General features: G+C 45.0%; 40 protein-coding genes. 30 read left to right on the top strand and 10 right to left on the bottom strand.

Annotation, left to right across the window (positions count from 1 at the left end; translation table 11 throughout):
- Positions 1-207: 207 nt before the first annotated feature.
- Both AC1DSE_RS05355 and AC1DSE_RS05350 read right to left on the bottom strand, forming a co-directional pair.
- Positions 208-660: a MarR family winged helix-turn-helix transcriptional regulator gene (locus AC1DSE_RS05355; protein WP_477509423.1), complete on the bottom strand. Its 453-nt coding sequence runs from the start codon at positions 658-660 to the stop codon at positions 208-210.
- A gap of 99 nt (positions 661-759) precedes the next feature.
- Positions 760-1,614, bottom strand: a complete 855-nt coding sequence (locus tag AC1DSE_RS05350) for a helix-turn-helix transcriptional regulator (protein ID WP_477509422.1) — start codon at positions 1,612-1,614, stop codon at positions 760-762.
- 176 nt (positions 1,615-1,790) lie between these two features.
- Between AC1DSE_RS05350 and AC1DSE_RS05345 the strand changes: the two genes are divergently transcribed.
- The 17 genes from AC1DSE_RS05345 to AC1DSE_RS05265 all read left to right on the top strand — a co-directional run bounded on the left by AC1DSE_RS05345 (position 1,791) and on the right by AC1DSE_RS05265 (position 21,193).
- Positions 1,791-2,918 carry a Gfo/Idh/MocA family protein gene (locus AC1DSE_RS05345; protein WP_339207580.1) on the top strand — a complete coding sequence of 376 codons (1,128 nt, stop codon included), beginning with the start codon at positions 1,791-1,793 and terminating at the stop codon, positions 2,916-2,918.
- 4 nt (positions 2,919-2,922) lie between these two features.
- Positions 2,923-3,996 (top strand): Gfo/Idh/MocA family protein, encoded by a 1,074-nt coding sequence (locus AC1DSE_RS05340; protein WP_477509421.1) that lies wholly within the window; start codon positions 2,923-2,925, stop codon positions 3,994-3,996.
- Positions 3,997-4,201: 205 nt separating this feature from the next.
- Positions 4,202-4,933 carry a UMP kinase gene (gene pyrH, locus AC1DSE_RS05335; protein ID WP_339207582.1) on the top strand — a complete coding sequence of 244 codons (732 nt, stop codon included), beginning with the start codon at positions 4,202-4,204 and terminating at the stop codon, positions 4,931-4,933.
- 209 nt (positions 4,934-5,142) lie between these two features.
- On the top strand, positions 5,143-5,451 hold the full coding sequence (locus AC1DSE_RS05330; RefSeq protein WP_477509420.1) for a hypothetical protein: 309 nt from the start codon (positions 5,143-5,145) through the stop codon (positions 5,449-5,451).
- 11 nt (positions 5,452-5,462) lie between these two features.
- Positions 5,463-6,044 (top strand): hypothetical protein, encoded by a 582-nt coding sequence (locus AC1DSE_RS05325; protein ID WP_477509419.1) that lies wholly within the window; start codon positions 5,463-5,465, stop codon positions 6,042-6,044.
- A gap of 16 nt (positions 6,045-6,060) precedes the next feature.
- Positions 6,061-6,615: a sigma-70 family RNA polymerase sigma factor gene (locus AC1DSE_RS05320; protein ID WP_339207584.1), complete on the top strand. Its 555-nt coding sequence runs from the start codon at positions 6,061-6,063 to the stop codon at positions 6,613-6,615.
- On the top strand, positions 6,612-7,631 hold the full coding sequence (locus AC1DSE_RS05315; RefSeq protein ID WP_477527471.1) for a DUF4871 domain-containing protein: 1,020 nt from the start codon (positions 6,612-6,614) through the stop codon (positions 7,629-7,631). The genes AC1DSE_RS05320 and AC1DSE_RS05315 overlap by 4 nt, the downstream gene beginning before the upstream one ends.
- Before the next feature lie 120 nt (positions 7,632-7,751).
- Positions 7,752-10,154, top strand: coding sequence for an ATP-binding cassette domain-containing protein (locus AC1DSE_RS05310; RefSeq protein ID WP_477527470.1), 2,403 nt, complete (start codon positions 7,752-7,754; stop codon positions 10,152-10,154).
- Positions 10,151-11,107, top strand: coding sequence for a serine hydrolase domain-containing protein (locus AC1DSE_RS05305; RefSeq protein ID WP_477509416.1), 957 nt, complete (start codon positions 10,151-10,153; stop codon positions 11,105-11,107). Before AC1DSE_RS05310 ends, AC1DSE_RS05305 begins: the two co-directional genes overlap by 4 nt.
- Positions 11,108-11,146: 39 nt before the next feature.
- Positions 11,147-11,716 carry a histidine phosphatase family protein gene (locus tag AC1DSE_RS05300; RefSeq protein ID WP_477509415.1) on the top strand — a complete coding sequence of 190 codons (570 nt, stop codon included), beginning with the start codon at positions 11,147-11,149 and terminating at the stop codon, positions 11,714-11,716.
- Positions 11,717-11,942: 226 nt separating this feature from the next.
- Positions 11,943-13,535 (top strand): response regulator transcription factor, encoded by a 1,593-nt coding sequence (locus tag AC1DSE_RS05295; protein ID WP_477527469.1) that lies wholly within the window; start codon positions 11,943-11,945, stop codon positions 13,533-13,535.
- Between the two features lie 2 nt (positions 13,536-13,537).
- The gene (locus tag AC1DSE_RS05290) at positions 13,538-15,310 is read left to right on the top strand and encodes a sensor histidine kinase (RefSeq protein ID WP_477527468.1); all 1,773 of its coding nucleotides are present in this window, start codon (positions 13,538-13,540) and stop codon (positions 15,308-15,310) included.
- Positions 15,311-15,434: 124 nt separating this feature from the next.
- Positions 15,435-16,871: an ABC transporter substrate-binding protein gene (locus tag AC1DSE_RS05285; protein ID WP_477509412.1), complete on the top strand. Its 1,437-nt coding sequence runs from the start codon at positions 15,435-15,437 to the stop codon at positions 16,869-16,871.
- An 84-nt stretch (positions 16,872-16,955) separates the two neighbouring features.
- Complete coding sequence (locus tag AC1DSE_RS05280; RefSeq protein ID WP_477509411.1) at positions 16,956-17,894, top strand: carbohydrate ABC transporter permease; 939 nt, start codon at positions 16,956-16,958, stop codon at positions 17,892-17,894.
- Positions 17,891-18,721, top strand: a complete 831-nt coding sequence (locus tag AC1DSE_RS05275) for a carbohydrate ABC transporter permease (RefSeq protein ID WP_076267977.1) — start codon at positions 17,891-17,893, stop codon at positions 18,719-18,721. The genes AC1DSE_RS05280 and AC1DSE_RS05275 overlap by 4 nt, the downstream gene beginning before the upstream one ends.
- Positions 18,722-18,748: 27 nt before the next feature.
- A complete protein-coding gene (locus tag AC1DSE_RS05270; RefSeq protein ID WP_477509410.1) occupies positions 18,749-20,593 on the top strand; it encodes a glycoside hydrolase family 127 protein in 1,845 nt (614 codons plus the stop codon).
- Positions 20,594-20,713: 120 nt separating this feature from the next.
- Complete coding sequence (locus AC1DSE_RS05265; RefSeq protein WP_477527467.1) at positions 20,714-21,193, top strand: GNAT family N-acetyltransferase; 480 nt, start codon at positions 20,714-20,716, stop codon at positions 21,191-21,193.
- 29 nt (positions 21,194-21,222) lie between these two features.
- Here AC1DSE_RS05265 and AC1DSE_RS05260 read toward each other — a convergent pair whose 3' ends face one another.
- Positions 21,223-21,768 (bottom strand): pyridoxamine 5'-phosphate oxidase family protein, encoded by a 546-nt coding sequence (locus AC1DSE_RS05260; RefSeq protein WP_477527466.1) that lies wholly within the window; start codon positions 21,766-21,768, stop codon positions 21,223-21,225.
- Between the two features lie 103 nt (positions 21,769-21,871).
- Here AC1DSE_RS05260 and pdxR point away from each other — a divergent pair, with 103 nt between their 5' ends.
- The 9 genes from pdxR (at position 21,872) to AC1DSE_RS05215 (ending at position 31,185) form a co-directional block, all read left to right on the top strand.
- Entirely contained in the window at positions 21,872-23,275 is a 1,404-nt protein-coding gene (pdxR, locus tag AC1DSE_RS05255; protein ID WP_477509408.1) for a MocR-like pyridoxine biosynthesis transcription factor PdxR, read from the top strand.
- 91 nt (positions 23,276-23,366) lie between these two features.
- Positions 23,367-23,756: a tautomerase family protein gene (locus AC1DSE_RS05250; RefSeq protein WP_339207598.1), complete on the top strand. Its 390-nt coding sequence runs from the start codon at positions 23,367-23,369 to the stop codon at positions 23,754-23,756.
- Entirely contained in the window at positions 23,743-24,150 is a 408-nt protein-coding gene (locus AC1DSE_RS05245) for a VOC family protein (RefSeq protein ID WP_477509407.1), read from the top strand. Before AC1DSE_RS05250 ends, AC1DSE_RS05245 begins: the two co-directional genes overlap by 14 nt.
- Before the next feature lie 184 nt (positions 24,151-24,334).
- Positions 24,335-24,898 carry a hypothetical protein gene (locus AC1DSE_RS05240; RefSeq protein ID WP_477509406.1) on the top strand — a complete coding sequence of 188 codons (564 nt, stop codon included), beginning with the start codon at positions 24,335-24,337 and terminating at the stop codon, positions 24,896-24,898.
- 525 nt (positions 24,899-25,423) lie between these two features.
- Positions 25,424-26,626: a GTP-binding protein gene (locus tag AC1DSE_RS05235; protein ID WP_477509467.1), complete on the top strand. Its 1,203-nt coding sequence runs from the start codon at positions 25,424-25,426 to the stop codon at positions 26,624-26,626.
- 169 nt (positions 26,627-26,795) lie between these two features.
- Positions 26,796-27,845: a LacI family DNA-binding transcriptional regulator gene (locus AC1DSE_RS05230; RefSeq protein WP_477527465.1), complete on the top strand. Its 1,050-nt coding sequence runs from the start codon at positions 26,796-26,798 to the stop codon at positions 27,843-27,845.
- 249 nt (positions 27,846-28,094) lie between these two features.
- Positions 28,095-28,553, top strand: a complete 459-nt coding sequence (locus AC1DSE_RS05225; protein ID WP_339207600.1) for a VOC family protein — start codon at positions 28,095-28,097, stop codon at positions 28,551-28,553.
- 58 nt (positions 28,554-28,611) lie between these two features.
- The gene (locus AC1DSE_RS05220) at positions 28,612-29,307 is read left to right on the top strand and encodes an SDR family oxidoreductase (protein ID WP_441879136.1); all 696 of its coding nucleotides are present in this window, start codon (positions 28,612-28,614) and stop codon (positions 29,305-29,307) included.
- Positions 29,308-29,337: 30 nt separating this feature from the next.
- Entirely contained in the window at positions 29,338-31,185 is a 1,848-nt protein-coding gene (locus AC1DSE_RS05215; RefSeq protein ID WP_477527464.1) for a glycoside hydrolase family 9 protein, read from the top strand.
- A gap of 75 nt (positions 31,186-31,260) precedes the next feature.
- Here the strand turns inward: AC1DSE_RS05215 and AC1DSE_RS05210 are convergent, their stop codons facing one another.
- From AC1DSE_RS05210 to AC1DSE_RS05195, 4 genes are all read right to left on the bottom strand, one after another.
- Positions 31,261-32,340 carry a Gfo/Idh/MocA family protein gene (locus tag AC1DSE_RS05210; protein WP_339207603.1) on the bottom strand — a complete coding sequence of 360 codons (1,080 nt, stop codon included), beginning with the start codon at positions 32,338-32,340 and terminating at the stop codon, positions 31,261-31,263.
- Positions 32,341-32,374: 34 nt separating this feature from the next.
- Positions 32,375-33,322: an AraC family transcriptional regulator gene (locus tag AC1DSE_RS05205; protein WP_076267964.1), complete on the bottom strand. Its 948-nt coding sequence runs from the start codon at positions 33,320-33,322 to the stop codon at positions 32,375-32,377.
- Positions 33,323-33,363: 41 nt separating this feature from the next.
- On the bottom strand, positions 33,364-34,368 hold the full coding sequence (locus tag AC1DSE_RS05200; RefSeq protein WP_477509403.1) for a Gfo/Idh/MocA family protein: 1,005 nt from the start codon (positions 34,366-34,368) through the stop codon (positions 33,364-33,366).
- A gap of 160 nt (positions 34,369-34,528) precedes the next feature.
- Positions 34,529-35,380: a helix-turn-helix domain-containing protein gene (locus tag AC1DSE_RS05195; RefSeq protein WP_477527463.1), complete on the bottom strand. Its 852-nt coding sequence runs from the start codon at positions 35,378-35,380 to the stop codon at positions 34,529-34,531.
- 132 nt (positions 35,381-35,512) lie between these two features.
- On the opposite strand from AC1DSE_RS05195, the gene AC1DSE_RS05190 reads away from it, so the two are divergent.
- Complete coding sequence (locus tag AC1DSE_RS05190) at positions 35,513-36,805, top strand: Gfo/Idh/MocA family protein (RefSeq protein WP_339207606.1); 1,293 nt, start codon at positions 35,513-35,515, stop codon at positions 36,803-36,805.
- Between the two features lie 21 nt (positions 36,806-36,826).
- Positions 36,827-38,233: a glucuronate isomerase gene (gene uxaC / locus AC1DSE_RS05185; RefSeq protein WP_477509401.1), complete on the top strand. Its 1,407-nt coding sequence runs from the start codon at positions 36,827-36,829 to the stop codon at positions 38,231-38,233.
- A 15-nt stretch (positions 38,234-38,248) separates the two neighbouring features.
- Here uxaC and AC1DSE_RS05180 read toward each other — a convergent pair whose 3' ends face one another.
- Positions 38,249-38,503, bottom strand: a complete 255-nt coding sequence (locus tag AC1DSE_RS05180; protein WP_339207608.1) for a hypothetical protein — start codon at positions 38,501-38,503, stop codon at positions 38,249-38,251.
- A gap of 100 nt (positions 38,504-38,603) precedes the next feature.
- On the opposite strand from AC1DSE_RS05180, the gene AC1DSE_RS05175 reads away from it, so the two are divergent.
- Positions 38,604-39,338: an SDR family NAD(P)-dependent oxidoreductase gene (locus tag AC1DSE_RS05175; RefSeq protein WP_477509400.1), complete on the top strand. Its 735-nt coding sequence runs from the start codon at positions 38,604-38,606 to the stop codon at positions 39,336-39,338.
- A 111-nt stretch (positions 39,339-39,449) separates the two neighbouring features.
- On the opposite strand, the gene AC1DSE_RS05170 is transcribed toward AC1DSE_RS05175, so the two are convergent.
- Positions 39,450-40,664 (bottom strand): aspartate aminotransferase family protein, encoded by a 1,215-nt coding sequence (locus AC1DSE_RS05170; RefSeq protein WP_441908867.1) that lies wholly within the window; start codon positions 40,662-40,664, stop codon positions 39,450-39,452.
- A gap of 144 nt (positions 40,665-40,808) precedes the next feature.
- Between AC1DSE_RS05170 and AC1DSE_RS05165 the strand changes: the two genes are divergently transcribed.
- Entirely contained in the window at positions 40,809-41,831 is a 1,023-nt protein-coding gene (locus tag AC1DSE_RS05165; protein ID WP_477527462.1) for a dienelactone hydrolase family protein, read from the top strand.
- A 1-nt stretch (position 41,832) separates the two neighbouring features.
- Here AC1DSE_RS05165 and AC1DSE_RS05160 read toward each other — a convergent pair.
- Positions 41,833-42,472 (bottom strand): helix-turn-helix domain-containing protein (locus AC1DSE_RS05160; protein ID WP_477527461.1); only part of this gene is annotated, 640 nt, incomplete at its 5' end.

Here is a 42,472-nt window from a genome sequence, read left to right as displayed (position 1 = left end):
GTACTGAGGCGATAACGAAAACAGTCATCGATAATCCGGCTTGCGTGTCAGATCCTCCAAGCCCATTGGTCACATAAACGGACAACGCTGTTGCTAATGTATAAAAAGCAAAAAATAGAAAAAAGCTGCTTAAACATATTTTAATGAAGTCGGCGCTCCATAGTTTATTCGTATTCATTATAGGTTCCCCTCTCAGATGTTCGCCGATCATTCACTCGTCTTTGTGTTTGATTCGTGGTTCAGTTCTGCGTTTTTAGTTATTTTGGCGATAAATTTTTTGAATGATTGAATTTCGTCTTCCGAAATATCTGTCAACAGCTGTGCAACAAATTTTGCTTCGATAGGTGCCAGTTCATTAGAGCATGTTCTGCCATTAGCGGTTAAATAAAGCAGCTGTGATCGGCGGTCATTCGGATTGGCGACACGTCGGACAAGCGCTTTTCGTTCAAGCTGGTCAACAAGCCGTGTAATGTTGGCGGGATCCTTGTCGGAGCGCTGCGCCAAATCTTTATGAGTCATGCCATCGTGCTCATCAAGATACATAAGCAGCGACCATTGTTCAGGCGTAACGTCATAATCTTGAAAAAGCTGATGCAGCCGAAGGTTTAGTTTACGGCCTGTATTGCTGAGCATATAGCCTACTGATTGTATAATTTCCATTGATTTCACCTGCTATTTTCATTTAGTTGTTATGACAATAATACGCTTAACAACTAAATGGGTCAAGAGCTTCAATCCACAAATTTGGAATGAAGCGGTTTACAATTGATCGGAAGAGACATGATTTTGCTTGCGATATTGTTCGGGTGTAAGATCGGTATGCAGCTTGAAAGCGCGGCTGAAATGAGAGGGATGCTTAAAACCAACATCATAACCAATGTCGGTGATGGGGTGAATGGTGTTGATAAGTTCGATTTTGGCCTGATAGATTCTACGCTGCATGAGAAACTGGAAGATTGTAAATCCAGTAACCTCTTTGAATGTTTTAGCCAAATAGTATTTGCTTAAGTGCAGCTCTGCTTGAATCGCCTCTAGCGTAATATCATCATTATAATGACATTCCAAATAGGAGATGATCGATTGAACATGGCGTTCTTTGGAGGTAGGAAAGGATGGTTTATCCTTCAGCGGCTTCTGGCAAAGCTGATTGATCTGAATAAGAAAATCGAGCATTAAAGCTTGAAATCGCTGAATGGAGAAGCTGTCCTGCAGGACGTAAAGCTGTTCAAGCTTGTGAAGACTAGCTTCTATTTCTGCTTTCTCATTGCCCCTCAGCTGCAAACGTATATTTTGAAGCTTCTCGAATGGTTCGAGCAGGTCCGCTGCAAATGAAGGCTGAATAAATTGCTTGAAGTAATACGGATCAAAATGTAGGATCGACCGGTGGTAAACTGCGCTTGGGTCGACATGTGCCCGGTGCAGTGTCATCCCGTGCATAAGCAGCAAGTCGCCAGGCTCCAGAACATAGATGCGGTCATTAATAAGATAGTTTACTTTGCCGCCATGGAAATAATAGATTTCGTAATGAAAGTGACTATGATAGGGAATATGAGCATTAAAATCAGAGCTGGTTCCCATTGTGAACGGTAATTGGATTTGTTGCTGCTTGCTCATCATTTCGCCTCCACTCATAAATACCATCATTATACACCAACCACAGTCAAATAAAAGCGTAAACAAGTTAATGCGAATGAAGCCCACTGCATCCCAAAATGCTACCATATAGGCAGGCAAAACGATTGTGAAAGCAGCTGCTATTATAACATTGTAAATAAAGGGGCGGTATTCGGATGCAGATCGTTCGTTTGGGAATTATCGGACTAGGAAATATGGGCAAGGGTCATATTGGCTACTTGTTAAAAGGTGAAGTCAGTGGAGTTGAAATAACCGCAGTTAGTGATTGTGTACAAGCAAATCTTGCGTGGGCAAAAGAAAAGCTTGGCGATCAAGTCGGATTATATGAGGATCCTTATGAAATGATGGACTCTGGACTTGTTGACGGAGTGCTTATTGCGACGCCGCATTTCTCCCACCCAGAGCTTTCTATTGCTTGCTTTAAGCGTGGTCTGCATGTGCTTTGCGAGAAGCCGGCAGGTGTTTATACGAAGCAGGTTCGCGAGATGAATGACGCAGCCAGCCAAACAAATGTGAAATTCAGCATGATGTATAACCAACGGACAAATCCGATATACGTGAAGCTGAAAGAATTGATAGATAACGGCGAGCTAGGTGAAATAAGAAGAACCAATTGGATTATAACCAATTGGTATCGCTCTCAAAGCTATTATGACTCCGGTACTTGGCGTGCAACTTGGGCTGGTGAAGGCGGCGGAGTGCTGCTAAACCAAGATCCGCATCAGCTCGATTTGTGGCAATGGACGATCAGTATGATGCCAAAGCGCGTCCGTGCTTTCTGCTACTTCGGCAAGCATCGTGACATCGAGGTTGAGGATGATGTAACCGCATTCGTAGAGTATGAGAACGGAGCTACTGGAGTGTTCGTGACGACGACTGGCGAAGCGCCAGGCACGAACAGACTGGAAGTGAGCGGTGATCGCGGTAAAATTGTAATTGAAAATAACCAATTAACATTCTGGCGTCTAACAGTTCCTGAGCCGGAATTCAACAAGCAGTTCAAAGGCGGCTTCGGTCAGCCGGAATGTTGGAAATGTGAAATTCCGATTCATGGCAGCAACCCCGATCATAAAGGCATTACACAAAACTGGGTGAATGCGATTCTGTTCAATGAACCATTGATTGCTCCAGGTGAGGAAGGCATCAAAGGGCTTATGCTCTCGAATGCGATGCTGCTATCGACATGGACGGATGGCTGGGTAGATTTGCCGATTGATGAGGAGTTGTTCTATAAGCATCTGCAAGAGAAAATCGCAAGCTCAGCCTATCAGAAGGAGGACTAGATCGATGAGTAATGCAGATGGCATGAAATATGCGCCAAAGGGAAAGCCGAATAGAGTAGTTGAGGATGGGCAATTCGTAATCGCCGCTGTTAGTCTTGATCACGGTCATATTTATGGCATGTGCAACGGACTTGTGGAAGCGGGCGCCACTTTAAAATGGGTATACGACGCTGACCCCGCTAAGGTTGAAGCATTTATCCGTCAATATCCGCAGGTACGGGCAGCTGAGTCGGAAGAGCAGGTGCTCTCCGATGATGAGGTGCAGCTGGTTGCAGCTGCAGCGGTAACATCGGAGCGCGGCCCGCTAGGCGTTCGCGTCATGCAGAGCGGCAAACATTATTTTACCGATAAAGCGCCATTTACAACGCTTGAACAGCTCGCGGACGCTCGCGCTGCAAACGCAGATACAGGAAAAAAATACGCAGTATATTACAGCGAGAGATTGCATGTGGAATGCGCGGTTTATGCGGGTCAATTGATCGAACAAGGTGCAATTGGACGTGTTGTTCAAGTCATTGGACTAGGGCCGCATCGTTTGAACGCTGCCTCTCGCCCGTCATGGTTTTTTGAGAAGGAAAAGTATGGCGGCATCATTTGTGATATCGGATCGCATCAAATTGAACAATTTCTATATTTTACAGGCAATCAGAATGCCAATGTTGTAAACAGCAAGGTGGCCAACTATGCCAATAAGGAGTATCCAGAGCTTGAGGATTTTGGAGATATGACGCTTGTTGGCGAGAATGGGGCAACCGGTTATTTCCGTGTCGATTGGCTAACACCAAGCGGTCTTGGAACATGGGGCGACGGTCGTACTATGATTCTCGGAACTGAAGGCTACATCGAGATGAGGAAGTACATTGATATCGCTAAAGATAAGGACGGAGATCAGCTTTATTTGGTAAATGCAGATGGCGAGCAGCATATCCAGCTTCGCGGCAAAGTCGGCTTCCCTTATTTTGGCCAGCTCATTCTCGATTGCTTGAACGGCACTGAGCTTGCTATGACGCAGGAGCATGCTTTCAAAGCAGCTGAGCTGTCGCTTCTTGCTCAGAAGCATGCGACAAAAGTGGAGTAGAAATGTTTGCTGCTAATGGGTAGTTGCTTTTTTGCTCGTACTCAGTATAAAATATGTGAGAATTAATAAATGGAAGGAGTGGGAATATGAGGATCAAGTGCAAGGTTGCGTTATCCAATTGTGTTTTTCATATTCCCATTTCACTTTTACACTAAAGCATCTATTGCTTTAGTGTTTTTTTTATCCTAAGGAGGTGTAACGGCGAATGAGGTACAAGAGAGTTCTTATTAAGCTTAGCGGCGGGGCAGTAGCAGGAAATGCTGAATTCGGTTTTGAGCCTGAACGGTTAAATTACATTGCGAATGAAATTATATCCGTGGTCCGTTTAGGTGTTGAGGTGTCGCTCGTTATTGGCGGGGGGAATATATTTCGCGGCAATATGGCGGAAAGCTGGGGAATCGAAAGAGCGGAAGCAGATAACATCGGAACACTTGCAACCGTCATTAATAGTTTGATGCTTCGCGGGGTGCTGAAAGCTAAAACAGACAAAGAAGTTCGCGTCATGACAGCGATACCGATTACTTCGGTCGCCGAGCCATACATCAGACTGCGTGCAATCCACCATTTGGAGCAAGGTTATATCGTCATATTTGCTGGAGGCAACGGTCAACCCTACGTGACAACGGATTATCCTTCGGTACAAAGGGCCATTGAAGTGAATAGCGAGGCGCTTTTGGTTGCAAAACAAGGCGTAGATGGCATTTTTAATGCCGATCCTAAATACGATGCCGATGCGAAGCGGTTCAAATCTCTTCATTACAATGATGTTTTGCAATATAATTTGAAGGTAATGGATCAGTCAGCCTTTATATTGGCTAGAGACTATCATTTGCCTATGCATGTGTTCAACTTCGACAAGCCCGGATCCATGAAAGAAATTTGTGAAGGCGGAAACAATGGAACCATCATTAGCGGTGAATCTGTTCTTGCCTACTAATAACTGTTGAAATAAAAAGGACTGCTTATAAAGGTACTCCCGTTTAATGAAAGCCGGGAAATGTACTTTTTAAGCAGTCCTTTGATGTTTTTAGGAGTCGGGAATTTTATATAGACCTTATTCAACATCATAACAGAGCCGTAATTATAAGTCTATATTTTTGAATGATAATATGTAAAAATTTGATTATCTTGGATGGGAGGTACAGCATGAACCTACAATCATTATTTTCTGAACCTATTATGTCACAGTCCACTCTGGGTGGCTTTGCTAGTGACGTGTTTCTAGTCATCACGGAAGCAGGGGAATACGTTGTTCGGTCATCCGGCGTAGATGAGACCGTTGATGTTCCTTTTGTATGGGCATGCAGCAATTTGTTCGGGAAACAATTAAGCGAGACGTTTGATATGGAGATTATTAATCAATATCTCTCACGATTGACAAGCAATATCGCTATTCCCAGTGTACTTGGCAAGGCCGTGATCGATGGAAGACAAGTGATTTCGGTTGAAAAATAAATGGAGTTCCATTGTCATTTCAAAATAAACCCGCGATGCTGATGGAGGATTTTGGCCGATCGATTGCGGAGATCCATTCCGATAAAGGTAAGGAATGGGGTTCTCTAAATGGCTCAGTTCGGTATGCATTAGCGGATTTCCCTCAGAAGCTAGCAGATGCATTAAGGGTGATGGCAGCACGTTATTACAAGGAAAATGCGGCAATCCATGAATCTCTTAATTACTACTGTTCATTAGCTGAAAATATGCCGGTACCGGAGTATGCCTCATGCATCATGCTCGATATGGATCCGAGGCAGTTTCTATCAAATGGAGAACGTGTTAGCGCAATCGTTGATACAGAAGCGTATGTGCTTGGTCCTCGTGAAATGGATTTAATAGCGATTGAATGTTCGTTGGATGAAGCGGGAGCTCATCATTTCCGCAAAGGTTATGCTGAAGTGCTGCCTTTCCCTGATTTATTACAGGTGCGTGATTTGTACCGATATTTCTTCTGCTTACTCGAAATTAAGGGACCGGCTTTTGACTATCACAAATGGATGTCCTTTCCTCACCTATTCGGGAACTTTAGGAACGCAGAAGGGTCTTCTTAATTAGAGAGGTGATGAGGTGGAGCTCGAATATGTGAAGTATTTGGCAAAAGGATTTGAAACGGATGCCGTATTGATTGATTTGATGAATGCACATGGCAACGACGTTTGGAATTTTGCATTCTTTTTAATTCGGAATGCCGATGCGGCAGATGACATTTGTCAGGATGTTTTTTTGACAGTATATGAGAAGCTGCATACATTTCGAGGCGAAGCCAGTATGAAGAGCTGGCTGCTTGCCATTACACGAAACAAAACGTATAAATACAAAAGAAGTGCTTATTTTTCTAAGGTCATTGTGATGGATTTCGTAACAAGAAGGGAAACATCCAGATCAGCGGAAGCGGAAGTTTTTGACCTTATGGAAACCAAATATATTTGGAACACCGTTATGAAGCTTCCGCTGCGCTACCGAGAAGTCCTCATACTGGAAATTCATTATCAATTATCGATGCAAGAAATGGCAAGTTTGCTGCAAATAGCGGAAGGGACGGTTAAATCGAGGCTGCACCGCGCACGCAAAAAAATGACAAGTTTACTGCAAAGTGATTCAAAAGGAGGAAACATCATATGAAGGAGCCAAAACAGTGGGAAGAAGCGCTTAGCCGCTCCCCGTTTGTGAATCCTCGCTTCACTGAGCAATTGAGGGAGAAAATTGTTTATAGGGCCAATGATAAACCGAAGAAAAAGTCTTATATTGCTCGTCTGGGAGCACTTAGTGCAATCGCAGCCGTTCTTGTCTATATACTGTTTGCCACAGATTTGAGCAAGCTGTTTACAAGCCCTTCACAAATCGTCGGAACAAATGGAAGCGGCAGGGTAGAGGAAATTCGAACGGAATACAGGAAGAACGGCGAAATGATATTTCAAGTATTTCCTGAAGAGAATGTGGTAGCGAGTGTCATGCAAGGCTATGTTCTCCATTTCACGCAGTCCATTGATGTTTTTCTTGGCAAAAACATTTCTATTGAAGGTTATCATGCGCAATCGGGAAAACGGTTGACCGTTATGTCCCCTGTGACCATTACAGAGCCGAGCTCAGGGTATGAGACGTTGGAACGTTTTACAACCAGCTTTAGCCTGCCGCTGGGCGGAACATGGACATTCGAGGTCAAGCTGAATGAACAATTTTACGGTGACTTTATTTTGGCAGTGCAGGAGCCTTCGCCATGGATAAGCACATCTACGTTCAAATTGCCGTATACAGGCAACGATGGAATGCCTCACAACTATGTGCTTGCTGGCGAGAAAGACAAGGTTGGATTTCTTGTAGGCCCTTATCAAAATGAGCAAGGATTGATCCTAGACGAGCAGCCGATTGTTGCGGGGAAAGGAAATAAGTACATGTGGTATTTCTGGGGGAGCAAGAAGGAACTCACGGGCAGCTTTAACGTTATGGGCGTAAAAGAAGGCACTACGCAGGAGATTGAAGTTTTCTCTGCGCGCAGTGTGGGCTCTCCGCTGAATGGGGCAGACGCGRTTATTCCATCATCGATGGTACTGCCCGAAGCCGGCATGTGGCGGCTAAACGTATACATTCAAGATAAGTTATTTAGCAGTATTACTATTCAGGTGGAATCGGCGAGCTGATATTCATTATTTTAAAAGGAGAAGGCTTCCATTAGGCAGCCTTTTTAGTAAACTATTTACATAAGAACGTATGTGCGGTAAATTATGGGTATGAGATCTATGCCAGAATGGAGTGCATGCATGAAAGCGTTCATAGAGATAGAAGGAGCAAGGCTGCATAACCTCAAGGATATCAATGTTCGTATACCGAAAAATAAGCTTACAGTCATAACAGGCGTATCGGGAAGCGGCAAATCGAGTCTTGCTTTCGATACGTTATATGAAGAAGGAAAGCGGCGCTATCTATTGTTCTCAGGTACGCAGTATATGGTTGATGCAGTGTCTTCTTTTGATAAAATAACGGGTTTGTCCCYTGCGGTAGCCATTGAGCAGCGTATCGTCCGGCAATCCAATCCTAGAAGTACAGTAGGCACGCGGACAAAAATCGGAAATTTACTTGCCATTTTGTTTGCAACGTATGGCAAACGTGATCCTGCCTACAATGACGGGCTGCCGCTCTCCATGGAGTTGTTTCAGAGGAACTCACCTAAGGGAATGTGTGTGAAGTGTCTTGGTACGGGAAGCCATCAGATGATTCAAGAAGAAGCGATTCTTAATCCGGAAACACAAATCAAAAACGTGTTTGATGGTTTTTTGGTCAAGCATCGTTTTCATAGAGGAAACTTCAAAAAGTTTTGTGAAATATACAAGATTGATATAAATGACAAAATCGGTGTTTTGCCGGATGATGTTTTTCATTCCTTCAAGTATGGCTGCCGCAAGAGTGGATTTGTAGGCGCCGTTGTTGTTTTTACAGATATGATGAAACATATGGCCAGCAAAGTGAAGAGACATGGGAGCAAAGACAAAGAAGTGAATTTATGGGGGATTAATGCGGATTCCATCCCATGCCCCAAATGTAAAGGCACAGGTCTTGGCCTTCAGGCGATTCATACCACAATTGGTGAGAAAACGATTAAAGAGCTCGAGGATATGTATATCAACGAATTGCTTGCGTTTTTGCAAAAGCAGCACGCCAATGTATCAAGCAAAAATTTGCTGGATGAAATGGTCATGAAACTTCAGTGTATGGTCGATGTAGGGCTTCATCATCTTTCTTTATCGCGTCCAGTTCCTACGCTCTCAGGCGGTGAAATTCAGCGTCTGTTTCTGGCGTCTTTTATTATTGCGGATATGGATTCTATTATTTTTATATTCGACGAGCCTACAATCGGATTGCATGAAGTAGAGAAGGAGATGCTGATAAGCATCATTCAAGGCTTAGTGGAGCGAGGAAACACAGTCGTTGCCGTAGAGCATGATCATAAATTTATGCAAGCTGCCGATTACATTGTCGATCTTGGACCCGAAGCGGGAGTTCAAGGCGGAGAGCTTATTTTCCAAGGCAGCTACCTTGATTTTATGGCTTGTGAACGATCGCGAACAGCCCCCTATCTGAATGGCACCAAAACCTTGCATGTCAAAACACAATATAAGTTAGCCGATCCAAGCAAAGTACTTAGGCTGGAGCATGCGAGCCTACATAATCTTCGGGATGTCTCCGTGACGATACCTCTTGGACTGATGGTAGGAATAGCGGGAGTATCAGGCAGCGGCAAATCCAGCCTAATCCAGCACACACTAGTACCAAAGCTTAAGCAATCACTCCAAAGCAAGTTCATATATGACAACGATGATACAGAGCTTGTGCTGCAAGACGAGGTGACGTTACTTGGATTCGAGCAGATTAAAAAATGTATAGTGGTGGACCAGAAGCCCATTGGAAGGAGCAAAACCTCTTGTCCAGCAACCTATACAGGTATATTTGATCGAATCAGAACTTTGTTCAGCAAAACACCTGATGCGGTGGAAAAAGGATATACAGCCAGTCTGTTTACCGTTAATTCTGAAGGAGGCTGTAGAGGCTGCAAGGGCGAAGGTTTTAAAAACCATTATGTTGGCTTCGGCAACTTCATAGAGGTAGAGTGCGATATGTGCGGGGCAACAGGATTTGTTGAAGAGGCTCTAAGTGTAAGGCTTGAGGGAAAGAACATAAAGGAAATTATGATGATGAGTGTCGCGGAGGCCAGCATTTTTTTTGGAAATGAACAATCTATGGCTTATGACAAAATGATATCGGCCACGCTCAGTACGCTAGAAAGTGTAGGGATGAGTTATATTACGCTCGGCCAAAAGACGCCATCTATTTCAGGCGGTGAAGCGCAGCGGATTAAGCTCGCCAAGGAGCTGTGCAGGCAAAGCGGGAAGGATAATGTATATATTTTGGATGAACCGACGACAGGCCTTTCTTTCTCAGATACGGAGCGGCTGATGACATTGCTGCAGCAGCTCGCAGATGCTGGCAATACGATTATCATTACCGAGCATGATCCAGCTGTGCTTGCCAATTGTGATTATATTATCGAAATGGGACCTGGTGGCGGAAGTGATGGGGGAGCTATTATCGCAGAGGGCATGCCGCTTGAACTAATGTCGAACCGTCATTCCATCATCGGGAAATATATAAAGCAGGTGTTGAAATGAGCTTTGAATGGCAGTTGTCCACTCCCGAGGCGGAGGGAATGGATGCTAAACTTCTAGAGCAGATAGATGATTATGTGAAGCAAAAGCGATATAGACTCATAAACAGCGTGATCATTGTGAAAAACGGGAAACTGGTTTATGAACGTTACTTCAATAAGTGTAATGAAAATACGAGGCATTCTATTAAATCAGTATGGAAGAGTATTTTAGCCATCGCTGTAGGCATCTGTTTGGACAAAGGCTTGATTAATAATCTAGATGAACCGATAGGCAATTATTTGCCCGCCTTTGCTGGTCATAGTCATCATTATCATAAGCTGATTACGATTCGGCATTTGCTAACGATGTCATCAGGCATTTACTGGAATGGCGGAGTTCATTACCATTGTCCGATGCTGCAGCAAATGATGCGTACGAATGACTGGCTATCGCATATCGCTGATATTGACATGCACAGTGTTCCTGGCATGAATTTTCAGTATAAGGAATGGGATGTCATGTTGTTATCAGCGGTCATAGGCAAAGCCTATGGAAGCACATCCTACGACCTCATTTATCATGAAATGTATAAACCGCTCGATATCGCCAGTGGAATTTGGCCGAGCAGTCCATGCGGCTTCTCCTATACGGTAATGAAGGGTGAAGAACAATCGGATTTGTCTGCTAGAGATATGGCTAAGGTAGGTTTGCTATTTTTAGGAGATGGCAGTATTAATGGCAAACAGATTGTTTCTCCAGCGTTTGTGAAGCAAGCGATAACCCCATCCTATCCGTCCTATGGTTTTTTGTGGTGGCTGTCTCAAGCTGGATATGGATGTCGCGGATTTGGTGGGCAAGAGGTGAATGTCATTCCTGAGCACCAATTTGTATCCGTCATACAAGCGACCCCCACACCATCGAGCAAATCGTATCCGGATATTCATGACTTGTTTCTTAGCCAAGCGATTAAATAAAAGCTGCTTATGATCTGAACGTTAACGGAGGATAAACCTATGAATACGGTCATTTATATGGTTAGACACGCAGAATCGCCTTTTGAATTTGGACAAGAACGAACACGCGGGCTTTCGGAGGAGGGTTTCTCAGAAGCAAAACGTGTTGCAGAGGTGCTGGGCGATGTCGATATTCATTTTATGGCATCCAGCTCTTACACGAGAGCGGTGCAGACGATTGAGCATTTAGCAAAGCGGAAAGCGATGACGATTGTAGAGTATGAAGAACTGGTGGAAAGAGCGATAAAGGGTTTGGATTATAAGGCTACTTGGGACGTTCTGTATGAAGCGATAAGGAAATCTTTTATCGATATGGATTTTGCTTTGGAGGGCGGCGAAACGACTCGAAGCGCACAACAAAGAGCGATACCCGTCATAGAGAGAATACTGGAGGAGCACCGAGGTAAAAACATTGTTTTGGGTACCCATGGCAATATTATGACGATCATTATGAACCATTATGATAATAAGTTTGGATTTGATTTTTGGAATACGACCTCGAAGCCGGACATTTATAAATTAACATTTAATCTGAATAAGCTTGAGCATGTGGAAAGGATATGGACTTAAGTAAGGCGACGAGAATCCATTGAAACCAGTGGTCATCCTGCAAAGGATGGCCTTTTTGTATGCTATCAATTCAAAATGTGCGTTCATTACATATATAGGATCATGTAATATTTTTTTGCAACAGACCAGATATTTAGTGTTATACTCGCTATTAAATTAACAACTAATGCGGAAATTCAACAGTAAATGAGTGAAAGCGACCGCATGAAGATGGAGCGTGAGCGGATTGAAAATACTAATTGTAGACGATGAGCCAAGGCATCTCAGAGGAATGGCTAAATTAGTTAGTGCGATGCGGCCAAAAGCTGAAATATTAGTAGCGAAGGATGGGGCAGCTGCTATCGCTATCATTCAACAGGATCAACCGCAAATTGTACTGACGGATATCCAGATGCCTAATATGGATGGATTGACTTTATTGAAATGGCTTGAGGATAAGGAACATCGACCGAAGGTAGTTATGGTATCGGCTTATAATTTATTTGAATATGCGCAAACTGCTCTGCGCCATGGCGCTTATGACTACTTGTTGAAGCCGATTGATATAGATAAAGTGGAGGATATTTTGGGGCGGCTTGATGCACAACTAGCGGCGGAGTCCATGCAGAGTGAAGCTTCCGAAAAACTGCAGCATCGGCTTAAGCTAACCTCCTCTGCCTACCAGAGCAATCTGCTTTTGTCATGGTTAAGCGGCAATCTATCAGCAGCGGAGCAAGTGGAGCTTGAAGCACTCGATATTGTGCAAGGAAGCGGTACAGTTATCTTTTCTGAACTCACCATTCGGCTTGAGGAGGATAAGAGCATCTATACGCCTGCGTTGCTGCAACAGCTGGAGCATTTGGGGTCCTGCTACGGTCAAGCCAGTACCTTCTCCATCAATACGCTTCGTGAAGATGCATTCCAAGCAATTACTATTGTGCGTACGCCGAGCCCATTCCTTAGACGCGATGAGATTCGATTGGCATTTAGCGAACTAAACAAGGAGTGGCTGCCGTATGGCCGGCTTGTTCATGGCATGGGGACGAGCTGTTTATCATTAGTAGAGCAGCTGCCGCATTCTTACCGAACGGCTCAAACTGCCTGTGATTATAATTTCCATGATTGCTGGCAGGGGGTCCTATTTCATGATGAGCTGAACCACTCCAGCAAGTCCTTTCACTTAGATGGGGAGCGGCTTTTTGAAGCGTTGCAGGATAATGATCCAATGGCTGCCATCCTGCTGTGCCGATCTGCCTTTCAAGAACTGGCAGGCGAGGGCCACACGGAACCGCAGCTTATTAAAGAGTGTGCCTCACTCACACTTATGAAGCTTAAAAGCCGAACAAGAGATGTTGTCGAAAGAAACTTTGGAAGCGTACTCACGAATACGGTCGTAACGGAAATACCTGCATGCGATAGTTATGGTGAGCTGCTGACGCTCTTGGAGTCTCAAATTCATGATCTGCACCAAGCGTTACGGAACATGAAGCAAGGGAAAAACGAGATTATTATGGAACAGTGCTTGAGCTGGATACAAGAGAATTATATGGAGGATTTGACACTAGAGATGGCAGCTGAACAGTTTGCCTTTAATCCGTCTTATTTCAGCACATTGATTAAAAGCTGTACCGGAAAGTCTTTTTCTGACCATATTACCGAGGCTCGGATGCGACGGGCAAAACAATTGCTCAGAGATGGCCATTTGAAAATTTATGATATAGCTGCGCAATGCGGCTATCGCGATACGAAGTATTTTTGCCGAGTGTTCAAGAAGCAGAATGGTCTATCGCCGGAAGCTTATAAGCATAAATCCCTTACAACGAATAGARACGAGATATGAATATGACATTTCGATCACGGTTGTTCATCAGCTATATCATTCTAATTGCTTTGCCGTTCCTTGTGTTAATCACTTTATTTTATCGTACAAGCCTCAAGGTTGTGACAGAGCAAGCACAAAAAAATGTTTATGAGATCGTCAAAAAAAATAATGAAGTCATCGATACGAAGCTCAAAGTTGTCGATCAGAGCAGTTTGGCCTTGTTCGTAGACAAGGATCTATTTCAAATTTTCAGTCAGCTGAATCCAGCAAAGGCTGAGGAGCTGCTGGCAGCTGATCGACGCGTATCTACTATTCTCAGCAAATATTTTTCACAAAACGACGATGTTTACGCCTATCAGCTTTGGACTTCTTACTTCACCTTCGGCAATTCGCAAAACATGCCGCAAGGAGATCCTACACTTTCAAATATTTACAAGCAAGCTGTGCATGCGGGTGGAAAAATGATTTGGTATCCTACCTATGATTTTACGGAGATGTTTGATCAGTCTTATCTTTCCAAGAGCATGATCGATTATCGCTATTTATATTCAGCCACGCGTTTGCTCAATTTCTCACATATGGAAGACAGTACATTAATTAAGCTGAATCCGAATGTGGAGCGTCCAGTGCTTACGATAAGCTTCAAATCGACTGTACTGGATGCCTTGTTTGAGAAGAGCATACCAGTCGGTTCCCGCTATATGGTATTAGATTCGAACGACATGGTAGTTGCCGGCAGTGATGTGTCACAAGTGACAAAAAGCTTCAACGAGAATTGGGTGGATTCATTCCGCATGACGGGAAGCGGTACTCAGCGAATGAAGCTGAACGGCGAGAATATGATCATATGCTTTGACCGCTCAACCGTAACCGGATGGTTGTCGATCGTAATAACGCCGGAGTCTGCATTGGTAAGCAACCTTGTGCCTGTTATTCGAACCTCAACGATTGTGTTAGCTGCTATATTGAGCGGAATCGCATTTTTATTTGCCTATTTTATATTAAGCCGAATCACAGGTCCGATTAAGAAGCTGCTCGGAGCGATGAGATCCGTTGGCGAAGGCGATTTTCAAACCCGCGTGGAAGTCAGCACGAATGACGAATTCGGCATCTTAATGCAGCGATTTAACCGGATGAATGATCGGATTCACCTGCTCGTCAAAGAAAACTATGAGATTAAGCTAAAGGAAAAGGAAGCAGAAATTCACGCGCTCAATATGCAGATGAATCCTCATTTTCTGTATAACACGCTCAATATTATGAATTGGACAGCGATTGAAAATAATCAGAAGGAGCTAAGCAAGATGCTCGTCTGTTTGTCCAATATGCTGCATTATACTTCTCGGAAGGAATGGGGCGCCGTTCATCTGTCAGAGGAAATCGAATGGATGAAAAACTACTTTTATATTATGTCTGCACGGTTCGAAGGCAAGTTTACGGTTAATTATGAAATTGATCCGATCCTTTATGATCATAAGCTGCCTAGGTTGCTGTTTCAGCCGTTTGTTGAGAATGCTATTTTGCACGGATTTAATCAGATGGAAGAGGGAGGCGTTATCCTCATTCGCGGCTGGGCAGAGGAGGGAAAACGTTTTTTTGAGATTAAGGATAATGGACGAGGAATAAGCGAAGAGATGATCAAGGTGATTTTGTACAAACAATCTTCTTCGGTCGGCATTAAAAATACGATCTCCCGTTTACAGATGGCATACGGTGATGAATACGGCATCGAGATTCGGTCTGTGCCAGGATCAGGTACCAGCATTCTGATAAGACTGCCACTTGATACCTAATAATAGTCCACCATTCCAATAATACTCGGGTTTTGAAAGCGTTATCTATCGATTACAATAAAACCATCATAGACTGCAGCTATGAGCCAATGAGATGGATAAATGAAAGGGGCTCGTTACGAATATGAGAAGACAATGGAAATCGGTTTCCGTTCTCTTAGTTGTGCTGCTTATGGCAATCAGCGTATTATCGGCTTGCACGAAGTCTGATTCGGGTAACAAAAATTCTCAGGCTGGGGCAACGAATGGCTCAAGCAACACCGAAAATACGGGCAGCGGTGAAAATGTATCCAAAGATCCGATCAAACTGCGTCTTACCGCTTGGGGCGCACCTGATGAGATCGCAGCATTTAAGAAAGCAGTCGCTAGTTTTGAGGCTAAGCATACCAATATTAAGGTTGATTTCCAAGCCATTTCAGCGGATTACGATACGAAATTAACGACCATGGTAGCTGGAAACGATGAGCCGGACATTGCCATGATGGAGTCCAGCACGATCGCTTTTCCTTTAGCGGAAGAAGGCAAGTTCGTCAACCTTCAGGATTTCCTTGATAAGGATACGGAGTTGACTGTGGATAGGCTCGTTCCTAACATTATGTATTCCTCGGAGCCAGGCAATGTAGTCGGTATTGCGCCTGGCCCAGAATCTTTTGCTTTATTTTATAACGAAGATGTATTTAAGGATGCAGGCTTAACACCTCCGCCAGCCAAAGCTTCTGAAGCGTGGACATGGGATCAGTTCGTAGAGGTTTCGAAGAAACTTACGATGGACAACAAAGGCAAGAATGCGACAGAAGAAGGCTTTGATCCTAAAAATATTAAACAATTCGGAGTCAACGTACCAACTTGGTGGGGCGCATACAGCAACTTCATCTATTCAAATGGCGGAGACTTCTTGTCTGAGGACGGCAAAACCTTTGCTCTGAACCAGCCAGAAGCTGTAGAAGCTATTCAGAAGATTTCCGATCTTATTAATGTTCATCATGTAGCACCGTCACCTGTTCAAGCGAAAAATATACCAGGCACCAACGTTGCGCTGCAAACCAAAAAAGTAGCGATGGCATTTGATGGTCAATGGGCAAGCACAAGCCTGGCACAATCCAAATTCAATTTTAACGTTGGCGTGCTTCCCGTGATGAAACAGCCGATGACGACTGTCGTTTCTGGCATGTTTTCGATGTTTAAATCAACGAAACATCCGGAGGAAGCATGGGAGCTCTTGAAGGCGCTGATTGATCCAGAAGCTTCAATCGAGCTGCTAACTGCCGGCACTTGGATGCCATCTCATAAAGAGTGGTACACGGATGAATCTTACCTAACCAGATGGACTGAAAACCTGCCTTCTCGCCCATCGGGCTACAAAGATGCGGTCGTTGAGATGGTATTGAGCAACAGCCATGCAACACCAACCGCTTATGTGAAAAACTTTAATAAAATTATGGATATCGTTAATCCAGCACTCGATAAAGTTTGGTTAGGCCAGCAAACCGCTCAAGAGGCAATGGATTCTATCGCTGCGAAAGCACAAGCACAGGTTCAAGGACGTCGTGATGTACAATAATCATTTAAAGAAAGAACTATAGTCAGATTGACGGCGTTCTTCCTGAAGACCGCCGTCTTCTTAGGATAGGAGGCAAGTATGGGCATGGATATTCCTGCGCAAACCATTCCAGCAGCCAGTAAAAAAAGTCGCATAAGAGAGCGTAAGGCGTTATTCTACGGGTTATTGTTTACAGCTCCTGCCATACTAGGCTTCATCATATTTACGCTCGGACCTATGATTGCTAGTTTGGTGCTCAGTTTAACCGATTATAGCGTGTTCAAAGATACAACCTCATTTATTGGTTTCGATAATTACGCCAAGCTTTTCTCAGGTGAAGATGATTTATTTTATAAATCACTAGGCGTTACCTTCTATTTTGTTATTCTGCGGGTACCTGCCGTCATCATCATCTCTTTTCTGCTGGCGCTGCTCCTTAATATGAATGTAAAGGGTAGATCGTTGTTCCGCACCATTATTTATTTACCAAGTATCGTTCCAGCGGTTGCATCGTCCATGATATGGCTGTGGCTGCTTAATCCAGACCTTGGTTTAGTCAATACGGTGCTCGCATGGCTTCATTTGCCGACAAGCAACTGGTTGTTTGGCGAGAGCAGTGTTATTCCATCTGTTGTCTTAACGACGCTTTGGGGAATAGGCGGCACGGTCATTATTTTTCTAGCGGGGCTTTCGGGTATTCCGAAGCAGTACTATGAAGCCATTGATGTCGATGGCGGAGGATGGATGCATAAGCTGCGCCATATTACGATCCCGATGGTAACGCCAACAATTTTCTTTAATACCATCATGACGATTATCGGTTCTTTCCAGGTGTTTAGCGAAGCCTACATTTTGACACAGGGCGGGCCTAATAATAAAAGTTTATTTTTCGTGTTTTATTTGTGGAGTACAGCATTCCGTGATACAGAGATGGGTTATGCATCTGCCCTGGCATGGATTCTATTTATCATTATTTTGTTCTTTACGTTTATCGTATTCAAAACCTCGAAATCTTGGGTTTACTACGAGGGGGAAAAATCATGAGAGAGTCCAAACTCAAGCTGACAGCAGGTTATGCGGCCCTTATTATTATTTCAGTTATGTTTATCATTCCGTTCGTTTGGCTGATTCGAAGCTCAGTGATGGATTTGTCGCAAATTTTCGTTATGCCGCCGGAATGGATTCCAAATCCTTTTAAATGGGATAACTACGAGAGAGCACTTACTGTGCTGCCTTTCGGACAATTTTTCAAAAATACGCTTATTATTGTGTTCAGCGTTATTATCGGAACTGTGCTGACGAGTACGATCGCAGCCTTTGGTTTCTCTCGTATTCAGTGGAAAGGCAGAGACACCATTTTTGCAATCCTCATGACCAGCATGATGCTGCCTGCTGCGGTTACGTTAATTCCGAGCTTTCTCGGATGGAAAACGCTGGGCTTCTATGATACGTTCTATCCCCTTATCGTACCGGCGTTCTTTGGCGGAGGTATCTTTAATATCTTCCTGCTGCGCCAATTCTACATGACGATTCCGCGTGACTTTGACGAGGCTGCTTTTGTGGACGGGGCTAATTATTTTCAAATTTACTGGCGTATTCTTATGCCGCTTAGCCGTTCGGCTGTTATCGTCGTTGCGCTATTTACCTTCTTAGGTTCATGGAATGACTTTATGGGGCCGCTTATCTATTTGAAGAGTGACAGCCGCTTTACGCTAGCACTTGGCTTGCAAATGTTTCAAGGCAGCTATACAGCGCAATGGGATTTGCTCATGGCGGCTTCAGCAACTGTCGTTATGCCCTGCGTGCTCGTATTTTTAATCGGCCAGCGTTATTTTCTGGAAGGCATTACGTTAACGGGATTGAAAGGATAACAATTAGCGATGAAAGGATGGTTAGACATGACATTAACGGAAACGAAGGCGATAAAAGGCTGGCAAAACGTGCCCTTTACGAAAGTTGAGATCGATGATGCTTTCTGGAGGCCGCGGCTGGAAGTTATCAAAAATATTACGATGAAGGCATGTTTAGTCAAATGCGAGGAGACAGGCCGAATTGACAATTTTGCAATAGCAGGCGGACTGCTGGAAGGCAAATTTGAAGGGATGTATTATAACGACTCCGATGTGTATAAGGTGCTTGAAGGTGCCGCTTATGCACTTATGACGGATCGTGATCCAGTACTGGAAGCAGAGATCGATCGCATTATTGATCTCATAGCTGCGGCGCAGGAAGCGGATGGATATTTAAGTACTTATTACACGCTTGAAGCGCCTGATCTCAAATGGTCGGATATGGAAAAACACGAGATGTATAATGGCGGCCATCTGATTGAAGCAGCGGTTGCTTATTTCGAAGCGACAGGCAAGCGGAAGCTGCTGGATGTAGCATGCAAAATGGCTGATCATTATGATCGCGTATTTGGCCCTGGCAAGCGGCACTGGGTGGAGGGGCATGAGGAGATTGAGCTTGCGCTTGTGAAGCTTTACCGCACGACCAACGAGGATCGTTATTGGAAGCTGGCGCTTTGGCTGCTTGAAGAACGTGGTCATGGTCATGGTAAAGGTGCCATTTGGGACAAAGAGGAATGGGGCCCTGCGTACTGCCAGGATGATGTACCTGTTCGAGATATCGAGAAGGTAACAGGACATGCTGTACGAGCGATGTATTTGTACACCGCGATGGCTGATGTCGTGCATGCTTCCGGTGATCCGACGTATATTGATGCGCTGCACCGCGTTTGGTCGCATACGGTTGAAAGGAATATGTATGTGACAGGCGGCATCGGGCCGTCTCAGCATAATGAAGGCTTTACACATGATTACGATTTGCCGAATGATTCGGCTTATTGCGAGACCTGTGCGGCGATCGCTATGGTTTTTTGGAATCACCGGATGAACTTGTTGTTTGGCGATGCCAAATATGCCGATGTTGTAGAGCGGGAAATGTACAATGGCGCTTTAGCCGGAATCTCGTTGTCTGGCGACAAATTTTTCTACGTCAATCCGCTTGCATCAAATGGCGAGCATCACCGCGTGGATTGGTTTGGCACTTCTTGCTGCCCGACTAACCTAGTTAGATTTTTACCATCCATTGGACAATATGCTTATGCTGCTAAGGATGCTGGAGTAGTCGTCAATCAATACATGAACGGGGAAACTGCTTTGGAAATAAAAAGTGGGACAACCGTCAAACTTAAGCAGACAACCGCGTACCCTTGGGATGGAAAAATCGAAGTTGCGGTAAGCTTGGATCAAGCGGAAACGTTCGAGATCCGGCTTCGTGTTCCTGGCTGGTGCAGAGGATATAAGCTATCGCTTCTAGGGGAGCACCCGCAGCCATCGGAAGGAAAGATCGAAAATGGTTATCTCGTATTGAATCGCTGCTGGACACCGGGAGACTCCATTGTATTAGAGCTGGATATGCCGGTTGAAGTTATTCGGTCACGGCCGGAGGTGGAGGCTAACATTGGAAGAATAGCTCTGCAGCGCGGACCTGTGGTGTACTGCATGGAGCAGACTGATAATATGGAGTTATCCTACGATGAATTTTCTCTTGCAGCACATGACCCGCTATTCATTGAGCACCGAGCAGAATGGCTTGGCGGCGTGACTGTTCTGAAAGGAAAAGTGGCTGAAGGCAGCGCTTGTTTATTTATTCCTTATTATGCATGGGATAACCGAGATGCGGGCTTCATGCAGGTATGGATTCGTGAAAAAGAAGATCGTCACTTATATCGTTATTAAGCAGAATGCTTTAAAATGAAATAGATAGATAAGCAAAAATCCGAGAGACAAGACGCTTTTTTATAAAGTGTCTATCTTTCGGTTTTTTGTTCAGGAAGCAGTTAAAGGGAGACATAATAAATGAATGTCGTAAACGCAACATTAGAAGATCTAAATGGATGGTTAGAGCTGGCTGCTGAGGTGGAGTACCTCTTTGGCCCAATGGTAGATGATCCAAACTTTGTTCTGGCACTAGAGAGAAATATACATCAAAATCGCGCGTTCTGCGTGCGGGAATATGATGGTTCGCCAGGGTGCAGCCTGTTAGGGGGACTATTGCTTTCTACATCTAACGCCCCAAGCTACAAAATCGGTTGGTTGTCTGTCTCCGCTAAAGCAAGAAATAAAGGCGTGGCATCGGCATTGCTGAATCATGTTCTAGCGCTTATAGATGTTCCTTCAGAAATAGCAGTCACAACATTTGGCGACGATATTCCAGACGGGATGCCTGCAAGGCGCCTTTATGAGAAATTTGGTTYCATTCCCTTGGAGGAATCGATTCCAAACGGTCCCGAAGGCGGTTCAAGGCAAAAGTTCCAATTGACGATTGCTCATCGGTAATGATGATTTCTTTAGTTGTCTAACCGTTATTACAAATCGTTGTGTACCGTTTTACCTGGATAAAACATAGCGCTCTCTATCWTCTCGTTTTCTTTTGCAGAGATGGAAGCAGCTATTAATTTAAATACTTTAGTTTTACTCCCCAAGGAAGATTCATATTTTTCGAAATGCGATTTGGACAACGGTTGTTTATAGTAGCCAGGCACATATTTGTCCAGCATGCTTTGCATAGCTTTTGCAGCCTCGTCTATTTCATTAACAAACTGTATTTTCCCAGAAACCATAACGCTCATATAAGAGGTGTCGGTATGAGCAGGTACGGGGTCAGTTAATGTTCCATATTCTTCGCTCACGGTAAAACAAGCTTCAGGATTTTGCTCGATATAGGAGATTTTCCGCCCTTCAGCAGCACCATGAAAATAAACCGTGTCGTTCAGCCAAGTGAAATTTAACGGAACAACGTAAGGGATTCCAGCGGCAGATAGGCCAAGGAATCCTGTTTTTGCGTTTAACAAAAAGGTTTGAATCTTGCCCTGATCAGTACACTCTCTTTTCTGTAATCTTACAGGAAACATATTTAGGCACACCCTTTGTCTTTATGATAATGTAATAATAATGAACAATTGTCCCTGTGAAAAGGGGCAGATTCCGAATATTTCATGGGGTCAGGTGCTGCATATGATTGAGATTACTCCTTTACTCGATAAGCAGGGAAAACATCCTTTATACTCGCAGCTGTATACGTATATTAAGAATCAAATTGAATCTGGATCAATGGCTGAAGGTACTAAGCTTCCATCGATTCGTGAGTTGGCGCACTATTTGAAGATTAGCAAAAACACTGTAGAAGCTGCTTATCAGCAGCTGCTTGCAGAAGGGTATGTGGATAGTAAAAGTCGTAATGGAATAAGAGTGCTGCCGTTAGAGGATGTGAATACAAATCGAGATTCAGTTCAAGTAAGTTCCACTAAAGATGTTAATTGGAAAAGGTATCGGTATGATTTTAACTATGGTGATATTGAATGGCATCGCTTCCCGATGAAGATATGGAAAAAATGTTTGTCGGATGGTTTAAATGGTGACCCTTATCGAATATTGGGTTATGGACATCCACAAGGAGAAGAGGAGCTTAGGGAAGAAATTGCAAAATACGTATTTCAATCTCGCGGAGTATCGTGCAGCTCCAATCAAATTATCATTTGTTCAGGAACACAACATGCCGTAAGCATGTTATTGCAGTTTTTGTCTCTAGGGGGGCAAAACATAGCTATGGAAGAACCCGGCTATAATGGCGTTCGAACGATTTTTAAAAATCATGGCTGCGAAATTACGCCCATTTCGGTCGATTCTGATGGCTTGAACATAGAAGAGCTGCAAACAAGCAATGTCAACGCAGTGTATGTGACACCATCACATCAATTTCCATTAGGCATGGTGATGTCAGTACAGAAACGAATGAAGCTGCTTCAGTGGGCAAACCAAAACGACGCTGTCATTATCGAGGATGATTACGATAGTGAGTTCCGATATGTTGGCCAGCCGATTCCCTCTCTTAAAGCATTGGACTCAGGAGAACGTGTCGTTTATTTGGGGACATTTTCGAAATCGTTTTTGCCTGCGGCCCGATTAAGCTATATCGTCTTGCCAACAAACATGCTGGAAAAGCGGGATGAGATATTTTCCGTTTACAGTCAGCCTGCATCACCTATCATTCAGCAGGCCGTGTTTTTGTTTATGAATCGCGGACATTTTGCTGGGCATATACGCAAAATGAGAAGACTGTATCAAGCGAAGCATAAAGCTTTAGTTACTGCGATATCACTGTATATGGGTGATCGTGTAAGTATCATTGGGAGCAAATCAGGACTGCATTTGCTGCTTGATGTTAAGGACAGAGAAAGCGGCCAGCTGATCGAACGGGCAGCAGAAAATGGGGTAAAAGTGTATTCTCCGAATGTACATTGGATGGATAGTGAGCGCTGTCCGGCATCCTTTGTATGGCTTGGATTTGGCGGAATGAGTGAGGATGATATTGAAGAAGGCATTCGTCTGCTAAGCCATGCTTGGTTTGGCTCAGCATAGGAGATTTATTCTAATTGCATGTGCTATAATTTTACTAAAAATACAAGATTACACTAACAACCATTGGAATTAGAAAGGTGAGATTAGTAGAATGGCTCAGGTGAAAGTTTTTGGACTTAAGGATCAATTAAATCCGATAAAACAGCAATTATCAGAAGTTATTCATTCCTGTGTAGTGGATGTATTTAAAATGCCGCTCGATAAGAAGTTTCATCGTTTTTTCGCAATGGAGAAAGAAGATTTTTATTACGCTCCTGGACGAACCGAGGCGTATACGATTATCGAAATAAGCGTATTTGAAGGTCGTTCCATCGATTCCAAAAAACAGCTTATTCGTTCGCTCTTTGATCACATTCAAGCACAATTGCATATTTCTCCTGAAGATATCGAAATAACAATTTTTGAAACTCCAAAATATAACTGGGGCATTCGCGGCCTGCCAGGGGATGAACTGCAGCTCTCCTATAATGTTAATGTGTAGCGCGCGCAGATTAGATTCTTCTGAGGCTAGTATTGCACCGTGGCTGTCGGTCAACAATGCGGCCGAGGCAATAAAGTTTTATAAAGCGGCATTTAGTGCAGTCGAGCTTTATCGGTTAGAGGACGGAGACGGGAATATAGCTATTGCTGAGCTTTCCGTTAGAGGAGCGAATTTTTGGATTCAAGAAGAGGCTGCCGCTATACCCGCAATGGTAGGTCGTGGCTTCTTCCGGATGGTTATCACGGTCAACGACCCCGATGCCTTATTCGAATTGGCTATCGCTGCGGGAGCAACAGAAATTGCACCTATAAATGAAGAACATGGCTGGCGTATTGGTCGTGTAGCGGATCCGTTTGGCTATCATTGGGAGATCGGCAAACGACTGTTTGAATAGACAAATGATAATAGGTCGATGAATCCAAAGCAAAGGGGTCATCGGCTTTTTTTGTATAATGATCATACACTTAGCGAGGTGCGAGGATATGTATAATTTCACAAAGGAACGAGAGGGATAGATGCAACTAATATCTCCCAATTACGTCTTTAACATTGCATAAATTCAATTGGGGGGCATTAAAATGAAACGTTTATGCTCAGTTTTACTCCTATTTGCAGTTATCGCAAGTGGTTGCAGCAAGGGGACGAGTGCAGGGATAAACACGGTTGATCAGCATCAACCAACAAATGATATCGTTATAGAATCAAACAATATGCCTAAAGAAATGCCGAGTGATTTTGATTTCATGGTGCGTTACGGATACAGCGAAGTGAACAAAAACGAAATTAATACTTTCCTAGATACGGCTACAAAGGATTTAGTGATGAACGGGACTGCATCTGCAAAAATTGCGTTTACGACAGAAGAGATGCGCAGCATTTATGAGAAAATGAGAGAAATAAATATAGTGGGAACAAAAAACTTAAAGCCTGCTGCTATAGGGTGTGAACGGACTCCTTACGGGGAAGACAGCTGGGAAGTTAGTATAAACGGGGAATCCAAGACATTTACTTGGACCGAGAAATATTGCGAGTTAACAAAGGATGCGAAGCAGTTGCTGGAACTGCGACAGTTCATTCATCAAATCGTTGCAGGGAAGGAAGCCTATCAGAAACTGCCAGAAGCAGAAGGCGGATATGACTGAAGATTAGAGAGAATGAACTTGAATAAAGTAGGGAGACTCTCTTGTGTGCATTCGTGCAAAAAGATTTATTGTACAGAAGCTTGGATTTGAAAAAGAGAATTACAAACAAATCTTTATGAGAATGTACGTGTGGAACCATAATCATAAAAAGAAGGAAAAGATGCAAATTTTCAAGCTATTGGAGCCGAACAGCAATAAACTAGTCGTGTTAAATGATAATACGGATATAGATGGTATTCGGATGGGGGAAATAATACATTCAACTTTATAAAATAGCAGGATATGAGATATTCCGAACAAAATTAATCAATGCTCAATTAAGTTTGGTTTTCATGGAAAAAAGATAAATGGGACAAAAAGCATAGTTGTTTAATTGTAATGAATACGATCTTGACGAGTGAGCGAGATATCGTTATACTCATTAAGCGTAATGATTACTATTAATTGAATTCGCTTTTTTTATTTGCTATATAATCGTAATTATTACGTTTAATCGAAAGCTTAAATTAATTGGAGGTGCCAATGATGACTGTTAAAAAACTGCCTGTAACTGTATTGAGCGGATATTTGGGTGCTGGCAAGACGACGATTATGAATCATATCCTACATAATCGCGATGGCTTGAAAGTCGCTGTTATCGTAAATGATTTGAGTGAATTGAATATAGACGCTAGTCTTATTAAAGATGGGGGCGGCTTGTCACGGACAGAAGAAAAGCTTGTCGAAATGTCCAATGGCTGTATTTGCTGCACGCTTAGGGAAGATTTGCTTAAGGAAGTAGAGAGCTTAGCGAAAGAAAATCGCTTTGATTATATTCTGATTGAATCAACGGGTGTTGGTGAGCCTGTTCCCGTAGCTCAGACCTTCTCCTATATCGATGAAGAGCAAGGGATTGATTTAACACAATATTGCAGGCTGGATTGTATGGTAACGGTTGTTGATGCTTATCGCTTCTGGCATGATTACGCATCAGGTGAAACATTGCTTGATCGCAGTCAAGCCGTTGGCGAAGACGATACACGCGAGGTAGTTGATTTGTTGATTGATCAGATCGAGTTTTGCGATGTGCTTATTTTGAACAAATGTGATCTTGTTGATGATGAGGAATTGGCGGAACTAGAAGGGGTTCTCCGGACCATGCAGCCGCGCGCCAAGTTTATTCGTACTTCCAAAGGCGAAGTTAATCCGAAAGAAATTTTAAATACGTCGTTGTTTAATTTTGACGAAGCTAGTCGTTCAGCAGGGTGGATTAAGGAATTGGAAGCTCCATCACATACACCTGAAACGGAAGAGTACGGCATATCCTCCTTCGTATACGAACGTGCGAAGCCATTTCATCCGCAGCGTCTTAAAGCTTGGATGGAGCGCTGGCCAGAGGAAGTCGTTCGAGCCAAAGGTATTGTATGGCTTGCGACTCGTAGCGCGTATGCACAAAGCTTGAGCCAAGCAGGGCCTTCCATACAGTTTGGACCGGCTGGTTTATGGGCTGCTGCATTGCCGGATGCGGAACGAGAAGAATTACTGCTCGAAGACCCAGAGCTGGCAAACGTATGGCACGAGGAATATGGTGATCGTGTTAATAAGTTTGTACTTATCGGCATCGCGATGAATCGTAAGCAGCTGACCGATTCGCTCGACCACTGCTTGCTGAGAGACGAGGAGCTGCCGCTTGACTGGAACGTGTTTATTGATGAATTTCCGAATGCGATGAATGATCAGATGTACTGATATTTCGGCTGTCAGTGTTGTATTTATATAAGAAGCAGCCTCAGGGAAACCTTTGAGGCTGCTTCTATTTTAATATCTTTAARGCAGCTTGCAATTATGAATTGACAGCGCTTCGGAACATTGGTACCATATTTTCATAAACGCGTGTTTACGGAAAGAGGGACTAGGATTGAGCAAGGAAATTAATAGTACGGAAATTGCTAAGCTAGCAGGTGTTTCCAGAAGCACGGTCAGCCGTGTTATTAACAATTATGCGAATGTTCCTGAGCAGACGAAGCAAAAGGTATTAAAGGTCATTCAGCAATACAATTATTACCCTAATCTATCCGCGCAGGTGCTGGCAGGCAAACGCACGCGAACGATTGGTTTGTTTATGGCCGATTCCGGGCGAGTATCCGGCGACAGCATTTCAAGCTTGCTGCTTGCCCGGGTTATTGAAAACGCTTCTTCGCATGGATATTATGTGCTGACTCATATCGTTCACGATATGAAAGATCAGAATGAGGCTCGTACGATTAAGGAGAGCTTCTATCAGCGCAGAATCGATGGAGGCGTGTTCATTGGAGCAGCTAATCATGAACCGCTTATTGAAGAACTTATAGCCGAAGGATTTATGGTGGCAATCGTAGATCAGCACTTGCCAGGACGGACCGAATCCAATCGTATTGTGTTCAACTTTGACAACGAAACGGGTGTAGGGCAAGCGATTGATTATTTAGTCAGCTTGGGCCATGAGCGAATTGGCATGATTAACGGAGATATGAATAGATACTCCGGACCATCCAAGTGGCGCGGCTTTCAAGCAGCAATGGCAAGGCATCAATTACCGCTCGTGCAGCAGTGGATGCTGCCGGGAGATTTTAACGAATCAAGCGGCTACATGGCTATTAAGGAATTTATGAAATCCAAGATGGAGCTGCCGAYAGCGATATTTGCGGCAAACGACAGCGTTGCATTCGGAGCTATTCGAGCATTGAAGGAATCCGGTATTCGTGTGCCGCAGGATGTATCGATCATAGGTTTTGATGACCATATATTGAGTGCACATTCCAGTCCGGCATTAACGACGATTCGGGTTGATTTTGCAGACATGATGGACAAATTAACGAAAACCTTGATCTCCAGCATTGAGAATGGTTCGGGCGACTATCAGCCGGTTGCGGCAAGCACGGAGCTTGTTGTCCGTGATTCCTGTCAAAGGGCAAGGGAAGATTCATAGTTAAGACCAAGACCTACGTAGTTAGAGGTCGTTATGATTTGCATAATGGCTTCTAATGTCAGGTTTGAACTGCACATTATTTTTTACTTTCAAATGAACGCGCGTTCACATGTTGTAGCTTTGTGAGAGGGGGAATGCGGATGTAGGTGAAGGAATTTCAATGAATTGGAGTATCCAGATATTGAATAGTGATTACACGGCTTTTACAGCACTTATAACGATAAAATCAACCTACAGGGGGAAACGGGCATGGATAAAAACTTGATTGGAACACGTACAGTAACTCAAATTGGATTATTAGTTCATGATATTGATACAACGTCGCAGGCGTATGCCGATTTTTTTGGAATTGAAAAGCCGAATTGGTTTTGGACAGACACGGTGGATAAAGCACAAACGGAATACAATGGTGAATCGTCAGTGGCTCGCGCCAAGCTTGCTTTTTTTGATATGGGTTCCTTGCAGCTTGAGCTTATCGAGCCGGATGAACATCCTAGTACGTGGAGAGAGCATCTCGACAAGCATGGTGAAGGCCCGCATCACATCGCGTTCGTCGTTGACGGCATGAAAGAAATTGTAGCATCCATGGAGAAAAACGGAATGGCATTGGTTCAAAAGGGAGAGTATACCGGCGGACGATACGCTTATATGGATACTTTTAAAAATTTGAAGATCATGCTGGAGCTGCTGGAAAACGATAAAAAGTAAATAATGCGATAACGAGTTTCCCAATATAGGTGATGAATGAACAGGAGGAATGAGCGGTATGAACATATTAATTACAGGCGCCAATCGAGGTCTTGGCTTAGCGATTGCTAGTGAAGCGTGCGAACGAGGGCATTATGTGTTAGCTGGGGTTCGCAGCCCGGGATCATCCGCAGAGGGCTTGCAAGAGCTGCTCACAAAATTTCCGGATCAAGTAACGATCCTGCCGCTTGATGTTGCGGATGAGAATTCGGTTCGCTACGCTTCCGAGCAAGCGGAAAACCGAGTACGCAGTCTGGATGCGGTTATAAACAGTGCAGCGATATTGCTGGGACGGGATCAGAAGCTGGAGCAGCTCGACTTGGAGCAAGTAGAGCAATCGTTCCAGACTAATCTTTTTGGGCCGATCGTCGTGCTCAAGCATTTTTTGCCTATGCTTCGTCAAGGAGAGCGGCAAAGCATCATTAATATTAGCTCGGAAGCAGGAAGCTTTACAGGCGCTTATGGCGGCGACTATTCGTATGCGCTGTCAAAGTCTGCTCTGAACATGTTCTCGGCACAGCTGCGGAATGAGCTTGCACCGCAAGGCATTGTTGTTCATGCACTTCATCCCGGCTGGATTAGAACAGATATGGGAGGCGAGCAAGCACCTGGAGATGCGACAGTATCTGCAGCTGGCATCTTGAACATCGTCGAGCGGAAAACGGAAGCAGATGCGCTTTTTATTGATCATAACGGCGCTCCTATGAATCTGTAAGGCAGAACAAAATAAAATTGGCGGTGGCTGATGAGCATACGCAGACGTACTTTGTATGTCATAGGCGGAATCATTACTCTTTTGTTAGTCGTGACGATATCATTTCGACTGTTATCAGGGTCAGAAGGCGGGAATACATTGAATAAGCAGCAGGAACAAGGAAATGCTCCAATAAACAATGCTGAATTGCCAATTGCAACGGAACCTGACTCGCAGCCAGAAATTAAGCAAGGAATGCAAGTGAAGGTGGATCAGGTTGGCTATGGAACAGCGCATGCGAAGTTTGCCATCGTGGAGGGTGAGTTGCCAAGCGAAGCGGAATTCTCGTTAGTAGACAGCAATGGCAACACGATGTTTACGGGCAGCTTATCTGAGCCGCTTGCGGATGCAGCATCACAAAAGACAATAAGAAGAGCGGATTTCTCCAGCTTCCAAACGGCTGGAGAATATAAGCTGCTAGTCGCTGGGGCGGGCAGTTCTTACCCTTTTGTCATTGGAGATGCTCCATATGATGATGCGCTCGCTGCGCTGCTCAGATCTTATACATTGCAGCGTTCGGGCGTAACGATCGACGATCCGATTACGAAGCTGAAGCAGACAGCAGGACATTTACAAGATGCGCAAGCAGAGATCTTCTTTGATGATGGAGTATCGCATAAAGGTGATCTCATTGATGTATCTGGCGGCTGGTACGACGCGRGTGATTATGGGAAATACATACCTCCAGCAGCTGTTACAGTTGCTCAGCTGCTGCTCGCTTATGATCTCAATCCAGAAGCATTTCCTGCGGGACAGCTTAAGCTTCCTGAAGGGTTAAAGAATGCGAATTCCTCGCTTCCTGATATTTTGGAAGAGGTGCGTTATGAGCTGSAATGGATGCTGCGCATGCAGCGTGCAGACGGTGCGGTTTATCATAAAGTGAGCGGCTCCGCATGGACTGGATTTGTTACACCAGATACGGATACGCAAACTCGTTATGTATTTGGTTTGTCGACGTATGGCACTGCTCAATTTGCGGGTGCAACAGCGCTGGCGTCCCGAATATATAAACCCTTCGACGAAAAATTTTCAAATCGACTGTTAGCTGCGGCTGAGAAAGCACAGAGTTACTTGAGCGCAAACGAAGTCGCTGCTTTCCGGCAGGATCCGATGCAGGATAACGGCTCTGGCGGATATGGCAAGCAAACCGACGCAGAAGAGAGGATGTGGGCACTTGCTGAGCTGTTTCGCACTACGGGAAATAGCAGCTATAGCGACGTGCTTACTAGTCGGTTTGATTATTTGTTGAAGAGCTCCCCACAGGCGGTCAACTGGGCGAATGCCCAGCTGCTTGGTCAATGGGCGTACTATCGTGCGGAGAAAGCGGATGAGCAGTGGAAGGAGCTTATTCGTACAGCAGTAATTGATCGAGCGAAGGAGCTTGTTGCAAGATCCGAAGCAGACGGCTATTTCAACCTATTGAACGCAGAGGAATACACGTGGGCATCGGTGAAATCCGGAGCTGCTTATGGCTGTATCCTTCTGATTGCAAACCTAATGAAGCCTGAAGAAGCTAGCTTCAGAGCTACTGCGCTTGAGCAGCTGCATCATGTATTTGGCCGCAGTGCAACGGGGTTTAGTTATGTGACGGGAATAGGCAGTCAATACCCGCTGGAGCCTCATCACCGCATTAATGCAGCTACTGGAGTATTAATTCCAGGCTTGGTCGTTGGAGGTCCGAATCGTTACGGCGGAGATCCTGATTTGGATGCGGTCAAGGATAGTCTCGCACCTGCCATGGCTTATTTGGATGTAAGAGGTTCTTATTCGAGCAATGAATACGCGATTGATTATAATGCTCCTGTCATTTTATTGGCCTCTTTTTTCGTTAATGAGTAATTCAATAGGGGTATAAAAAAAAGAACTGCCTGCAAAGTCTGTATAGACCAAGCGAGGCAGTTCCTTTTGTGTAGCTTATAGATATACGGCTTTGCCGGTTTTGGATGATTCATAAATCGCTTCAAGAATTTGAGAAACGACAAAAGCTTGCTCTGGTGTAACAACAGGCTCAGTGTCCTCTTCAATAGCTTTCAGCCACATTCTCATTTCGAGATCAGCATCGCTTTCTGTTTTGCCATCGTAGAAAGCAACTCCGCCTGCATTCAGATCAACCTTTGTTGCAAATAGACGGCTATGCTTCTCGCCATTAATGCGAAGGCCATCCTTCATGTCCGCGCCGCCTTCAGTACCAGACAACGTACATTTTGCTTCGTCAACTTCAAGTGTATTAAGTGCCCAGCTGGATTCAAGCACGATTGTAGCGCCGTTTTCCATAACGATCATACCAAATGCGGAATCTTCAACCGTGAACTTAGCAGGATCCCAAGGGCCCCATGCATTAGCAGCGTTCTCACGTTGCGAAAGCTTGTGGTAAGAAGTACCAAGCACTACTTTTGGCTTGTAGTTGTCAAGCATCCAAAGCGTCAAATCAAGTGCGTGAGTACCGATATCGATAAGCGGTCCGCCGCCTTGTTTTTCTTCGTCAAGGAAAACGCCCCAAGTTGGAACTGCACGGCGACGAACAGCATGCGCTTTCGCGTAGTAGATGTCACCAAGCTCACCAGCTTCACACAATTTTTTCAAGTGTTGGCTGTCTGGACGGAAACGGTTGTTGTAGCCAACAGTAAGTTTCTTGCCAGTACGGCGAGCAGCGTCAACCATACGTTGTGCATCGTGAGCTGTTTTGGCCATAGGTTTTTCAGTCATAACATGTTTGCCAGCYTCAAGCGCAGCAATGGCAATGTTCGCATGTGAATCGTTTGGTGTACATACGTGAACAACTTCAATGGAAGAATCGTTCAACAGCTCCGTGTAATCCGTGTATACTTTCGCGTCTTCTGCGCCGTATTGAGCAGCTGCGTCAATCGCACGTTGTTCAACGATATCGCAAAATGCAACGATTTCAACGTTTTTAAGTTTCTTCAAGCTTGGTAGATGTTTACCGTTTGCAATTCCGCCACAGCCAATAATAGCAAGTTTGTATACTTTAGACATGTTATAAAGCCTCCTAGTAGTATAATGAATTTTTTTATTGAGAAACGGTTTGACGAGCATTCCTGCGATATTCGGAAGGAGTGACGCCGAATTTCTTGCGAAATACAGCGTGTAAATAGTTGCCGCCGGCAAAACCGGATAACTTAGCTATTTTCTCCACCGAATGCGAACTCTCGAGCAGCTCACGGCATACGACAGCTAGCCTGATGTCTTCAAGAATACGGCTGAATGTATGTCCATGATGAAGCTCCTTGAATAATCGCTGAATTTGCCGTGAGCTTAAATTAAGCTTGTCCGCAACGTCCTCAAGCGTGATGAAGCCGTCATAGTTAGCGTAAATATACTCCAAGGCGAGTCGATAACGATAAGCCTTCATATCCCGCGTTGGAAAATGCTTCTGTTCACTTGCTGTTTCATAAGCGCGAACCGCTCGCATTAAAATCTGGATAACTGTCTGCTTAATGGTAGTATAGCTGCCGACAAAATTATCGTTGCAAGCTTGATACGCTTCAAGAAAGCGAGGCATCGCTTGATGAAGATCCATTGTTGGATACAATGGAAGCGCCTTGAGCTTCTCGATACAATTTCGTGCTTCAGCAGCTTCCCAGTCGTCATAGGAATGAACATCCTCGCCGTTATTCTGCTCGGTGCGATCAATGATATCGACATGTAGACAAAGCTCATCCATCGCTTCAAGCGGGTCTGCTTCTTGATAATGCATGATCTCAGGTCCGGTTAAATAAAGCATGCCAGGTTTTAACGCATACTCCTGGTCGCTAATAATGACCTTTCCTTTGCCCTGCGGTATGAAGTGAAATTCATATTCCGCGTGCTTATGAAATCCAATCATTCTGCCGGGAGGAAATTGCGTCAGATGGAAGCGCAGTACATGGATGTCGTAGGGTCCCCATCTGATGCACAGCTCCAGGCGTTCAAGCGCATCCTGGCGTTCATGCATGACCTCATACGGGAAGTTAGGCATGCCGATCACTCCTTGGAGTCGTTCAAATTATGTGTGTCGTATTACTCGCTCAGCTCATCGATGCGGATTGCACGGTGCTCATTAGCAGAACGGTTTGAAGCTTCCATCAGCTTTGTTAAGTCAATGGCAAGGCTTACATTTTCGTCAGCGGACGTGTTGTTCTCGATGTGCTGTACCCATTGGTCAAATGCACTTTCTCTGTTCGGCGGAATCACTTGTGCCGTCCATTGCTCAGATGATTGTGCTCCTGGTGTAGAAGTGCGAAGCAGCAGCTGGCTCTCAGGATTGCCATACAATAGCGTTCCTTCAGTTCCATGCACCTCAAGCGTAAATGGTGAATGATTGTTAACGAAGCCGGCTTCTACGATTCCGATTGCTCCAGATGGCGCGTTCAATATCGCAACTGCGTTATCTTCTACTTCTTTGCCAGTCAAATAACCAAAGTGAGCAGAAACCTCTTTTGGCATTTCATTCAAGAAAAGTCTAGTCAAATACATAGGGTGACAGCCCAAATCGATTAAAGCGCCGCCGCCGCATTGCTCTAGGTTGTAGAAGTGTTCAGGCAGCCAGTTCGCTGTTGCTCCGTTATGTGAGAGACGAGCACGAACGAGTGTGATTTTTCCAAGTACGCCTTGTGACAAAATATCGCGAATCGCCAGTGTATAGCCGTCATTTAGACGAGGCAACGATACAGTTAATTTTACATTATTTTTAGCTACTTCATCTAGTATAACATTTACTTCTTTAAGAGTTGGGGCAATAACTTTCTCTGTGAAAATATGCTTGCCGGCTTTAGCCGCTGCTACGATAACCTCTTGGTGTCTGAAGGTTGGAGCGTCAACAATAACTGCGTCAATATCATCGCGACTCAACATTTCATTAAGATCGGAATGAAAAGTAACGCCAAGCTTCTCGGCAGCTGCTTGACCGCGTTCCGCGATTTCGTCCCATACAGCAACGATTTCCGTACCAGGGTGCTCCTGAGCTTGTTTCGTATAATCCCATGCGTGTACATGCCAATAACTGATTTTACCGATTCGAATCATAGGTTCATCTCTCCCTGGGCATCTATTAGCGAATTTGCATTGCATATATAAATTTATGACAACAGCTATAATTTAACATAGTTTTATGCTTATTTTTAGTGTAATTTAATGACCAAATTTGTATGAAATTACGACAAAAATTTGTTTGACTTAAATTCTCTTACATATATTGCTTCCGATATTGACGCGGGGATATGCGGGTAATCTTTTTAAAGGTTTTACCGAAGTGGGAGAAGTTATCGAAGCCAACCGCAGCGGCAATATCGGTAATGCTCCTATCGGACTCGCGAAGCAGACGCTGCGCTTCTTTCATGCGCGTCAGAATGATGTAATCGGAGAAGGTAAAACCTGTCAGCTCCTTGAACATGCGGCTTAAATAATAAGGACTGATGAAAAAATGTTTTGCGACCTCGTCAAGCCGAAGCGTCTCCCCAAAGTGAGCGTTAATGTAGCGGATAACCTCTGAAATTTTGGCATGCATGGGAGTGGCGTGGTGCAGAGGCACTGGCTCATGCTGCTGAATATGTCTAGCTGCAGTCAGCAGAAGCTCTGTTACGGCAAACGCAGGAAACAGCTCGAAGCCAGCAGGCTGCTGTCTGATCTCTGAGAGCGTTCTACTCATTAATTGTGCTGTCGCCAGCTGCTCTTGCATAGGCATACGAATAATATGGGATTGCTGTTCAAATGGCGTCAATAAGAAGCTGGCATGTGCTCCTACCAATTTACTCAACATGGCATCATCAAAGTGTATGATAATTCGTTCATGAGCGGCATCGCCGGATTGCATCGTTTTGTGCAGCTCATGCTTCGAAATAAAGACGAGGTCGCCTTGCTCAACTGAATAGGAACGGTCACGTATAAAATAAATCCGCTGCCCTGACAGCATATAGTAAATTTCATAATAGTCGTGGTAGTGATTGTATTCCATCGTGTAGGGTGCTGTTCGCTTCGTATACTCAATGTATAGGTCGGATATAGAGCCAAAGCTATAGATGTCGGGCTGGATGCTCATTAGGGATGTACTCCTTTTGATTTTATCGCAAAATAAGCGGTGTTTGATTGAAATAGAGCAGGATATGCAGAGAATTATATCACTATCATGCAGTAATATGAAGGTAATTGGAATCGAGGAGGAATAATGAGTATGGCAAAAAAACGGTATGTATTGGTAGGCAGCGGCGGCAGGGCAGAATTTTTCTACGGTGCGCTTGCAACCGATTTCAGAGAAACGTCGCAGCTGCTCGCTTTTTGTGATATTAACCAAACTCGGATGGACTATGCGAATCGCATATTAGTTGATAAATATAACCATGAGGCTGTAAAAACGTACAAATCAAATGAATTTGAACAAATGATTGAGCAGGAGAAGCCGGATGCGGTCATCGTTACGAGCATGGATCGGACGCATCATACGTACATTATTCGTGCGCTGGAGCTTGGCTGTGATGTTGTAACCGAGAAGCCCATGACGGTGGACGAGAAAAAATGCCAGCAAATTTTGGATGCGGTTGAACGGACGGGTCGCAATGTGCGTGTGACGTTCAACTATCGGTATGCGCCGCATCATACGAAGGCTAGAGAGCTGATTGCTAATGGTACAATCGGCAAAGTAACCTCCGTTCACTTTGAGTGGCTGCTGAATACGCAGCATGGCGCAGATTATTTCCGCAGATGGCATCGCAACAAGCAGAACAGCGGCGGTTTGCTGGTGCACAAATCGACGCATCACTTTGATCTCGTGAACTTCTGGATTGGCTCGCAGCCGGAATCGGTATTTGCCTTTGGTGATCTCTTGTTCTATGGTCGCGAAAATGCAGAGCAGCGCGGGGAGACGCAATTTTATGAGCGCGCAACGGGTAATCCGCTGGCTGAGAATGATCCATTTGCGCTGCATTTGGACAAAAATGATCATTTGAAAGCGATGTATTTGGATGCGGAGCATGAGGACGGCTACCGCCGCGATCAAAGCGTGTTCGGTGACGGCATTAATATTGAAGATACGATGGGCGTGCTTGTCCGCTACAAAAACAATGCGATCTTAACCTACTCCTTAAACGCATATTTGCCATGGGAAGGCTATCGCATTGCATTTAATGGAACAAAGGGACGCATCGAGATGAATATCGTGGAACAATCGTATGTGAATTCCGGCGGCGAGAAATCCGATGAGGGCGCGCTGAAAGAGCAGTCGATTAAAGTATTTCCAATGTTTGCAGCTCCTTATGAGGTCGAGGTAGAGGAAGGCGTTGGCGGTCATGGCGGCGGCGATCCGGTATTGCTGAACGATCTATTTGGAACGCCTGTAGAGGACCCATTCCATAGGGCGGCGAATCATATTGATGGAGCAAGATCGATTCTAACGGGCATTGCAGCAAACCGTTCAATCCAGACGGGACTCGCAGTACAAATTGATGAGCTTGTGAAATTTCATAACTAGGTTGCGGAGGAGGAAGCTGGAATGAAGCCATTTATGGACGATCATTTTTTGTTGTCAAACGAAACGGCGATTAAGCTGTATCATAATTTTGCAAAGGACATGCCGATCATTGATTACCATTGCCATTTGAGTCCGCAGCAAATTTTTGAGAATAAAAGCTTTGAGAACATTACGGAGGCATGGCTGTACGGTGACCACTACAAGTGGCGGGCAATGCGTGCGAATGGAGTAGAGGAGCGTTTTGTAACAGGCGGCGAGGGAGTAACCGATTACGAGCGCTTTGAAGCATGGGCCAAAACAGTTCCGCAAACGATCGGCAATCCGCTTTACCAATGGTCGCATTTGGAGCTTCGTCGTTATTTTGGCATTTATGAGCTTATTAATGAGAAAAATGCACCGTCCATATGGGAACAGGTTAACGCCAAGCTCGCGACAGGCCAATTTAAAGCGCGTGATTTGGTCAACATGTCCAAGGTCGAGGTCATCTGCACGACAGATGATCCTGTTGATTCGCTGGAGTATCATATCGCGATCAAAGCTTTAGATGATTTTAACGTACAGGTGCTGCCTTCCTTCAGGCCTGACAAAGCGCTGGAAATCAATCGTCCTACTTTTCTAGAATGGGTTGGCAAGCTTGAAGAGGCGGCTGCAACGACGATCGACAGCTATGATGCGCTGCTTGATGCGCTTGAGGCAAGAGTAAAGTTTTTCGCTGAGGTGGGCTGCAAAGTATCTGACCATGCGCTGGACTACGTTGCGTATGCAGAGACAACGAAGGCTGATGCTGCCGCTATTTTTGCCAAAGCCTTGAACAAGGAAACGGTCTCCCTGGAAGAAGAGAAGCAATACAAAACGTTCACGCTGCTCTTCTTGGGACGTTTGTATGCCGAGCGCGGCTGGGCGATGCAGTTCCATATCAATGCGGCTAGAAACAACAGCTCGCGCATGTTTGGCAAGCTCGGACCGGATACGGGTTTTGATTCGATCAATGATAGCGACGTAGCTTACCCGCTAACGAGGCTGCTTGATGCGCTGGATATGGACGACGCGCTTCCGAAAACAATCGTGTATTCGCTAAATGCCAAGGACAATGATGTACTGGGATCCATTATTGGAAGCTTCCAAGGGGGCGGGGTGCCTGGGAAAATTCAACTTGGCTCTGCATGGTGGTTCAACGATACAAAAAATGGTATGCTTGATCAAATGAATACGCTTGCCAATCAAGGACTGCTTAGCCGCTTTGTTGGCATGCTGACCGATTCTCGCAGCTTCCTCTCGTACACCAGACATGAATATTTCCGGCGTTTGCTCTGCAATTTGCTAGGTGAATGGGTCGAGAATGGCGAGGCGCCGGAAGATATGGAGCTGCTGGGTCAAATGGTTCAAAATATTTCTTATCGCAATGCGAAAGCTTACTTCGGCTTCTAGCATGCTTGAAACGTTCTACAATTCCGCTAGCTCAGCGGGGGCTGTGGGACGTTTTTTTGTATCCAAGCGATAAGCAGCCATCAAAAATTTGAGCATCTGCGGTCCGGCTATATTCGCGGCAATTCCGAATAGCTCGGAATGCACTGCTTTTCGGCATAGCAAATAAAATGCCGCGCCGCCGATGAGCTCAAAGGCAATGAACTCCTTCCATTTCCAGGCGGGAACAATGTATATTTCAAATTCTTCTTTTTTGGCAGCTCGTGTACGCAAAATGGGAGCCCTCCTGCTAATTAGGCGCATTACAACCGTAACTAGATTATGCGGAGCAGCTTATCCATCATTCGCAATGATTTCAATAAGTATAATAGGAGTGATTGCATTGAAGAAAACAGCCTTCGTAACCGGAGCAGATCGAGGAGTAGGCTTGGCCCTCGTGAAATGCTTGCTTGAGCTAGAATATGACGTTTTTGCTGGACAATATGCGGACCATGTACCGCAGCTTGATGAGTTAAAAGAAGCACATGCAGGTCGGCTGCAGGTGCTGCAGCTGGACATATCAAGTGATGAGAGTGTGGCGAGGGCGTTCGCGGCAACAGCTGCAAGGACGGATCAGCTGGACCTATTAATCAATAACGGAGCGATATTGGGAGATATTACAGCAACGGTGCTGGATCCGCTTCATTACGCGGAGATGCTTGATGTTTTTAATGTGAATACTCTAGGCAGCTTGCGGTTGAGTCAGACCTTTATGCCGCTCCTGCTCAAGGGAGAATCAAAGTTTCTGCTCAATATTTCGTCGGAGGCGGGCAGCATAAGTGATTGCTACCGGGACAGCTGGTATGCGTATTGTATGTCAAAGGCAGCGCTGAACATGCAATCCAAGCTGATCCATAATGGCATTAAGCAGCACGGAGGCCGTGTACTGGTTGTGCACCCAGGCTGGGTGCAGACGTATATGCAGGGCAAGTTAGATGCTGCAGCGTCACTTACGCCTGAGCAATCGGCGTCCTCTATTCTAAAGCTAGTTGAAGCCCGCATAAGCTTGGATGCTGTGGCAGCAGATTGTGAATACGTGGATTATGCAGGCAATGCGCTGAATTGGTAGAAGCTTGAGACGCGGATTGGATTGTGCAGCTGAGGCTAGCGCAAGAGCTCACTTCAATAAACCAGCCGATTCAGCATTCGCTGGATCAGCTGGCTCGTTACGAATGAGTCATTATTTAGCAGCAAGCAGTTGACGGAAAGAGCGGCGCAGGATGAATATCATGAGATCGATATCCTTCTGCGTTACAATTAATGGAGGAACGAGGCGAATGGTAGATGAATTCAGTGCATTGATAAGCAGTCCCTCACGCATACAAATCGCAGCAAGCTCATCAGCGGTGTTCTCAGGTACGTCAAATGCGAGCAGAAGTCCTTTGCCGCGAATATTCGCAATCGGAAATTCGTGAGAAAGATCACGAAGGCTGCCTTCTAGAAATTGGCCTTGCAGCTTAGCGTTGTTTGCCAAGTTTTGCTCCAGCAGTTCCTGAAGCACGGCATAACCTGCGGCCATGGCAAGCGGGGCTCCTGTATAGGTTCCGCCTTGATCTCCCGGCTCAAATAAGTCATATTTGCTTTTTGTCAGCATCGCCGCTAACGGAAAGCCAGCACCAATGCCTTTGCCTAAGGTGATGACATCAGGCATAATACCGTAATGCTCATAAGCGAACAGCTTGCCTGTTCTGCCCATCCCCGTCTGTATTTCATCAAATATTAACAGCATGCCGTACATATCGCATATTTTACGCAATCCGAACAAATACGCTTCATCTACGGAATGAACGCCGCCTTCCCCTTGCACGAGCTCGACCATAATTGCACAGGTGTTGTTCGTAACCGCAGCAAAGCAAGCATCAAGGTCATTAATAGGTACATGTTTAAAGCCTTCGACCTTAGGAGCGTATAGATCCTTCCACTTTGCTTTCCCAGTTGCAGACATCATAGCTAGCGAGCGTCCGTGGAAGCTGTTCGTTAACGTAATAATCTCATATGCTCCATTCAAATTAACAGAGCCATGTTTTCTTGCCAGCTTAATTGCACTTTCATTCGCCTCAGCACCGCTGCTTACAAAAAAAGCTTTATCCATACCGCTGACGCTGGTCAGCGTCTCGGCGAATTCAATCATTGGTTTATTATAGTAACCGGGGCTTGCATGAACAAGCGTTGAAGCTTGACGTGACAATGCCTCCTGCAATACAGCAGGGGAATGCCCCAAGCTTGCAACCGCCCAGCCGCCGACAAAATCCAAGTAACGATTTCCATCCGTATCCCACAAAAACATACCCTTGCCTTTTTCCATCACGACGCTGGGACGGTGCGCCGTAAAAAGAACCGATTTCTCCGCCGTTTCTAATAATGCCTTTGTTGCTGACTTTTCCATCTGAATCATTTACGAGCCTCCCGGTTATTCATTGTATTGCATAAATATACAACATTAAGAATAAAGATTCAACCACTTTGCTTGAATTTTCTTAAAGACAACAGAATGTAGGGAAGTGGACAACAAAAATGCAAACAAAGAGGAGAGATCACGATGTGGAATGGTGATTCTTATTTAACGAAGCTATATGACGAAGCCATTGCTCGGCATCAACAGCTTCGAACTCTGCAGCTCCGAAATGAACGCAGGCCGAAGCTGAAATCAGTGCTGCGAGAGTTGGTAGGCCAGTTCGAGCCTAATCTCGCACATATACCGAAGGTGCTTGAGCGCGTTCAATGCGATGGATATGTTCGCGAACGGGTGGAGCTGTCGGCTACGCCAGAGCTGACCTTGGCCGCGTATGTGCTTATTCCGAGTGATGTGCAGGGGCCGCAGCCGAGTGTGCTGGCACTGCATGGTCATGGTTATGGGAGCAGACAAATTGTTGGTTTGCGGCAGGATGGATCACAAGATGATGAAGACCCGGGCATCCATCAGCATTTTGCTATTCAGCTCGTGAAACGGGGCATGGTCGTGATCGCACCAGACGTCATCGGCTTCGGCGAACGCAGGCTCCATGCCGATCTGGCGCTTAATCCAGATACGCCAAGCTCGTGCTACCGGCTGTCGACGCAGCTGATGATGCTTGGCAAGACATTGACCGGCCTGCGCGTATCAGAAGCGTTAAAAGCATTTCATTATTTGTCTACGCGTAAAGAGGTTGATGCTGATCGGATTGGCCTCATGGGTTTTTCTGGCGGAGGTTTAATTGGGTTTGTGACGGCCGTGCTGGAAGCGCGCATAAATGCAACGGTATTGACTGGCTTCGCGAGCACAGTCAAAGACAGCATCTTTGCCGTTCATCATTGCATTGATAATTACACGCCAAGTTTACTCGTTCACGCGGAGCTGCCGGAATTAATCGGATTAATTGCTCCGCGTCCGTTATTTCTTGAATCTGGAGAAAATGATCCAATTTTTCCGGTGGCAGGCTTTCGGAAGGCGGCAGCAGAGATTCAGGCCATTTATGAGGCGGATGGAGCTGGTGACAAGCTTCTAACGGACGTATTTCCGGGTAAGCATGAAATAAGCGGCCGACTGGCTTACGATTGGTTGAAGCAAACGTTATCGCCTTAAATTACGTCGTATATTGCTTGCGAAACTTCGTAGGCGGCAACCCGATTTGCTGCGTAAAGCAATTGGAGAAGTAGGGAACATTTTCAAATCCAACATATTGCGCGATTTCTGCGATCGGCCATTCTGTTTTGAGCAGCAGCAGCTTGGCTTGCTCAAGCCGATATTTGGACAAATAGTCGATAGGTGTCATGCCATACACCTGCTTCATGCAGCGGGTAATGTAGTTATAGTGAAAATTGAGAGCTTCAGCCATCGTTTTGCTTGAAATTTCAAATCGATAATTATTTTTTATATAAGCCTCCGCTTTCTCAGCTAGAGTGACAATGGGGCTTGTATAGCTGTCATTTTGCCGCAGGTCCATCATGCGCAGCAGCTCCTCGAATGTCTGCTGCTGCGTCCAGAATGCACTCGACTGACGCTCTCCTCCAGCTTTGTTCAGCGTACGCATTAATCGAAACGCTTGCTCTGGATAGGGGAGCGTCCATGCTTTCTGCAGGTGAAGGGAGTAAGGAGAAGTTAGAAAACGATTGTAATGCTCTTCTTGGTTAATGCCTGAGTGATCGAGCTCCGTTTGCTGCCATTCCCCCACCGCTTGAAAATGAACCCAGTAAAAGACCGCTTGAAAATGAACCCAGTAAAAG

The organism is Paenibacillus sp. 01L418 (assembly GCF_056400045.1).
The sequence above is the reverse complement of the archived record's forward strand: the minus strand, read 5'-3'. Positions and strand labels throughout refer to the sequence as shown.

Bases quoted from the DNA above. Each gene is read 5' to 3' on its own strand.
- AC1DSE_RS05240 (WP_477509406.1), top strand. From the start codon at position 24,335: ATGAAACGTTTATGCTCAGTTTTACTCCTATTTGCAGTTATCGCAAGT.
- AC1DSE_RS05165 (WP_477527462.1), top strand. From the start codon at position 40,809: ATGTGGAATGGTGATTCTTATTTAACGAAGCTATATGACGAAGCCATT.
- pdxR (WP_477509408.1), top strand. From the start codon at position 21,872: ATGATTGAGATTACTCCTTTACTCGATAAGCAGGGAAAACATCCTTTA.
- AC1DSE_RS05340 (WP_477509421.1), top strand. From the start codon at position 2,923: ATGAGTAATGCAGATGGCATGAAATATGCGCCAAAGGGAAAGCCGAAT.
- AC1DSE_RS05345 (WP_339207580.1), top strand. From the start codon at position 1,791: ATGCAGATCGTTCGTTTGGGAATTATCGGACTAGGAAATATGGGCAAG.
- AC1DSE_RS05235 (WP_477509467.1), top strand. From the start codon at position 25,424: ATGACTGTTAAAAAACTGCCTGTAACTGTATTGAGCGGATATTTGGGT.
- AC1DSE_RS05250 (WP_339207598.1), top strand. From the start codon at position 23,367: ATGGCTCAGGTGAAAGTTTTTGGACTTAAGGATCAATTAAATCCGATA.
- AC1DSE_RS05350 (WP_477509422.1), bottom strand. From the start codon at position 1,614: ATGAGCAAGCAGCAACAAATCCAATTACCGTTCACAATGGGAACCAGC.
- AC1DSE_RS05280 (WP_477509411.1), top strand. From the start codon at position 16,956: ATGGATATTCCTGCGCAAACCATTCCAGCAGCCAGTAAAAAAAGTCGC.
- AC1DSE_RS05330 (WP_477509420.1), top strand. From the start codon at position 5,143: ATGAACCTACAATCATTATTTTCTGAACCTATTATGTCACAGTCCACT.
- AC1DSE_RS05275 (WP_076267977.1), top strand. From the start codon at position 17,891: ATGAGAGAGTCCAAACTCAAGCTGACAGCAGGTTATGCGGCCCTTATT.
- pyrH (WP_339207582.1), top strand. From the start codon at position 4,202: ATGAGGTACAAGAGAGTTCTTATTAAGCTTAGCGGCGGGGCAGTAGCA.
- AC1DSE_RS05200 (WP_477509403.1), bottom strand. From the start codon at position 34,368: ATGATTCGAATCGGTAAAATCAGTTATTGGCATGTACACGCATGGGAT.
- AC1DSE_RS05220 (WP_441879136.1), top strand. From the start codon at position 28,612: ATGAACATATTAATTACAGGCGCCAATCGAGGTCTTGGCTTAGCGATT.
- AC1DSE_RS05290 (WP_477527468.1), top strand. From the start codon at position 13,538: ATGACATTTCGATCACGGTTGTTCATCAGCTATATCATTCTAATTGCT.
- uxaC (WP_477509401.1), top strand. From the start codon at position 36,827: ATGAAGCCATTTATGGACGATCATTTTTTGTTGTCAAACGAAACGGCG.
- AC1DSE_RS05195 (WP_477527463.1), bottom strand. From the start codon at position 35,380: ATGAGCATCCAGCCCGACATCTATAGCTTTGGCTCTATATCCGACCTA.
- AC1DSE_RS05285 (WP_477509412.1), top strand. From the start codon at position 15,435: ATGAGAAGACAATGGAAATCGGTTTCCGTTCTCTTAGTTGTGCTGCTT.
- AC1DSE_RS05190 (WP_339207606.1), top strand. From the start codon at position 35,513: ATGGCAAAAAAACGGTATGTATTGGTAGGCAGCGGCGGCAGGGCAGAA.
- AC1DSE_RS05270 (WP_477509410.1), top strand. From the start codon at position 18,749: ATGACATTAACGGAAACGAAGGCGATAAAAGGCTGGCAAAACGTGCCC.
- AC1DSE_RS05245 (WP_477509407.1), top strand. From the start codon at position 23,743: ATGTTAATGTGTAGCGCGCGCAGATTAGATTCTTCTGAGGCTAGTATT.
- AC1DSE_RS05225 (WP_339207600.1), top strand. From the start codon at position 28,095: ATGGATAAAAACTTGATTGGAACACGTACAGTAACTCAAATTGGATTA.
- AC1DSE_RS05355 (WP_477509423.1), bottom strand. From the start codon at position 660: ATGGAAATTATACAATCAGTAGGCTATATGCTCAGCAATACAGGCCGT.
- AC1DSE_RS05205 (WP_076267964.1), bottom strand. From the start codon at position 33,322: ATGCCTAACTTCCCGTATGAGGTCATGCATGAACGCCAGGATGCGCTT.
- AC1DSE_RS05300 (WP_477509415.1), top strand. From the start codon at position 11,147: ATGAATACGGTCATTTATATGGTTAGACACGCAGAATCGCCTTTTGAA.
- AC1DSE_RS05305 (WP_477509416.1), top strand. From the start codon at position 10,151: ATGAGCTTTGAATGGCAGTTGTCCACTCCCGAGGCGGAGGGAATGGAT.
- AC1DSE_RS05170 (WP_441908867.1), bottom strand. From the start codon at position 40,664: ATGATTCAGATGGAAAAGTCAGCAACAAAGGCATTATTAGAAACGGCG.